Consider the following 57,671-nt stretch of genomic DNA (forward strand, 5'->3'; position numbering starts at 1 on the left):
CCGACCGACGTCGATCCCGACATCAACCTCGACGTCGTCACCCAACGACGCAACCTCCCTCAGCACGCTGTGCTCAGCAACTCTTTCGGCTTCGGCGGGCAGAACGTCTCCCTCGTCGTCACCGCCGTCACGGCCTCATACAGCTAGGTGCGGCGGCCGCGGGCAAGCAACGCTAACGTCGGGTCGAGGGTGCCTTGGCCTGCGAACCGACAATGAACGGCCGTGTGTTGACCGGTTCGACGGGAAGGACAGCAGGCTTGACGTCAGCAATCGGCGCTGAAGGCTCAGACTGAGAGCCGGTTCCGAGCCCGCGAACCGTCCAGCCTTGCGCCTGCCATGCTCCAGCGTCCAGGACGTTCCGCGCGTCCAGCACCATCCGGCGTCGTACGAGAGAGCCTACGGCGGCGGGTGAGAGGGCGCGGTATTCGTCCCATTCGGTGAGCAGCAGCACCAACTCAGCGTCTTCGAGAGCGCGCGTTGTGGACGCTTCGAAGCGGAGCTGGGGGTAGCGCATCCACGCATTGTTGATGGCCTTGGGATCGGTCACGGTAACGTGGGCGCCGGCCGCCGCCAGTTGGAGTGCGACGTCCAGGGCGGGGGAGTCACGGATGTCGTCAGTGTCCGGTTTGAAGGCTGCGCCCAGCACGGTGACGGTGCGGCCGGACAGGAAGCCTTTGCACATTTCACGGGCGACGTCCACGGCGCGGGCTCGCTGGCCCAGGTTGATGGAGTCGACCACGCCCATCCACTCATCAAGGGACGGCACGGACAGTGCTTGTGCCTGTGCGCGGAACGAGCGGATGTCCTTCGGCAAGCAGCCGCCGCCGAAACCCAGGCCGGCGTGTAGGTACCTGTTGCCGATGCGCGGATCCAGGCCCATCGCCTCACTGAGCTCAGTGACGTCGGCCCCTGAGGCGTCGCAAAGTTCGGCTATCGCGTTGATGAAGCTGAGCTTCGTGGCGAGGTACGCATTGGAGGCGGACTTGATGAGCTCGGCCGTCGCGAAGTTGCAGACCAGCCGCGGGATCCCTGCGGAAATCAGCGGTTCGTAGACGGCGTCGAGCGCTGCCGTGATCGGGGCGCCGGCGGCAAAATCCTTGCCGCCCGGCACGCCGTACACCAAACGGTCCGGCACCAATGAATCCTTCACGGCCGTGCCTTGGCGCAGGAACTCGGGGTTCCAGCCGAGCAGGACATCCGGCCTGCGGGCAAGGATGCCGCGGAGCATGTCCACTGTTCCCACGGGCACGGTGGATTTGCCGACGACGGCGGCGCCACTCGCCAGGTGCGGGAGGAGGCTCTTCGTGGCCGCGATCACGTAGGAGAGGTCCGCGGTATCCGACGTCTTGGACTGCGGGGTGCCCACGCAGAGGAAGTGCGTCTGGGCGTCGGCGGCATCCGCGAAATCAGTGGAGAACGTGAGCCGCTTCGTGGCGAATCCGTCCCGGAGAAGTTCATCCAGGCCGGGTTCGTGGAAGGGCGCGAAGCCCTTGTTCAGGTGGGCCACCTTCTGGGCGTCGACGTCGATGCCCACCACGGTGTGGCCCATCGATGCGAGCGTGGCGGCGTGCACCGCGCCAAGATAGCCGCAGCCTACAACGGAGATTTTCATGCTGGGAGTCCTTTGCTGGAAGTCACGGAAATGGTGGCGGGCTCAGCCGCCTGAAGCTCTGCCGCCTGAAGTTCGGCTGCCTGAACCGTGTGGCTGGGTGCCGCGGCCGGCTCCACGAGTGCTTCGCCGGCGATCACTGCCTCGTAGTGCTCGACGAGTTGGGCACTCAGCACCGGCCACGTCCGTCCCTGGACGGAAGCGAGTGCCGCCGTTCCGAACGCACGGCGCTTGGCGTCGTCGCCCACCAGGTCCTGCACGTAGCCGCGCAACTGCGCAAGGTCTCCCGGCTCGTAAAGCCAGCCGGTACGCGAGTTTTCCACGAGATCGAGGGGCCCGCCCCGGCCGGTGGCCACGACGGGAACACCGGACGCCATGGCCTCCTGGATCGTCTGGCAAAACGTTTCGAACTCGCCAGGATGAACGAAGAGGTCAAACCCCGCCACGACTTGGGCCAATTCGTCGCCGCCGAGGAACCCGGTGAAGAAGGCGTTGGGCAATGCTGCTTCGAGGGCAGCGCGTTGTGGACCGTCGCCCACAATGACAAGCCTGGTTCCTGGCAGATCCGCAAGCACGGCGAGGTCCTCCACTTGCTTCTCCACCGCGAGGCGGCCGACGTAGCCGATGATGCGCTCGCCGTGGGGTGCCACGGAGGTGCGCCACGCCGTCGAGCGCTTGGCGGGGGAGAACCGCGCGGTATCCACACCGCGCCGCCACATGCCCACCCTTAAGATCCCGCGGCCGCGCAACTGGTTGAGCGCGAACGTGGACGGGACCAGCGTCCGGTTAGCCCGAAGATGGATGTTGTCCACCCGGTTCCATGCCCAGTTCTCCAGCAAGGGGACGCCATACCGGGCCGCGTAACTGGGGACCTCGGTTTGGTAAATGGCAACCGTCGGGATGCCGAGCTGGTGCGCAGCCTGCACAGCCCGCCACCCGAGGACAAAAGGGGATGCGAGGTGGACGACGTCCGGTGCGTAGTCGGCAAGGATTCTCTTGACCCGGCTCACACCGCCCAACGCCACCCGCACGTTTGTGTACCCGGCCAGGGGCACGGAGGGGAGGCGGTGGACAAAAGCACCGTTCACGACGTCCGAGACAGCAGTGTCCGACGTCGACGGCGCAATCACCATCACTTCGTCGCCGCGATCTTGCAGATGCTCCAGCACCCGCAGGATGGAGTGGGTTACCCCGTTCATGAGCGGCAGGAATGATTCGGCAACGATAGCGATCCTCACCCCTCCACGGTGTGCGCGGAGGTTGGCGAAGCGGGGGAATGGGCGTGACGGTAGGGGGAAGGTTTGGTTAACAAATCGATGCTTATTCTCGAGTGGAAGATCCCGAGCGACGGAAAATGCGCCGATCTAAGTAATTACGGAGCTGAAAAACGGGTACAACTTACTCTTATTCGTCACCATGCGCCCGACTTACGGTGACACCATAGTGAACCTCGTGGCCATGACTGGGGCTTGTCCCGGGCACCGGGGTATTTCGGCAAGAGGGCGTTGACTGGGCGGCGCGCCCTCACGCGCTGAACAGCGCAGGGTGTTTTCGCCCCGCGCCTGCCCCTATGTCAGGCCAGGCTGTTGCCAAGAATCGAGCCAGACCCTATGAAACTCTTCAACCGTACTGACCAGGTTGACCGGCACCGGGCGTTCAAAGGGATGATCCCCGGGAAATGGTTTACCTGGTTCTCCACCGTCGTGGTGGTACTCGCCTTTACTGGCGTCACCGCCGGCATCACCGCGCCGGCAGCCCAAGCTGCCAACCCCACCGTGGTAACCCTGACCTTTGACGACGCAAATGCCGATCAACTCACCGCCGCGCAGACCATGCAGAGCCTCGGTTTGGTGGGTACCTTCTTCACTCCGTCCGGATTCATTAACAATCCCAATTACTTGACGACAAGCGACATGCAGGGCCTTGTGGCGAACGGCAATGAGATTGCCGGCCACACCGTCACCCACCCGGATCTGACCACCGTGACGGCGGATGAGGCAACTCGCCAGATTTGCAACGACAGGGTGAACCTCAGCAACCTTGGATTCACGATCACCGACTTCGCGTATCCCTTCGCTGCCGAGAACGCATCGATCGAAACCATTGTGAAGAACTGTGGTTTGAACAGCGCCCGTGGCCTTGGCGACATCAAGACGCGGTTCAGCTGCGCCGGCTGCCCGCTGGCCGAGACCATCCCTCCTGCGAACCCGTACAACACCGCGGCCCCGGATGAAGTGGACAACACCTGGACCCTGGCGGACCTGCAAAAGTCCGTCACCCAGGCGGAGCCGGCAGGCGGGTGGGTCCAGCTCACCTTCCACCACATTTCGGCTACCAGCACGGATCCGCTGAACGTCACGCCAACTCTGTTCAACCAGTTCGCCACGTGGCTCAAGTCCCGTCCTGCAACCACAAGCGTCAAGACAGTGCGCCAAGTCATCGGCGGAACCGTCAAGCCGGTCGTCTCGGGACCGCCGGCCCCGCCAGAAGGTACAGGCAACCTTATCAAGAACCCAAGCCTTGAAACCTTGGTCAGCGGAGCTCCCCAATGCTGGGCCGGAGCCGGTTACGGCACCAACACGGCGACCTTCTCCACCGTCAGGCAGGCACACACGGGGAAAGTCGCTGAACAGCTCGTGGTGAGCGGATATGTCGACGGCGACGCCAAGCTGTTGCCCACCCTTGACCTGGGAGGGTGCTCACCCACAGCCACACCCGGGAACGCCTATTCCATAGGTGCCTGGTATAAATCGACCACAAATACCCAGTTCGAGCTCTATTACCGGACAGGCCTTGGCACGTGGAAGTACTGGACATCAAGTCCCTGGTTCTCAGCGGCCACGACCTTTCAAAAGGCCACGTGGACAACGCCTCCACTGCCTACCGGTGCGAGCGGCATCAGCTTCGGACTCAACCTGTTCAGCAACGGCACCCTGACCACGGATGACTACGAGATGTTCGACGTCGGCACGCCGCCCCCGCCTCCGCCGCCACCACCAGCCGGCGGCAACCTGGTACAAAACCCCAGCCTTGAAACGGCCGGTACGGGCCCGTTCCCACAGTGCTGGCAGGCCGGTGGATACGGCACCAACACCGCCACGTTCAGCACGGTGGCTACCGCACACACCGGTACCAAAGCGGAGAAACTCACCATCACGGGTTACTCCAGCGGTGACGCGAAACTGCTTCCGACGCTGGACGCCAGTACCTGCCCACCTGCGGCGGTCGCAGGACACACCTACTCGGTGCGTGTTTGGTACACCTCCACAGCCGTCACACAGTTCGCCTTGTATTACCGTGACGCCTCAAACAACTGGGTGTATTGGACCTCCGGACCGTGGCTGGCCGCCGCCAGCACCTATACCCAGGCAAGCTTCACGACGCCGGCACTTCCTGCCGGGGCCACTGCGATCAGTTTCGGGTTGAGCTTGTTCAGCAACGGATCGGTCACCACGGACGACTATGCGATGTATGACACCGTGGGAGCCCCGCCGCTGGGGTGAGCAATCCATCAGCGACAAAAAGCTGAGGGCGGCTAACTAGCCGCCCTCAGTCGTTTTATCTGGCAGCTTTCAGAACGTCCGGCAGCTCATCAACGAACACAGTTCCGGGCGGTTCGTAGTAGATGACAAGCACCTCATCACCCACGTTGAAAACACTGCTTTTGTCGAAAGGATGCGCGTGGAAGGCGCTTGTGCCACCGTGGAACGGCAGCATCACTTCCCCCACGGTGCCTGGCCCAATACGGCCCGTGACCCTGCCGATTTTGCCCGTCAGGCTCCGATCAACCTCTTTGTGCATCGGTGTCCCTACGCATCAGGAGTTTTGCTCGGCCGCTTAGGCGCTTCCTTGCCGTTCTTGAGCGCAGCTGTGATCGATGGCAGGTAGTTGCCCACCTGGGACAGGATCCCACCCACCATGCTGTTGAGGCCCTCGCCGCCGTTCAGAACCGTCAGGTTACCCACGTGGGCAAAGGGTTCAGCCGCGGCTGCCACGATCGCAGGCATGTTCTCCGCGAGCTGCTGGGAGATAACGGCCTCTTGGTTGGTTCCGAGAGCCTCGGCACGGGCCTTGATGCCGTCCGCTTCCGCCAAGGATTTGGCCTTGATGGCCGAGGCTGCAGCGTCACCCCGCGCCTTGGTGGCTGCCGCTTCGGCTTCACCGGTGATCTTCGTTGCCCCCGCAATGGCGGCCGCCGCCGTGGCGTTGGCCTGCGCTTCGACTTCCACTTTGCGGGCGTTCGCCTGGGCCTCGAGTTCCGTTCGCCGTGCCCGCGCCTCGGACGCGCTGATGTCGGCGGCCTTTTGGGCTTCCGCCTCGGTGCGCTGGGCGTACGCCTTTGCATCGGCAGGCTTTCGGATGGACGTCTGGAGCTTCTGCTCCTCGCGGTCCGCCTCCAGTTTGGCCACCTCGGTTTCCTGGACCACCACTTGCTGGCGCGCCGTGGCATCGGCCAACGGTCCCGCCTGCGCGGCATTGGCCCGGGCGGTTTCGGCGTTGGCTTGGGCCGCTGATTGCTTGATCGCCGAGATGCTCTGGGCATCCGCGATCTGCGCAGCTGCCTCGGCTTCCCGTTCCGCGGCCTCGCGGTTCCGGGTGGCTTCAGCGATGCGGGCTTCCATTTTGACCTGCGCAATGTGCGGTTTGGCCAGGTTTTGGATATAGCCCGTGGGGTCTTGGAGATCCTTGATCTGCAGGGAATCAACCACTAGGCCAAGCTTTTCCATTTCTATGCCGCTGGCGCTGCGGACCAACGACGCAAGTTTGTCGCGCTCACGGATGATTTCTTCCATGGTCATGCTGCCAATGATCGAGCGCAAATGCCCCTCAAAAACGTTGTAGACCTGGCTTTGCATTTTGGGCTGCTGGCCGAGAAACCTCCTCGCGGCATTCGCAATGAAAGGAGCGGCGTCACCGATTTTGTAAATAACCACACCCTCCACGATCACCTGGATACCTTGCGAGGTCACGCAGTTGACCTGGAGTTCTGTTTCATTCAGCGTGAGGGACAAAGTCCTCACGGTTTGGAGCCCGGGAACCACCAAGGCGCCTTTCCCGGTGACGATTTTGAAATCCATTCCGTCCCTGGTGTCCAAACTTCCCCGAGTCAGGCCGGAAATGATCAATGCCTCGTTTGGTTCAGCCACCTTCCACATCAATTTAATGAGCAGCCGAATGACGGCAACGGCGACAACTACCCCCAATACGGTGACAAGAATCGGGAGATAAGCAACGAGGTCGAACATGACTGTCCTTTCAACGGCAAGCACCCAAGCGGCTCGTGTAGTCAGTCTGCTTCGGTCTGCTCCAGGAGTCCAGCAATTTGTTTACCTACAATTGACACAACGGATGCTCCTAGGCGTGCGTTCCCGCCAGCGACTCGGTTTTCACCTCGGCGGTACCGTCCGCCGGGACGCCGTCGCCATCTTGGCCGTACAGCCAGTCGTTGTACTGGAAGTCGCCATCCTTGCGGCTCTTGAACAGCAGGTTCCGTAAGACGCGTGCGACGCCGGACACGTGCCACGACTCTCCCCAGACACGCGCGGTGCGCTGGACGCGGGCCGTGCGCGCTGCGCGGGCTGAGTTGAAATCGCCGATGGCGCGGTCCCACGCACCGGTGTCCACGCCGTCGTCGTTGAACACGGAACCCACGGTGGAATCCTGGAGGACCGCGGCGTCTTCAAGCGCTTGGCAGGCTCCCTGGGCCAGGTACTGGAGCATGGGGTGCGCGGCGTCGCCCATCAAAACCAGGCGCCCGTCGATCCAGTTCTCGATGGGATCGCGATCGTACATGGGCCAGCGGATGCCGGTCGCAAGGTTCCGCAGTGCCAGCTGTACGGCCGGAATGCAATCCTTGTAAGCAGCCTCGAGTTCGTCGACGCCGCCGTACTGCTCCTCGCCGCGCTCGAACGAGGGCGACTTGAAGACAGCCACCGTGTTGAGCAGTTCGCCTTTGCGCAGCGGGTATTGCACGAGGTGGCAGTCCGGTCCAAGGTAGACGACGACGTCTTCGAGATCGGTCGCCGGGGTCTCAGGCGTGATGGGAACGGTTCCGCGGTAGGCGACGTACGACGACGAAACCGGCCCGTCCTGCGCGACGGCGGCGCGGAGCGTGGACTTCAGGCCGTCCGCGCCGATCACGACGTCGGCCTCGTAAACGTCCCCACTCAGCGTGTGCGCCAGGCCGCGGGCGTTCACGGTCTCGACTCTCTCGACGACGACGTCGTTCACCAGCCGGACGCCGGCATCCTGGCAGGCTTCCAAAAGGATCCGGTGCAAGTCGCTGCGGTGGATCACCACGTACGGAGCGCCGTAGCGCTCTTCGAACTCGCCTCCGAGGGTCTGACGGGTGAGTTCCTCGCCGGTCAGGGCGTCGTGGAACACCAAGTGCTTGGGCCGGACCCCGATCTCGAGCGCCTTCTCGAGGAGGCCCCAACGCTTCAGGACGCGGGAGGCGTTGGGTGCCATCTGCAGTCCCGCCCCAACCTCGCCGAACTCGGGGGCCCGCTCTACCAACGTCACCTCGGCGCCGTTCGCGCGGAGGGCCAGGGCGCCGGCAAGGCCGGCCATTCCTCCGCCGACAACGAGGACTTCAGTGGATGGTTTGCGGTCAGACATTGCTTGCTCCTACAGAGGTGGTGTTTTTGGATTGGATGTTGGCGGTGTTGATCTTCGCGGTCTTGATTTTCGTGCCGATGGCGCCGAGCAGGATGGCCGCGACGGCGGCGGCCCCGGCAAATGCCAGGAAGTTCGAGTTGACGCCCAGCCCGGCCGCGAGCAGCAGCCCGCCGACCTGGGGAGCGGCGACCGCACCAATGCGGCCGACGCCGAGTGCCCAGCCGAGCGCTGTGCCCCGCAAATGCGCCGGGTAATGGCTCGCCACTGCCGCGATGATGAGGCATTGGGTTCCGTGGGTGCCGACCCCGGCCAGCACCAACATGACATAGACAAGCCCCACGGGCGGACCCGCCACCAGTACGGCCAGCCCGACGGCGGCGACGGCGGCTGCCACGATCGCCGTCGGGATGGGACCGAATCGGGTTCCCGCCCAAGCGGTGGCCACCGAGCCGACGACGGCACCGAGGTTGAGTGCCAGCGCGAAGGTCAGGGCGGACCCGAGGTTGTAGCCGGCCAGTTGCATCAAGTTCGGGAGCCACGTGCCCAGGCCGTACCAGGCAAAGAGCGTCACGAGGGTGGAGATCGCGAACAGGAGACTCATGCCGAGGTACGGGGCACGGAGCAGGGACTTGAAGCCCGCTGCTTGTTTCGCATCCTTTGCGGTGGGAGGTGTTCCCGGAAGCGTCTCCGGGAGGGTCTCCGGGAGGAATCGCATGCCCAGCGGAACAACCACGAGCAGGGCCACAGCGGCCACCAGGAACATGACCGGCCAGCCGAAAGTGGGAATCAGCGGAATGCCTGCCAAAGCGGCGATCGAGCCGCCGATCGGCACTCCGGACATCATCAGCGTGGCGATGGTGGACCGCCATTTGGCGGGGACCAGTTCCGCGACCAAGGCGTTTGCCGAGGGAACAAGTCCGCCCAAGCCGATGCCCGCCAGCAAGCGCAGACCCCCGAAGACTGCTGCGTTTGGGGAGAACGCGCACAGGATAGTGAAGAGCGAAAACAGTGCGGCGCAGGCAATGATGGTCCGGCGGCGGCCCCAGCTGTCCGACATCCGGCCGGCGAAGATCGCTCCGATCATCATGCCCAGGAAAGCCATCGAGCCGACCGTTCCGGCTGTTGCCTTGGTGAGGCCCCAGCCGGTGTCGGTGATGAGGGAGCTCTGGACGGTGCCGTAGACGATGAGGTCGTAGCCGTCGAAAACCACCAGCAACCAGCAGACAAGGACAGCGGCGGCGGAACGCTTGGAGAACCGGGCAGAGGCCCCGGGGAAGTGGTGAACGCCGTCTTGGGTCCGCTCCGGCGCTGCAGCGGATGGTGTGTGATTCATCCCACCACTGTGTGGCCGCCGCTCGTTTGCACCAATAGAATTCTGTCGTGCAGAATCTTCCGGCCCGCAAGAAACCCGCCTATTCCATTGAGGCCGTGGACAACGCCCTGCAACTCCTTCAGCTCTTGCGCGACGGCGGCAGCCTGCGCCTCAAGGACGCCGCCGCGGAGTTGGGTGTTGCCCCCTCCACCGCCCACCGGCTGTTGGCCATGCTGGTCTACCGGGGGTTCGCGGTCCAGGACGAGACCCGCCGCTACGTGCCCGGGCCGGCCATGGGGGTTGGCCCAGCAGGACTCAGTTGGAGCCGTTTGCTGCGCACCGTGGCGCAGCCGCACATGGAACTCCTGAGTGGCCGGATCAACGAGACCGTCAACCTCATGGTCCGCGTGGGTACCAAGGTGAGGTTCCTGGCCACCGTGGAGGGGACCAACGCGCTGCGGGTGGGCGACAGGCAGGGAACCGTACTGCCCGCCAACAAGGCCTCGGGCGGCAAAGCGCTGTTGGCCGAACTGGAACCCGCCATGATCGAGCAATTGTTCCGCAGCCACAATGCGGAGATCGGCGGCGACAACATTCCCGACTCCGAATATCCGGCTTTCCTCCGCGAGCTCGAGACAATCCGGAGCAATGGATTCGCCGCGAACTTCGAGGGCACCGAGGAAGGGATCAGCGCCTTGGGGGTGGCCCTCCACAACGGTCAGGGCGTTGCCGTGGGCGCGCTGAGCGTCGCGACTCCGGTGGCAAGGTTCCGCAGGCTCTTCGATGCTGGACTCGTGGGTATCATGCGGGAAACCCAGCGCCAATTGGAGATCGATATCGCAGCCAATCCGGCCGAGTCCCAGCCCTGACCTACCCAAGCCCTGACACACCCAACTGACTCGCATTTGTTGTCGTTTTGAGGGCCCATAACGACAACTACTGCGAGCTAGTTGGGGCCGCCTGCTGGTCAGTTGGGCCAGCGGATTCTGTCTAGCAGAATATGCTGGAGATCACTCGAGGGCTTCCCTAGGGTCTGGAGTACGCCAAAACTGTCCCGTACCCCCGAGGAGGCCCCTGTGTCCATCAGCGCCGATAGCACAACCCACAAATCAGTTGCCACTGATCATTCCGTTGGCACAGCGCACGCGGTTCCGGAGCCGACCCCCGAAGAAGCTGCCCAGCTGGAGCAGCTGTATCAGGATTTCGAGGCCGGGAACCTGATCCCGCTCTGGACGGAGATCGCGGACCTGATGCCGATGGTGCCGTCCCCGAAAGCGGTGCCGCATGTGTGGCGCTGGAACGATCTGTACCCGCTGGCCGCCCGCGCCGGGGACCTCGTCCCGGTGGGCCGGGGCGGCGAACGCCGGGCCATCGCGCTGGCCAACCCCGGCCTGGCCGGCACGCCGTATGCGACGCCGACGTTGTGGGCTGCGATCCAGTATCTGGGCGCGCACGAAACGGCCCCGGAGCACCGTCACTCGCAGAACGCGTTCCGTTTCGTCGTCGAGGGCGAAGGGGTATGGACGGTGGTGAACGGGGACCCGGTAGCGATGCGCCGCGGGGATTTCCTGCTGACTCCCGGCTGGAACTTCCACGGACACCACAACGACACCGACCAACCGATGGCGTGGATCGACGGCCTGGACATCCCGTTCGTGCACTACGCGGACGCCGGGTTCTTCGAATTCGGCACCGAACGGGTCACGGACGAGGCCACCCCGGACGTCTCGCGCTCCGAGCGGCTGTGGGCCCACCCCGGCCTGCGCCCGCTGTCCGGGCTCGATGACACTACCAACTCGCCCATCGCGGCTTACCGCTGGGAGCACACGGACGCCGCCCTGCGCGAGCAGCTGCTCCTCGAAGACGAAGGCCACCCGGCCACCGTGTCCCAGGGACACGCCGCCGTGCGCTACACCAACCCGACCACCGGCGGGGACGTCATGCCCACCATCCGCGCCGAATTCCACAGGCTCCGGGCCGGGGCTTCCACCGAGCCGCTGCGCGAGGTCGGCTCCAGCGTGTGGCAGGTCTTCGAAGGGACCGGCACCGTGGTGCTGAACGGGGAGTCCAAGGTCCTGGCGAAGGGCGACCTGTTCGTGGTCCCGTCCTGGCAGGAATGGTCGCTTGAGGCCGAGAGCGAGTTCGATCTCTTCCGCTTCAGCGACGCCCCCATTTTCGAACGACTGAATTTCAACCGCACGTACACCGAAGGACGCAACAAATGAGACTCCTCACCCTCCGCACTTCCGCCGGAACCACGACGGCGGTCCGCCAGGACGGCGACACCCTGACCGAGATCGACGGCTTCTCCGACGTGGGCGCCCTCCTGCAGGACCCCGCCTGGGCGGCCATCGCGGAGGCGGCCAGCGGCGCAACGCACGCGTACGACGGCGCCGACCTCGCCGCCGTCGTGCCCTCACCGGGCAAGATCATCTGCGTCGGGCACAACTACCGCAACCACATCAAGGAGATGGGCCGGGAAATCCCCGAGTACCCCACCTTGTTCGCGAAGTACCAGGAATCGCTGATTGGTCCCAACGACGATCTTGCGTTGCCGCAGGAATCGGACACGGTTGACTGGGAGGCCGAGCTCGCCGTCGTGATCGGCAAGAAGGGGCGGCGCATCAGCGAAGCCGACGCGGCCGATCACATCGCCGGGTACTCGGTGCTGAACGACATCAGCATGCGCGACTATCAATTCCGCACCATCCAGTGGCTGCAAGGCAAGACCTGGGAAAAGTCCACGCCGTTCGGGCCCGCCTTGGTCACGAAGGACGAGTTCAGGGCCGGGCCGCTCATGACCTCCGCCGTCGACGGCGAGATCCAGCAAAGCACCCCCACCGGGGACCTCGTGTTCACGCCCGAATTCCTGGTCTCCTATATCTCCACCATCATCACGCTGAACCCGGGCGACGTCATCGCGACCGGAACGCCCGGCGGAGTGGGCCACGCCCAGAATCCCAAGCGGTACCTCCAGGAAGGCCAGCTCCTGGTCACCACCATCGAGGGGCTGGGCCAGCTGAACAATCGCGTGGTCAAGGAAGCCTGATGGTCGCCCGCCACGACCTCACCACCGATCCGGGCCTGCAGGAACAGCTCCTGCAGGCCCGGCGGGGGACCGCGTTCTTCGCCCGCAAGCTCAACGAACTCTCCGATGCCGAGCTCGACGGCGATTCGCTGCTTCCCGGCTGGAGCCGCCGCCACGTTGTAGCACACATCGGCTACAACGCCCGGGCCATCGCCCGCTTGGTGGAGTGGGCCTCGACCGGTGTGGAGACTCCGATGTATCCCTCTGTCTCGGTGCGGGATGAGGAGATCAACTTCGGTGCCACCCTGTCGCCCATTGCGTTGCGGAACCTCTTCGACCACTCCGCCGTGCACTTAAGCGTGGAATGGCGCGACCTTCCCGAGGACGCCTGGCACCACACGGTCCGGACCATCCAGGGCAGGGAAGTCCCGGCGTCGGAAACGGTTTGGATGCGCACTCGCGAAGTCTGGGTGCATGCCGTGGATCTCGACAATGGAGCATCGTTTGGTGACATCCCGGCGTCGGTACTGGAACGGTTGCTACGCGATATCACCGGTTCGTGGGCCACGCGCGGCGCCGACGCCGGGTTGTTGGTCAAGGTCGCGGGCACGGACCTCACGTTCGGCGATCCGGACGCCGCCGTCGTGGTCGCCGGGTCCCTCGCCGGCGTCGTGCAATGGGCCACCGGGCGGGGGACCGACGGCGTGACCGCGGGCGCTGGGCCGGTGCCGGCGGCACCCAAGTGGATCTGACGGCGTCGGGCACAAAGAAGGTTGGCACAGCTCCCGGCTTCTTCACCGCAGGAACTGCACCAACCGCTTGTATGACTATTCAGATTTGGCTGTAGATCCTACCCATTGGCGGCTCCTATAATCCCGGGCTAACTCAATCCGGGCTTGTGAATAGGGCTACTTTGCGTCGTCAGCCAGATGCCGTGAAAACATCCAGCCCGCGGCGACCATCAGGATGCCCAAAACCATGAACGTCCAGTTGTCGAGCGTGTTCAGCGACAGGAAGTTGGCCGCCGAATCAACCCCGACACTCAGTCCGTACACACTGAGCACGATGTACAAGGCACCGAAGCTCATCAGGATATTGCGTGCGCTATGGCCGCCCGAGCGGGACATCGCCCAGCTGGTTCCGCCGATGAGGAGCTGCACAATGTTGAGCAGCAGCGACACTTGGAACACACCCAGGAGCATTGCGTGCGAATTTGGCCCGAAGAACTGCAATTCCCCGTACCGCATGGTGATGCCCGGAATGAATCCGAGAAGGCCCACCAGCGCCATCAGAATACCTACACCCATGCCGATGTTCTGGATGTCCGTCCGTCCAAAGTGAACACCGTGTGCATGTGGGGTTGCGGTAGTCATTTATGCCCTCCATCCACCTATTGCGAACACTCCAATTTTACGTCTGACTTATGCAAAAAGCGCCGGGAGCGTGGGCGTCCCGGCGTCCCGGCGGCCCCCGGCCTGCCCTGACGCGGCCTGCGGCTTGCCCCGGTGCGGCCCCGACGCTCGCTCACCTATGTCGGGTTTCCTGCTGATGCTCGCTCACGTATGTCGGGTTTCCTGCTGATGCTCGCTCACATAAACGACGACGGCGGCGCGGCGGACATGCAGGAGCGTTTGGCTTTCGCGGGTTGTTGGTGAGCGAGGGTTGGTCGGGAGGGGGTTGTTGGTGAGCGAGGGTTGGAGGATTGGCGGGCCGTGCGGGCGCCTGCCGGGGGAGCGAGGCACGCCGTGGCACGATAGGACACGATGAAACTGCGCGCTGATCAGACCGGTAACCGTGGCCTGCCCATGCCTTTGTGGCTGCAGGGTGCCCTTGAGTCGGCGCAGGCCGCCATCATCTCCGCGCTCGTGGTGGTCTTGCCGCTGGTCGGCGTCTGGGCAACTGACGGATTCCAGAACCACACCATCGATTTCCTGGCACGCCTGGCCGGCCAAACCTGGCTCTTGGTCCATGGTGTGCCGCTGCAGCTTGCCACCGTCAACCTGGGAACCGCGGGTCTACCCGGTTCCGGCATGCTGTCCCTTATCCCGCTCGGACTGACCCTGGTCCCGTTCCTCCTGGCGTGGCGCGCTGGCCGCCGGCTGGCCAGGGCTTCGTACACGGACCAGCTGTGGCAGGCCTTCTTCGGGGCGTTGCTTGTTTATGGGGCGTTCGGCGCGGCTACCGGATTCGTGTGCCGCACGCAGGACGTAGTGATCAACATCTGGTTTGCCGCATTACTTCCGCTTATCCCGTTCGGCCTCGGCATGGTGGTGGGCGCCCGGCGTGAGTCCGGCTCGTGGAGCAGGCTCATTGGCGTCGACGCCGTCGATTGGCTCGCGCGCACAAGCCAACATTCGCGTTGGGCCGGTTCCTACTTTGGCTCCGCCATCAAGGCGGGATTCGTGGCGATCATGGCGGCCATGACACTCTCAGCGACGCTGCTCGCCGTCGACCTCGTCATCCACTGGACGGACATCATCGCCGTCTACGAAGGCCTGAAAGCCGGGGCCCTCGGCGGTGGCGTCCTGACCATCGCCCAGCTCGGCTACCTGCCCAATCTGGCGGTATTCACCCTGGCCTGGTCCTCCGGCGCAGGGTTCTCCCTCGGTGTCGGCTCACACGCCGGGCCGCTGGGCACCGCCGTCGGGCCCCTGCCTGCGATTCCTGTCTTCGGCGCGCTTCCCACCGGCCAGCTCGAATTCGGAGCCGCGGCCCTCGCCCTTCCGGTGATCGCCGGTCTGCTGGCTGGCTGGTGGTTCCTGCGTGCGGGGGAGAACCATTTCGACGAATGGCTCTCCATCAAGATCAAGGCGCGCTGGTTCACGGCCCCTGTTTCCACGCTGTTCCTTGGCGCGCTCGTCGGTGCGGTGGCAGGGGCATTGGCCGGAGGCCTCGCGTGGCTGGCACGCGGTTCCGCCGGAATCGGACGCCTCACCGAGATCGGACCGGACCCGCGGTGGACGGCAGTCTGGACCGCCGCGGAGGTGGGGATCGGCGTCGTGATCGGTTACTGGGTGGGGCCATGGCTCGAGAGGCGGCAGAAGCTCCGCGAAGCGGACCTCGACGATTCCGTGTACGACGGCGACCACCGCTAAGGTGCCCGCCTCGCCTTGGATTGCGCCCGGCTAGCGCAATCCGGAGGGAATGGAGTTCTGGAAATCCACCTGGCACGAGTTCTGGGCGTGGAGCGTCAGCGCGCCTCGTGCGCAGTCCTGCAAGGTGCGGATCTGCTGGAAGAAGACGACAGCGGTGAGCACCAGCAGGCACATGATGGCCGTGACAACCAGTCCGGAAATGGTGCCAAACAGTACGATGCGCGGCTGCTTGAACCTGATGGTCCGCACGAGGACTACCACTCCAAGCACTCCCGCGATGACGGTGAGGACCGCGCTGAGCCAGACGTAGCTGATGTTCAGGATGTAGACGAAGAGGGCGCCAAGCACCGTTAGCAGGAATGTCCTGAACAGTGTTTGGGTAACGGCAAGCGCTGATTTGGCAGCCTCGCTCTGTGGCTGATGCTGCGGAGTGGGTCCAACGCCGGAATTCATGTTTTCCAGCCTACGCGAGCCAGCCATAAGCTAGTGCAATGCGCATTGTTGTCCTCGTCTCCGGCACCGGTTCCAACCTCCAAGCAGTAATCGACGCCGTGAAGGCGGGCGAGCTGGATGTTGAGATCGCAGCCGTGGGAGCAGATCGGCCGGGTACCTACGGAGTGGAACGCTCCGCCGAAGCCGGACTGGACACCTTCGTGGTGGACTTCAAGGACTACGCGGACCGGGCCGATTGGAACGCGGCGCTTACCAAGGCCGTTGCCTCCTTCGATCCGGACGTAGTGGTTTCCTCCGGGTTCATGCGGATCGTCAGCCCGGAATTCATTGATGCCTTTGGCGGCAAGTATCTCAACACCCACCCCGCACTGCTGCCCGCTTTCCCGGGAGCCCACGGAGTCCGCGATGCCATGGCTTACGGCGTGAAAGTGACTGGATGCACCGTCCACTGGGCCGACGCCGGCGTGGACACCGGACCCATCATCGCCCAGGAGGCCGTCGACATCGCCCCGGACGACACCGAAGACACTCTGCACGAACGCATCAAGGTGGTGGAGCGCCGGCTCCTGGTCCGGACCCTCGCAGAGCTCGCGGCGGGAAAGCACGCCTAAGTCCAGGGCGCCCAACCCAACTGACTCGCATTAGATGTCGTTTTGGCGGCTCAAAACGACAACTAATGCGAGTCAGTTGGGCAGGCGAGGGTGGCGGCGGGGACTAGTTGGGCATGCCGGGGTGCGGACAGGGGGCAGGCTCAGTCGAGTTCGAGCTGCTTGGTCTCCGGCGCGAACAACGCCATCCACAGCACCGCCACCACGATCAGCCCGCCAGCCAAGGCGAAGGACGTTGCCAGGCCGTACTCGGGCCAGAAATACGAGGCGAACACGAGCGGCCCTATCCCTGCGCCAACCCGTGAGAAAGTGGACGCCCAGCCAAAGCCGGAGCCCCGAAGCTCGGTGGGGTAGAGCTCCGATACGTAGGCATAGAGCACCGGGATGGCCACCTGGATGACGAACCCGAACGCCAGGAGCCAGAACACCGCCGCGTCGGGAATGTCCACCACCAACGAAACGATCACCAAGGTCAAAGCCGACAGCGGCCCGGTGATGGCCAGGATCCATTTGCGGCCCACGCGCTCCACCAGCACTGCCGCGACCGCCACGCCCAGGAGCCCGACGCCGGCCATCCCGGCTGTCGTCACGAAGGCCTTGTACTCCTCGAATCCGGCGCCGATCAGAATCCGCGGCATCCACGTCAAGCTCAAGTAGTAGACCAGGAGGATGCTGAAAAACAGGGCCCAGGCCGCCGTCGTGATCTTCCAATTGAACTGCCAAAGGCGGCGCAACTGTTGCCATGCGCTGCCGGCCGAGAGGCGCGGCGCGTCTTGCGGGGCGGGCAGGCTGTAAGCGCGCGGCTCGGCTCCGGTGGCCAAGACGAGGCTGTCGATGACCTCGGCGGCTTCTTGGCGGCGTCCCTTGCGGATAAGGAAGAGCGGGGATTCCGGTACGCTCCGCCTGACCCAGAACACCAGCAGGGCAGGCAAGACCATCACGAGCATCGTCAGGCGCCAGTCCGCGAAGACCGCAACAAGTCCGGCCGAAATGAAGCCGCACAGGGCGGCGCCGACGGGCCACCAACCATCCATGGCGGTGAGCACTTTGCCGCGTTGCTTCCGCGGAGTGAATTCACCCACCAGGGCATAGTCCACGGGAATGCAGCCGCCCAGCCCGAAACCGGCCATGAAACGGAAGATGCAGAACCACACGATGTCCGGGGCGAAAGCTCCCAACACAGTAAAGACGGAGAAGATCAGGAGGGTAGCGGTGAATGCCTTCTTACGCCCGATCGTGTCCGCGATGGTGCCCCAAGCGAAGGCGCCCAAGGCCATGCCGATCAGGTTTGCGGTGCCGATCCATCCGGCGTCGGCGGGCTGGAGAGACCAATGCTTGGAAAGCAGCGGAATGAGGATGCCGTTGAGCGTGACGTCCCACGCGTCGAACATGAAGCCGAGGCCGCCAATCAGGAAAATCCTGCCCTGGACCTTCCACCTCCACGGCAGCTCCTGGACAACCTGCTCGCCGCTCGGGACGGTTGTGTAAGTATTCATTTCCCCTCCTGGGGAAACTCTATCCGTGCTTCTGGATCGCCTTTCGCAGGAAGCCGCCAGCCTCATCCAAAGCGCTCTTCGCCTGGCCCGGATCGATGCCAGTCAACACCACCAGGATGGCCGCCTTGACCGAACCGCCCACGGAATTCAGCGCTTGAATCGCCGTCTCCGCGTCCACGCCGGTGGCGTGCTGGATGGTCCGTTGGGACCTTGCGAGGAGTTTGTTGTTGGTGGCGCGCAGATCGACCATCAGGTTTCCGTAGGTCTTCCCGAGCTTGACCATGGCGAGCGTGCTGATCATGTTGAGGACGAGTTTCTGTGCGGTCCCCGCCTTCAGCCGCGTTGAACCGGCAACGAATTCGGGACCGACCACGACGTCGATCGCTACGTCCGCCAATTTGCTGATGGGCGAATCGTGGTTGCAGGCGAGCGACGCCGTGAAGGCGCCCCGGCTGCGGGCCTCTTCGAGGGCGCCGATCACGTAGGGCGTGCGTCCCGAAGCCGAGATTCCGACGACGGCGTCCGCCTCGGTCACGCTGATGTCGTGCAGGTCCCGGGCTCCGGCCGTGGCGTTGTCCTCGGCGTACTCCACCGGTTTCTGGATGGCCTGGTTGCCGCCCGCGATGATCCCGACGACGAGTCCCGGGGGAGTGCCGAAGGTTGGCGGGCATTCGCTCGCGTCCAATACCCCGAGCCGCCCGGCCGTTCCAGCTCCGACGTAGAGCAGCCGGCCGCCGCGGGCGAGGCGCTCCGCAACGGCATCGACCACTGCGGCGATCTCCCCGCTGGCTTGTGCGACGGCGGCCGGGACGCCGCGATTCTGCTCGTTCATGGCGGCGACGAGCTCGGCCGTGCCCATGGTGTCCAACTCACTGAGCGCGGGCGATGCCGCTTCTGTTTGCAGGCCCGCGAGCTCGGAACGGAGTTCCGCGAGCCCATCAGGGGTACCGGGGGAAGATGGGTCAGGCTGTTCCGTCACGGTGAATGTACCTTTCCTGGAGGAGCCCGCGGCGGTTCGCTGCGAGGGCGGCCCCGTCCATGCCATCGCCGAGTGCCGCAACCACCTCAATCCCAGCCGAAGCGAGGGCGTTGTGCAAGAGCCCGCCGAAGAACTCCGATTTCACGACGCCGCCAAGGAGAGCCACCTGCTTAGTGTCGCCGGAAGCAAGGGCCACGGTGTCCACGAGGAGCCTGCACGCTTCGTCCACAATGCAGCGTGCGACGGCGTCTCCCGCCTCCGCCTCTCCGAGGAGCACGGGGGCGAAACGCGCCATCGTCCGGGCCGGGTTGTCGGATTCGGCGAGCCACGCCGGAAGCTGCGCGGGCGAGCCGAGCAGCGCGGCGGCCGCGCCGAGCAACGACGTGGCCGCTCCGCCGTCGTGGGCTTGCAACGCGGCCTGAAGACCCTGCTGGCCGATCCAGCGGCCGCTCCCGCGATCGCCCAACAGCGGTCCCCAACCGTCGGCGCGGTGGAGGGTCCCGGCGTCGTCGAAGCGGAAGGCAACAGCCCCCGTGCCAACAATCAGCACCGTTCCGGGTGCGCCGTCCAGGGCGCCGAGCTGGGCCGCGGTGGCATCCGAGAGGACCGCGGCCGGGACCTTGAAGCGTTCGGAAAGCAGGGCGGCGAGTTCGTGTGAGTTCGCCGCCGAGGCCTCGACCCCGGCGACGGCGGCGCCGATTCCCCGCAACGAACCTTCCGGGAATGCTGCCGGTAGCCCGCGCGGCAGCATGGCCGCGGTGTCCGCGAGCAGCTCGAAGGCGAGCCGGGCGCCGTTGTCCATGCCCAGGCCGGGGAAGCCCTGCTGGTCCGCCGAGCCCAACACCTCATCGCCTTGCCTGAGTTCAACCCTGCAGCGGCTCTTCCCGACATCGGCTACCAAAATCACATCCGCGGAATCCATGGCCCAACCATATGTTGCGTGCGCCGCCGCGTCTCGAAAAACGAAGATGACCCACAACACGATAAACTCGTCCGTATCCCCAGCAACCGCGGAATCCCGCGATATAAGACGGAGACTTTTGTGAGCTTGACGCAGCTTGACCGTGTTCCCATCCGCCGTGCACTGATCTCGGTTTACGACAAGACGGGGCTGGAGGAGCTCGCGAAGGGCCTGCATGCAGCAGGAGTCGCGATCGTCTCCACCGGTTCCACCGCGAAGAAGATCGCCGCAGCCGGTATTCCGGTCAAGGAAGTCGAAGAAGTCACCGGTTCCCCGGAGATGCTCGATGGCCGGGTCAAGACCCTGCACCCGCGTGTGCACGGCGGCATCCTTGCCGACCGCCGCGTTCCTGCCCACATGGAAACGCTGGCCAAGATGGAGATCGAGCCCTTCGACCTCGTAGTGGTCAACCTCTACCCGTTCGTAGAGACTGTCCGCTCCGGCGCGGCCCAGGACGACGTCGTCGAGCAGATCGACATCGGTGGCCCCGCCATGGTGCGTTCGGCCGCCAAGAACCATGCCGCCGTCGCGATCGTTGTTGACCCGAACTTCTACGGCGCTGTGGTGGAAGCCGCCGCCGCGGGTGGCTTCGACCTGAAGACCCGCCGCCGCTTGGCCGCCAAGGCTTTCGCCCACACCGCAACCTACGACACCGCCGTTGCCACCTGGACCGCCAGCCAGTTCCTCGACGAAGACGGCGACGGCGTCATCGACTGGCCCGCTTACGCCGGCCTCGCCCTTGAGCGCTCCGAGGTCCTGCGCTACGGCGAAAACCCGCACCAGCAGGCCGCCCTTTACGTGGACAAGGCAGCCCCCGCCGGCATCGCACAGGCTGACCAGCTGCACGGCAAGGCCATGAGCTACAACAACTTCGTCGACGCCGACGCCGCCCTCCGTGCCGCGTTCGACTTCTCCGAGCCCGCCGTCGCCATCATCAAGCACGCCAACCCCTGTGGCGTGGCCGTTGGTTCGGCCGATGCCGCCGACCCCATTGCCGACGCTCACGCCAAGGCCCACGCTTGCGATCCGGTGTCCGCTTTCGGCGGCGTCATCGCGGCCAACAGCATTGTCACAGCCGGTATGGCCAAGACCGTGGCAGGGATCTTCACAGAGGTTGTCATCGCCCCGGGCTTCGAGCCGGAAGCCGTTGAAATCCTGTCCAAGAAGAAGAACATCCGTCTCCTAGCACTCACGGACGGTTACGGCCGCTACCCGACGGAGATCCGCCAGGTCTCGGGCGGCGTCCTCGTCCAGCAAGCCGACAAGGTGGACGCCGACGGCGACAACCCCGCCAACTGGACCGTCGCCGCCGGCGAAGCCGCCGACGACGCCACGCTGGCCGATCTCGCGTTCGCGTGGACCGCTTGCCGCGCCGCCAAGTCCAACGCGATCCTCCTCGCCAACAACGGGGCGGCAGTGGGCATCGGCATGGGCCAGGTCAACCGCCTGGACTCCTGCAAACTGGCCGTTGAGCGCGCCAACACCTTGGGCGTTCAGGTGGAGTCCGACGTCGATGGCGCCGGCGGTGCCTCAAACACCGATTCCAGCGGTGCGCCCGAGCGTGCCCGCGGTGCCGTGGCCGCTTCCGACGCGTTCTTCCCGTTCGCCGATGGCCTGCAGGTCCTGATCGACGCCGGTGTACGCGCTGTCGTCCAGCCTGGCGGTTCAGTGCGCGACGAGGAAGTCATTGCCGCGGCTAACGCCGCCGGCATCACGATGTACTTCACGGGAGCACGGCACTTCTTCCACTAAGTCCGGGCTTCCACTGGCTCCGGGCTTCCGCTGGCTCCACTAGGTCCACTCGCTCCACCAAAAAATGGACATGTCCTCCCTTCCCGGGGGCATGTCCATTTTTTGTGGTCAGGACTGGGCATATTCGCAATATGTCCGGCCCTGGGAGCTAGCAAGGGGCATGTCCCTTGCTACCGCGCTGGGCTTTCACGTGCCGGGCAGGTTACGGGGCCGTGGACGCGGTCTGGTAGGTGCCCTGGATGACCGTGCCCCAGTACGGGCCGTACATCTTGGTGGAGTTGCTGCCGTAGCCGTAGCTGTTCACCGAGTTCTGGTATCCGCTGGCGCTGGTTCCAATGAACCACGGACCACCGGAGGAGCCACCCGTCATGTTGCAGGGGATCCCTTGGGTGTTGTACTGGGGGTTGTAGGGATCGTTGGCGGCCGTGCCGGAACAACTCTTGAGCGACTCGCCGTGAAACGGGGGTGTCGCAGGATAGCCGAACGACTTGTATGCCAGTCCGCGGGCCGCATTGAACTGGACTCCGGAGGCACCCACCACGTCTGAAAGCTTCTGGCCATTGAGGGTGTTCATGACGGCGAATCCGGTGTCGTACTGCATGGCTCCGCTCGAGGACCACTGGCTGGTGGTGTAGAGCGCCTTGGCCGTCCACTTGCCGTAGGGCGCAGCCCCGTTCAGGTAGGCAGGAACGAACGTGAAGTTGCTCGCGAATGCCCCGGGGCCTTCGTTGAGGCAGTGGCCGGCGGTGGACACCGTGCTCTGGTTGGCCGAGGTGACGGAGTTGCCGGAGCAGACATAGTTCACCCCGCCGAGGGTGAAGAACACCTTCCCGATGTGCGAAACGGGAGACTCGCCGGCATTGGCTTTACGGTCCAGGGCGGGGGACGGCGCCGCGGTGCTGCTGGCCTGCTGGCCTTCGACGGTCAGGGTGTGGCCAAGTTCGGGAAAAACCTGCTCGGGAGAAATTGGTACCTCCGAAAGGCCAACCGCAGCCCGTGCCCGGCTAAGTGCCTTGCTCGCCAGAACGTCGCCAGAGACGGCGTTCTTCATCCGCTCAGGAGTCCAATAGTCAGCGGTGTTGCCGTCCGACGCCGAATTGCTGCTGACGGTCGACGCATCGGTGCCGTTGCCCATCGACGGAGCCGCAGTGGCCCCGCCGGCGGAGCCTAGAGCAAGTAAGGCGGCCGCGGTCAGGCTGAACACGCTTGTGGCCAGGGTTTTGGTTCTCGTCACAGTTGTCCTAGATATCGGGGGAAGGCGGCCGGTTTGTGGTGGCCGCCGATTGACGGAACCGAAACTACCCAAGCCGTGACAAGTATGTAAAGAGTTTTGTGAGATTTGACTTTCGTTTTGACAAGAAGCGAATTCTGCCCTATTTCCGAGTGGCCGAAAGACCTAGGAAGTGGACGCCATATCGTAGGCATCCCGGATGACGGAGCCCCAATAAGGCCCGTAGATCACAGCCGGGCCGCCGGGGTAGCCGTAGCTCGTAATGGAGTTTTGGTAGGAATCCCGGCCGGAGTCGACCATCCAGGGTCCGCCCGATGATCCACCGGTCATATCGCAGGGAATGCCCTGCGCCTTGAACTGTGGATTGATGGGATCCTTGGTGGCGTCACCCGAACAGCTCTTCAGCGATTGTCCGTCGAACGGCGGGGCGGCAGGGTAACCAAAGGCTTGGTAGCTGAGCCCCCGGTCCTGGTTGAACTCTACGCCGGACGCGCCAACGACGTCGGCCAAGTGCTTGCCTTTCACCGTTGCAGTGACAGCGAAGCCGGTGTCATAGCGGATGTCGCCCGCCGTGCGCCACTGGGGTGTGGTGTAGAGGGCTTTAGCAGGCCAGATGCCGTAGGGGGCCGTGCCGTTGAGATAGGCCGGAACGAATACGAAGTTCTGGACAAACGCTCCGGGACCCTCGTTGACGCAGTGGCCCGCGGTCGCCACAGTGCTGTCGTTATCCGACACGACGACGTTGCCGGAGCAGACGTAGGCGAAAGCACCCATGGTGAAGAAGACCTTGCCGACGTGGTCAATGGGGTCTTCGTCTTGATGCAGGCTCCCGCTGCCACCCTTGGCGCCGGCGATCTTCACGGGCGGGCCGGTTTCGACCGTGCCGCCGGCGACGCCGCCTCGAGTGAGGGCTTTGCTTGCTAGGACATCTCCAGGGATTGCTGCTTGCATCCGTTCGGGAGTCCAGTACCCCGTTGGGTCGGTGTTTGTTGTCGCCATGCTGACGAGCTGCTGCGTCCCAGGCGCTGCGAAGCTCGAAACCGCACTGGAAGGCGTTGCGGCTGCCGCCCCTCCAGCGGCACAGAGGGTCAAAACGGCGGAGGTAAGGAGGCTCAGGAGACCAGTGATGGGGAGTGATTTCTTTGTCATGATTGTCCTGCCAATCGTTTGGCGGCCACGTGTCGTCGGCCACAGTTTGACCCAATGAACCTACTCCGATTTGCCGCCGAGGTACATAAGGTTCGATGGGGTATGACGTTGAATAGCTCGCTTGGGGCCGTCCCAGTACGCGCCAATCCGGCCCCCTCAGGTAAGTTAGAGATGTTGAAATCTGCAGACTTTCAGGGAGATGCCCCGCCAATGGCAAAGATTATCTATACCCACACTGACGAAGCGCCGATGCTGGCGACGTACTCGTTCCTGCCGATTGTGGAAGCTTTCGCCTCGACGGCCGGCGTGGAGGTCGAGACCCGCGACATTTCGCTGGCTGGCCGAATCATCGCCGTCTTCGGTGACTACCTGACTGAAGAGCAGCGGATCAGTGACGCACTGGCCGAACTGGGCGAACTGGCAAAGAAGCCCGAAGCGAACATCATCAAGCTCCCCAACATCAGTGCATCCGTTCCTCAGCTGAAGGCAGCCATTGCCGAGCTGCAGGGGCAGGGCTACGCACTTCCGGACTACCCGGACAACCCCTCCTCTGACGAAGAGACGGACATCCGCTCGCGTTACGACAAGATCAAGGGCTCGGCCGTGAACCCGGTCCTGCGTGAAGGCAACTCGGACCGCCGCGCGCCCCTGTCGGTGAAGAACTACGCCCGCCAGAATCCGCACTCCATGGGTGCCTGGAGTGCTGACTCCAAGACCAATGTTGCGCACATGACCGCGAACGACTTCCGTTCCAACGAGAAGTCCGTTGTGATCCCCGCCGATGACACCATCAAGATCCAGATTGTCCGCGAAGACGGCACCGTCAAGGTCCTCAAGCCGGCCTTCCCCGTTCTCGCCGGTGAAGTAGTGGACGGCACCGTGCTGCGCGCCGCCGCCCTGGACGAGTTCCTGGCTGCCCAGGTGGTCCGCGCGAAGGAAGAAGGCGTGCTGTTCTCTGCGCACCTGAAGGCCACCATGATGAAGGTCTCCGACCCCATCATCTTCGGCCACGTCGTCAAGGCGTACTTCTCCGAGCTTTTCGACACCTACGGCAAGCAGATCGCTGCTGCCGGCCTGAGCGCCAACAACGGCCTCGCGTCCATCCTCAACGGCCTCGATGAACTCCCGGAGGACGTCCGCGAAGGCATCAAGGCGGCCATCAAGAAGGGCCTGGAAGACGGCCCGGCGCTGGCCATGGTCGATTCCGACAAGGGCATCACCAACCTGCACGTACCGAGCGACATCATTGTTGACGCTTCGATGCCGGCAATGATCCGCAGCTCCGGCCACATGTGGGGACCGGACGGCAAGGAATCCGATACCCTCGCGGTCATCCCGGACAGCTGCTATGCGGATGTCTACCAAGTGGTCATCGATGACTGCCGTGCCCACGGCGCCTTCGATCCCACCACCATGGGTACGGTTCCGAACGTCGGCCTGATGGCACAAGCGGCTGAAGAATACGGCAGCCACAACAAGACCTTCGAGGTTGAGTACGCGGGAACCATGCAGGTTGTGGATTCCTCCGGAACCGTGCTGATCGAACACCAGGTCTCCCCGGGCGACATCTGGCGCGCCTGCCAGACCAAGGACGTGCCGATCCGCGACTGGGTCAAGCTGGCCGTGACCCGTGCGCGCGCTTCCAAGATGCCGGCTGTCTTCTGGCTCGACGAAACCCGCGCCCACGACGCCCAGCTGATCGCCAAGGTCAAGGAATACCTGAAGGACCACGACACCGAGGGCCTGCAGATCGAAATCATGTCCCCGGAGAAGGCCACCGCGTTCACCCTGGAACGGATCCGCAAGGGCGAAGACACCATCTCGGTGACCGGCAACGTGTTGCGTGACTACCTCACCGACCTGTTCCCGATCCTCGAACTTGGCACCAGCGCCAAGATGCTCTCCGTGGTCCCGCTGATCAATGGCGGTGGACTCTTCGAGACCGGTGCCGGCGGCTCGGCTCCGAAGCACGTCCAGCAGCTCCTGCAGGAAAACCACCTCCGCTGGGACAGCCTGGGCGAATTCCTCGCCCTGGCCGTCAGCTTCGAGCACCTCGCCACCACCACCGGCAACGCACGGGCACAGGTCCTCGCTGACACGCTCGACCGCGCCACCGGCACGTTCCTGCTGGACAACAAGTCCCCGAAGCGCCGGGTGGGCGAACTCGACAACCGGGGCAGCCACTACTACCTCGCGAAGTACTGGGCACAGGAACTGGCCCAGCAGACCGACGACGCCGAGCTCGCCGCGGCGTTCTCCGCCGTCGCCGGGGCCTTGACGTCCAATGAGGAAACCATCATTGCCGAGCTGCTCGGAGTCCAGGGTTCGCCTGCCGACATCGGCGGCTACTACCGTCCCGACGCCGCGAAGGCAGAGGCCGTGATGCGTCCGTCCGCAAAGCTCAACGAGGTTGTCGCGACGCTGAACTAAGCGCCCCGCTCCACCCAACTAACTCGCAGTTGTTGTCGTTTTGAGCGCTCAGAACGACAACAACTGCGAGCTAGTTGCATTTAAGCGCGGCGGAAGCGGTGCGGCGCGTCGATCCCGTCGACAAGATCGGCAAGTACGCGGCCAATAGCCGGGGTGAACTTGAATCCGTGGCCTGAGAACCCCGCGCCGACCACTAGCGGTCCAAAACGGTCGAGCAGGAAATCTTCGTTGGCCGTGCTCGTGTAAGTGCAGCTGATGGGAACCGCCGATTCGGCGTCGACCCCGGGCAGCCATTCACGAGCGTAGCGGCGGAGGGCCTCCAGCTGAACCGGCTCCGCTTCGAATGTGCGGGCATCCGGATCGGTGACAGGCCCTACGCCATGCCACCCCGCCTTGACCCCCTCGCCTGGAGTGAGCATCCCATAGACAGGGCTGTACCAATAGTCGTCACGGGGATCTCCCGGGTCCGGCGCGTGGTTGAAGCTCGGCCAGGACTGGAAATCATCGATGGGCGTGAAATGGGCAGGTTGCTCCTGGGTGACCACCAAACGGGGGAGTGGGACCTGGGCCCCGACAAGCTTGCTGGTCCAGGCGCCCGCCGTGATGGCAATCCGGCGCGCCGTGATTTCCAGCGAATCGGTCACGACGACGGCGCGATCGTCACCGAGGATGCGGATGTCCTGAACCGGGGTGGAATACGTGAAGCGAGCGCCGTGCGCCTCGGCCGATGAGCGGAGCGCCCTGAGAGCCTCGGCCGCCCGGACCCTGCCCGATTCCGGAACGAAGAGCACATCGCTTCGGAACACCATGCCTGGCCAGCGCTCTGACGCTTCCTTTGCGGAGATGAAATGGCTTGAGATGCCCCGCTCCGCGTGCGCGGTGCGGACTTCCCGGAGCCGGGCAATATTTCCGTGGTTTGCCAAACCCACAAGATCCAACAATTGCGTTTCGGTCTCCTCCGCGAGCCCGTCCCACAAGTTCCTCGCTTCGCTGACCAGGGCGAGATAGTCGTCCTCCGCGTATGCCGTGTTGAAGTTGCGCGTCGCTCCGTGGGAGGCGCCCACATGGTGCCCTTCCTTAAACTGCTCAAGGAGGACCACCGATCGCCCTCTGAGTGCGAGCTGCCACGCTGCAGCCGATCCCATAGCGCCTCCGCCGACTACGACGACGTCAACATCCATCCCGGATTCACCTATCCTGTTCCGCGGGCCTCCCAGCGAGGCCTACTGCGGTTTCCATTCTGCCGTCCGCCGGGTGATCCCCGAGGTCAGGAGGCGAACTCCTCTCGGTAGCGGCTTGGTGTGTTACCGAAAGCAGAACGGAAATGTTGCCGGAACGCGGCCGAAGAGCCGAACCCGCAGGAGCCGGCAATTTCTTCGATTCCAGCATTGCTTGATTCCAACATGGTTCGTGCTTGGTCCAGCCGCTGCTGGGTGAGCCAATCAAGGACGGTTGTTCCCGTCCGGCTGCGAAAGTGCCTTGTGAAGGTCCTGCGGCTCATCGAAGCAGCTGCCGCCAGCTCGTCGAGGCCGATTGGCTGGCCGAGGTTTTCGCGGGCTAGCGTCATGGCGCGTTCGATTCCGTCGTGGCCCGCGCCGCGGCGGAGCCTTGCCGGAATGAATTGCGCCTGAGTGGCGCTGCGGTGAGGTGCCATGACCAGCCCGCGCGCCACGCGATCGGCTGCGTCCGAGCCGTAGTCTTTTCGAAGCAGATGGATGCAGCAGTCGAGTCCGGCCGCAACGCCCGCAGAGGAGACGACGTCGTCGTGGTCGGCCCACAGCGCATTCTCCACTACCCGCAGGGCGGGATAACGCTGCTGCAACTTCCCGGAGTATCCCCAATGGGTCACTGCTTCGCGGCCATCCAGTAGCCCCGTGGCAGCCAGCAGGAATGCGCCGAGGCACAGTGAGACAACCCGGCTACCACTCCCATGAGCCATCCGGATTGCATCCACGAGTTCACTCGAAACCTGGACCTCCGGATCCCAGCTCGGGAGGACCACAGTGTCTGCCCACGCCATGGTTTCCAACCCGGGTTCAACCACCATGTCGGGGCCGTGGCCCATCCGGACGCGGCCCGGATGGGGCGTGAAAACCCGCACCGTGTAGCGCGGGGTAGCCCCGGACGGGTCGGGATCTTCGAAAACCATCTGGGGTACTGCAAGGTGGAACGGGCTCATGCCTGGCATCGCAAGCACAGCAACCTTGTGGGATCGGTGAACCATCATGGCCCGATCCTAGCGATAATTGTCTTCCGGGCCACTTTTTCAGCACAAGCTGGGCGGGCAGAGTTGCCTCATGAACATTGCACAAGACTTCAAGCGGCCCGTATTGACGCATGTTGGCGGACCGACCATCCTGATCCGCTATGCAGGACTGAACCTCCTCACGGATCCCACTTTCGATGCTCCAGGCCAGTATCCGGTAGGCGCGGGCCGGACCCTGGACAAACTGACCGGTCCGGCTGTGGCGGCAGAAGACCTGGGCCGAATCGACGTCGTCCTCCTTTCGCATGATCAGCATGCCGACAATCTGGACAACAGCGGGAGGGTGGTACTGAAGGACGCCGAAATGGTCCTGAGTACGGGTGAAGCTGCGAGCCGGATGCCCCTGGTCCGCGGACTCCGGCCCTGGGAGCCGGTGACGGTAGCGGGGGACGCGCCCGTGGTGATCACCGCCGTGCCGGCGCTGCACGGACCTAGTGGCGCCGAACTTGTCACGGGTGAAGTCACCGGGTTCGTGCTCGAGGCGGATGGCTGGCCGACGATGTACGTCTCCGGGGACAACGCATCGCTGGAACTGGTTGCCGAAATCTCCCTGCGGTTTCCGGCCACCGCCGTTGCCGTGGCTTTCGCAGGGGCCGCACGAACCCCGCTTTTCGGGGGCGCACCGTTGACGCTCACTTCGCAAGGCGTTGTGGAACTGGCCCGACTTTTCCCGCTTGCCACTGTGGTCCCGGTGCACACAGAAGGTTGGCGGCACTTCACGGAAGGGCCCGACGTCGTGAAGCAGCTCATGGGGGACGCCGGCCTGGCCGCGCGGCTCGCCGTTCTTCCGCTCGGCGAGCCGAAACAGGCCTGACTGTCCGTGCCCTGGATAGCCGGCTCGTGGAGGACTAAGACGGCGGCAAGCGCGACCGCTGTCGCGATCCATCGGAGGGCTGCTTCGGAGCGGCCGTTTTGAGCTGCGCCGTCGGCATGGAAGATTGGACCGGGTGAAATTCCTCCTTCCTTCGCAGACATCGTCCTCGCGCGGCACAGCGTTTCTGAGGATAGTGTTCGGTGGCCTTTTGCTGCTGCATGGAGTCCAGAAACTGCTCGCAGGGCAGCCTGCGTTTGAGGCAACCATCGCCGCGATGGGTGTTCAAAAAGCCGAGCTGATGTCCTGGCTGGTCATCTGGGGCGAAACCGGGCTGGGCGCACTTTTGGTGCTCGGCGCCCTGACCAGGGTGGCCGGCTTCCTGGCAGCCCTCATGTACGCGGGGATCTGGTTCGTCACCGAATCAGGCAAGCCGCTGCTGAGCGATAGTCCCGGAATCAACGCTGAGCTGCTCATCCTGTACATCGCGTTGGCGTTGGCGTTTGCCTTCATCGGTTCAGGGGCGTTTTCGCTGGACCGGAAACTGTTTTCCGGGAAGCCTGCCCGCAAGTCACGGCGCTAGGCGCCCTACCGCCGACCGGCCTGGAGACCCGCGCGGGCCATTGCGTCCGCGTAGGAGCGTCCCATTTCTATCAACCATTCGGTCTGGCGTTCCTTGGAACCGGCGAACGCGCGCCCGTGCAGCGAACGTGCCTTGTAGACCTTCAGGCCGCGGCGCCAGATCAGCTGGTTGTCAGTCTTGAGGAGCATCTGCGCCAGGCGGTTGGCTTCCGTTCCGTGGGCAACGATCGCCGAAGCGCGCGGAACGAGTTTGAGGAAGGCGATGAGCGGCTTGAGGCCGGCGCTTACCTGCTCAGGAGTCAGCTTTCCGTTCGCCTCGCCGGGAGTGAACCACGGGTGGGTGTTCCACGGCATCATCCATTCCGGGCGCAGGCCGAGCTGGAACTGCAGGCCCAGCAGCCGGGTGGCGGCGGCGTCGTCGCCAGCCCAGACAACGCCCCGCGGGGAGGCCTCGCTGGTGTTGGAGAACAGGGTGACAATCCGGCAATCCTCCACTGAGTGCATCGGGTCCACATAGGGGACCTCGAAGCCCGGGCGGAGCTTGCGGAGGAACTCCACGTGCTGGTTGACCGGGGCGATGTGCGGTGCGAAGAAGGGGCTGTCCGGAACCGCGGGAGCCTCGGCTTCTTCGACGGCGGCAGGTTCGACGGCGGCGGGTTCGACGGCGGCGGGTTCGACGGCGGCGGGTTCGACGGCGGCGGGTTCGGCGGCCGGTTCGACGGCGTCGGGTTCGACGGCGGGCGCGGGAGCTACGAACGGCTCTCCCGCGATGGGAACCTCGACAAGGCCACCTTCGGCGGGGTCGGCACGCGGTGCCTCAATCGCGGGAGCCGCCACAGGTACCACTCTGCGGGTAATGACAGGGCTGGCCTCGGGCATCGATTTTGAGGAAGCCTTCTTCGGCGTCGCCGTCTTTACGGCAGCGGCCTTCGGAGCGACTTTCCTGGCCGGAGCCTTCTTTTCGGCCTTGGCCGGGGCGTCGAAGTCATCATCGTCGTCGAACAAACCATCGAAGAGTTTGTCGAGCTCGTCGTAACCGCTGCCGTAGTCGTCGTCGAGCTCGGGGCCGCGCCCGAAACCTTCTTCGTACCGCGAGTCCAGTTCGCTGCGGTAATCCTCGTCGTGGACCTCGAAATAGTCTGGTTCGGCCAATGCGGTCATGAGAGCAGGGATCTCCTGGGGTCGGGCAGGGGCCGGTGCCGGCGCGTGGGGACGCGTCCGTTTCCGGGCCATTTGATGGGGAGGCTCTCCGGGGGACCGGTTGAGCCTTTAGATCTTAGCAAGCCACAGATGGTCTGGTGTCCTTCGGTCGTTCATCTGACTCGGTATGTCGCGCCGCCTCGGGGCATGGAGGAATCGCGGTGCGTCGAATATCACCTGAATGCGCCGACGAGGGGGCGCGCAGAGACGCGAGAGGGCGGTGGAATGGACGACTAGTCCATTCCACCGCCCTTGTCCGGCGTCAGCGCTCAGACATGGATGACGAATTGCGCAAGTGCTGCGGCCGCTACGAAACTCGCGGAGAACGTGATTGTCGCCACAATCACCGTGCGCCAGTTCAGGCTCTTCAGCGCGTTGACGTCGCGTCCCACGTTCATGCCGAGCAGGGCGATCGATCCAAGGCCCACGTAGAGGGGGTCAAGGTTGTGGGTGAAGGAGACGATCATGCCACTGAAAGGAAGGATCGGAGCCGTTGCCAAGGTGGCGAGGGCAAGGACCCATACGCTCGACGGCACAGCCGGCACACACTTGGCGAGCACGAACGCCAGGGCGGTAAGGAGGCCCAGGATCACCACGCCGACCACATCGTTGACACTGAAGGACTTGGTACCCAAGGCGTTGAGGACCACGCCCGCCGCGATGCTTGCAACGAAGGCGATGATCCACGTGGAAGGCTTCATGCGCACTTCCGGGTCCTGGAGCACGGCTGAAACGTCCACCTTGTTTCGGGCCTGTGGCCTGCGCAGCTTCGCCGCAACGGCGTTCCCGTTGCGATCAAGGCGCTTGCCCTCGTCATCGCGGCGGAAGAGTCGCGACCAGAACTTGTAGAGCCGCAGGGACATCGGCAACGAAAGGAAGGCCCCTGCGTAGAAGCCGACAAGGTTCGTCACCAGGTTCGACAGGGCCGCCAACGCCATGATCTCGGGTGCCTGCCCCGGATGGAGGATGGACAGGGCTGCCACGCCGCCGAGCATCATGGATCCCGAGCCGAGACCCAGGCCCAGCGCGAGTGCAAGCGGGTCGAAGATGCCCATCCCGCCGAGGAGTCCGGCCAGCAGGGAGATGAACACTGCTCCGAAGACGCTGCCCAACAGCCACACGGAGAACACGCCACGGTAGACCGGGGACTTCACCCCGAAACGCTGTAATGCGTAGGCCAAGTAGGATTCACGGTCGATTGCCCACGTGGCACCGATAGCCGTGCGGCCCATGCCCAGTGCGACGCCGACCGGCAGCGCGATGATGACCGTTCCGAAAATGTGGCCTACTTCCTGGAGCAGGATGGCTGGGCCGAGGGAGGTCAGTTTGGCGAAGGAGGGCCCCACCTGGGTGCCCAAGGCCCCCAGGAACATCACGATGCTGACGTTTAGCAGCACCGAGGCCACGGCGCGGCTTTGGCCGGACATGGGGCGTACCTTCTGCACGCCGATGACGGCGCCGATCAGCACGGCCCACAAGACCGGCATAAGTACGATTGCGGCGTTGCCCAGGGGAATCTTGTGCGTTCCGGCCAGGATGGCGACGGCGCAGACGGCTGTCGACAACAGGATCATCGATGCCCATTGCCGTGCGGTCGGGGTGAAGAGGCGGGCCGGGCCGTCGTCGACGTTGACTACGGGCGTATCCACCTCCGGAGTCGTTGTGGATTGGTTCTTCATTGTTGTGCACCCTTCGTGTGCTGCTAAGCGAAGGACGGATGTGTCCCACACCATTTGGTATACCAAAAATGGTAAGGTGGATCACATCGCAATGCAAGACATGTCACAAAAGCTGCAAAAAGCCCCGAAACTGAGAGCTTCCATGCGCTCAGTCGACTTCGAGCTTGATCTGCGGCTATTTGACCTGGGATACCAAACTTGGAGGGTTTTATGATCACTCAGCTTTCTGCCCGGTACGTCCTTGGCTATGACGGGACCAGTCATGTGATGCACACGGACGGGCACGTCGTGATGCGGGATGACAAGATCATCTACGTCGGGACCGACTACACAGGTCCAGTGGACGAACGCCGGGACTTTGGACAGAGCCTGATCGCACCTGGCCTCATCGATCTCGATGCCTTGACGGACATTGATCACATGATCTTCGACTCCTGGCCCACGGAGGAGACGGCTCCGGGATTGCAATGGTCCGAGGACTACTTCCGCAACCGCCGCCGCGACGTTTTCACCGCGGCGCAGCGCCAGATCGTGCGTAAGTTCGCACTGGCGCAGCTGGCCTTGCACGGCGTGACCACCTACATGCCGATCGCCTCGGAGATCCACAGCTCATGGGCTGAAACCTTCGAAGAACTCAAAGGAATGGCGCAGTCCAGCGTCGAGCTCGGCCTGCGCGGGTTCCTTGGCCCTGCGTACCGCTCAGGGATCAATGTCACCGACGACGATGGTCAACGCGTGATCCTCTTCGACGAGGAGGAGGGGCGCAGAGGACTTGCCGACGCCGAACGGTTCCTCGACTACACCGACGAACTCGCACACCCGTTGCTAACCGGCGTCCTGCTGCCGTGCCGGATCGAGACTCTCTCGGACGAACTGATGCGCCAGACAGCCGAGCTGGCCACCAAACGCAACGCACTAGTCCGCCTGCATTGCCTCCAGGGGACCAATGAAGACGGGTTCCTCATCAAGCTCAGCGGGCGCACCGTCCTGGAACAACTTGCGGATTCAGGCCTGCTGGACACTCGGCTCCTCATTCCGCATGGGGTTGTCATTGACGGCGCCGACCCGTCCTCCAGCGCAGAGGGCGGGCCGTTGAACGTGCTCGCCCGGCATGACGTCAGCATCATCCACTGCCCCCTGACGTCGTTCCATTACTCAGGCATGCTCAAGTCCTTTGACGCCTTCGCATCCGCGGGGGTCAACATGTGCCTGGGAACCGATTCGTTCCCGCCGGATCTGATCAAGGGCATCGACATCGGCACCCACCTGGCCCGCATTGCAGAGGGCCGCCGGGACGCAGGCAGGGTGTCGGCGTTTTTCGACGCTGCGACCCGGGGTGGTGCCAGGGCATTGGGGCGCGACGACCTGGGACGCCTGTGTCCGGGCGCCCAAGCGGACATCATGGTCGCGTCACTGGGGGACTTCCGTGACGGGGTCGTGGAAGATCCGCTGCGCACGCTGATCCTCAACGGCTCGGCACGCAACGTCACGGACACGTACGTCGCGGGCCGCCCCGTGGTTGTTGGCGGCTCACTCCCCGGCATCGACCTGGATGAACTGCGCGCTGAGGGTCAACAACTTTTTGGGCAGATGGTGGAAGGCTACGGCGAACGCGACTACCGGCATCGCGATGCCTCCGAGCTGTTTCCCCCGGTCTATGCCCCGGCGGCTGCCCAGATCCAAGGCACTGCGATTTAGCGAGCCATAGGGTCGCAATTCCGCGATACCACGCATGAGCTCCTCCGCGGGGCTGTTGCCCTGCGGAGGAGCCGGGAACCGGGCTACATCCAGTGCGGTGGAGGAGCCCGAGCCGGTGATTATGCGGGAATGGTTGCCCGGATCTTCCGGCTGCCCACCATCACGATGAGTCCGAGGAGCACCAGAGCAGCCGCGAACAGCAACCACAGGCCATTGAAGCCAGTGCTTGCGAGAACGGCTGCTCCAGTTCCGCCAGCAACCGCTGCAGGAACTGAAGCGGCGCCGGTTTGCACCGCAGTTCCGGTTGACGGAACGGCGGCAGGGCCAACGAAGCCTTGAGCATCGCTCGGTGCGTTCACCACCGGCGGGGTGACAATCCCCGGAGTGACCGTTGGCGGATTGACCACGGACGGGGTGACTACCGACGGGTTTACGACGCCGGAAGGCAGGCCCAAGCCAATCGAGACGGTGCCGGCCGTCAGCGGGACATTCAAGGGTGCGGTGAGCCCCCCACCCAAGAGCGAACCGGTGACTGTCGGTGTGCTGCCGAGCAGGTTGACGGAGGTGTCGCCCACGGTGGCAGGAGCGGTTACCGGTGCCGTGACGCCGGTACCTCCGGTGGTTCCGGTCGGCGCGGTGATTGCCGGTGTAGCGCTGAGGACGCTGACCGAAGTGTCACCCACGGTGACAGGAGCGGTTACAGGCGCCGCGACGCCGGTGCCTCCGCTGGTGCCGCCCGCCGGCGTCGTACTAAGCACGTTGACGGAGGTGTCGCCGACGGTGACAGGAGCCGTTACCGGTGCCGTGACGCCAGTGCCTCCGGTACTTCCGGTTGGCGTTGTGCCGCCTGCGGGGGCGGTGCTGAGGACGTTGACGGAGGTGTCACCGACCGTCGCTAGTCCGGTGACCGGTGCCGTGACGCCGGTGCCGCCGCTGCCGCTTGCGGGCGTGGTGCTGAGGACGTTGACGGAGGTGTCACCGACCGTCGCTAGTCCGGTTACCGGTGCCGCTACGCCAGTGCCTGCCGGTGTGCCGCCACCGGTGGTGCCGGCCGGCGTCGTACTAAGCACGTTGACGGCGGTGTCGCCGACGGTGACAGGAGCCGTTACCGGTGCCGTGACGCCGGTGCCTCCGCTGGTGCCTGCCGGCGTCGTACTAAGCACGTTGACGGCGGTGTCGCCGACGGTGACCGGCGCGCTGACGGGAGCCGTCGCCTGGGTGCCGGAGGCTATTCCAGGGGCCGAATTGCTCAGAACTGCCAGTGAGGTGGCTCCGATATTAACAGGGACCGATATCGGAGCCACCACCTGGGTTCCGGACGGGACGGCTGCTCCGCCGGAATTGGTCGCCGGGGCCGGAGCCGGGGCGAGTGCAGGGGTGGTGGTCGTGGCGCCCGAATTTCCAAGTATTGAGAGCGACGTCGACCCGAGGTTCACCGGAATGGACACCGGTGCAACGACTTGAGTGCCCGAGGCATTGCCTTGTGCACTTGTAGTGGCGTCTGCCGCGTTCGCGGCAGTTGCGCCGAGGGCTATCAACCCACCGGCAAAGAGGGTGCCAAGCAGCCCCTTGCGAATCATGCTGTGCATTTTGTTTTTCTCCTGAACGAGTAGTTCCCAAAGGCGCATCGGTCCGCAGGAAACTGCGGGAGCGCCCTGATCGGCCGTTTGCCGCGGCCCGAAATGGTCTTTCGGGGAGGCGGCAGGGCTCGGAACTAGTCAGGGGAAGAACCCGGGTCAAACGACACCGGAGCCGGAACTCTGCCGGCAGCAGCCGTGGACACGAGGGTCCCGGCCAAGGGGTAAAACAGGTTCGTGCCTTGGAGCCAGGCAGCAGCAGCCCCCGAAGGATTGCTGGAAAGGACTGCAGAGCCGCCCACGGTGTCGCTGCCGCCCGGGGTGCCGGGCGGGAACGTCCCGTCGGACGGAGGCGCGGAAGGATCCCCGGTACGGCTAGCCCAGACTGTCGCCTTCGAAGGTGTCCCAGTCAGGCCCGGCGGGCCACTGGCGCCAGCCAGGTTGAGCAACTGGGCCGCGACATCCTGAGCCGGCGTTGTGAGGACCCCGCCGGCGGTAGCAAGAACAGTGGGTCCCTCGGAAAGAGCTTCGGCAATTCCGACGTCATCGGGGAACTGGATGGCAGGGACCGTTATGGCTATGTCGGGGATGATGACTGGAAGGCTGCCACCCGGAAGCGTCTCCACGGTGGATCCGACTACTCCCAGTGCACGGGTAACGGCGCGGCCAACCACGGAGCCAACGCTTGACCCAACCCCATCGAGCGCGCTGGCTGCTGGCGATACAACGGGTGTTGTCACGCCACTAACGGTTCCCTCAGGAAGGACTGCGCTGACCACGGGAGCGCTGGCCACCAGTTGGTCGACGTTCCTAGCCGGCACCTGGACCGCCGGCACCCGGACCGCCGGCACCCGAACCGAGGGCAGATGGACAGCCGGGGCAGGTACGGATGCGACACCTGCCGGATCGGCATTGCCGAGGGTCCCGGATAGGTCCCTGGCAGCGTTGTGCACGACGTTTGACACTGAGGAACCCGCGCCGCCCAGAAGGGTGTGGTTGTCGGTGCTTCCGGAATCGGCGTTGGCTGCCGCGGAGGAGAGGGCCATCCAAACAACGGCGCCGGCACCAGCGAGCATGACGGAGCGGAGAATATGAAGAACGCGCGGCTTATTTCGCTTGACTTCCATCTCGACACCCCCCAGCGTCAGCTTGGATCGACGATCGCTCCCATCCTAGGCCTCCCTAGTTAACTAGTCCAGACGTTGGACGACGGATTCGTCATTGAGCTCAGCGGGCGTCGTTGGCGTATCGGACTCCGAGCTGGGATCGCACCCCGTCGAAGAGACGCATGGTGTTCAGCGAATCGTCCAAGGGCATCACGGGACTTTCGGTCAGTCCTTGCTGGACACAGCGGGTCACCTCACGCAGCTCGTAGGTGTAGCCGATCCCTACCGCGTCAAAGCGTTCGATCCGGGGTTCGTCCCAGCCGGTTCGAATCAGAAGCTCGCGCGGATTGTTGATGGACCCTTGCGTCTGGAGGAAGCCCTTGGAGCCGGCAACGGATGCCGATCGTGGCCCATGGGCCAGCAGAGAAGAGGTCAGCTGGGCGATAGCACCGCCGTCGTAAGCCAGCGTGAGCGCATTCTGGGAGTCGACGCCGTCGTCCGTCAAAGTGCCGATTGCGCTGACCGACTGCGGGAAACCGAGGGTGCCCAAGGGCCACAGCAGGGCATACACCGTGAGGTCCAAAAGGGCTCCGCCGCCGTCCGCCGGGGCCCAGATGCGGGCGGAGGGATCGTAAGGGGCGGGGAAACCAAGGTCGGCGCTGACCCACTTGATGTCGCCCAGTTCGCCGGACGCTGCAATGGCGAAGGCCCTCTGCATGCCGGGCAGGAAGCGACTCCACACGGCTTCCATGAGGAACAATTTCCGTTCCCGGGCCAAAGCGACGAGCTCTGCCGCTTCACGGCCGTTGATGGTCAGGGATTTCTCGCACAGGACGGGCTTGCCCGCGTTGAGGGCATCCCTGACAATCTCGAAGTGCTGGGCGTGCGGGGTGGCCACGTAGACGACGTCGACGGCGTCATCGGCGAGCAGCCGCTGGTAGCCGGGCACATCGCCGTCGTCTGCGTAGGACTTCGTGACCCCATGCCCGGCAGCAAAGGCGTCCGCCGATTCCTGGCGCCGAGAACTCACGGCGTAAAGGTTTGCGTCCTCGAGCTGCGCGAGGTCGCCGGCCACGGTCTTGGCGATCCCTCCGGTTGCGACAATTCCCCAGTTCAGGGCCTTGCCGGTGGCTGCGCGGGGATCCTGGTTCGGCTGGCTGAACAACCACGGCTTGGCGATATGCAGACTCATGGGGCCTATCTTCTCATTCCGCCGCAGGCGTCATGCAGCACACGCTTAAGTCACGAGCCATCTGAACTTCGTCGGAGCCATCGCCTAAGCTGATGGTCATCATCCCTCGCGGAGAGGTTCTGTGGGGAGTTACCGAATGGAGTAGGGATGGGTGTTTTTCGACGCGTCATTTTGCCTGTGGCATGGCTGCTGGTTTTTGCAGTGATCGCTGTGGCCTTGGTGAAGATCGCCTTCGTGGACGGGCTAAAGCCGGCGGGTGCCGAACCGGCCCCGATGGCCAGGGTGGAGACGCCCGTTGTGCCCGCCGCGCGCGCAACGGTCACCAATACTGTGCAGATCAAAGCCACCGTTCAGAGCGACGCCGTTGTCGGTGTCCGGAGCACGGCGGCGGGAACGGTTGTGCATATCTACGTGGAGCCGGGCGTGACAGTGGCCAAGGGGGACAAGCTCTTCCAGGTCAAATCCGAGCGGGTCAAGCCTGCCGGCGCTGCCACAACGCCGGGAGAGAAGACCGCGTCCGAACCCGTCTACGTATACACGGACGTGCTCGCTCCCGCGGCCGGAAAGCTCGATGAACTGACTGCCCTCCTTGACCAGCAGTTAAGCGTGGGCCAGGCTGTGGGCAAGGTCGATCCTGGGACATTCACGGTTTCCGGCCCGGTCAACGCCGCCCAACAGTATCGGCTTCTTGCCAAGCCGGGCTCAGCCCAGATCTCCCTGGTGGGTGGTCCGGCTCCGTTCACCTGCCCTGCGGTGACGCTGAAGAACAACGCCAACGACGCCGGAGCTACTGCCGGCGGGAGCGGAACCGGCGGCGTGGGGATGGCCGCGGCGGCCGGTGCGCTGCCGTTGGCCGCGGCTGGACCCGGTGGTGCAACGCAAAGTGACAGCGTGAGCACGGGGACGCTTGGTTGTCCTGTGCCGGCCGGAACGGAAGTCTTCGCCGGCTTGGGAGCAACCATGACAGTGAGCGCGGGCGAAGCCAAGGACGTGGTGACCGTTCCCCTGACCTCGGTGAAGGGCAGTGTCAAAGAAGGTATTGTCTGGGTGGCCGCTGCAGCAGCCGAGGGTAAAGCACCCGAACAACGGCCTGTAAAGCTGGGCCTCAACGACGGCGACAAGGTGGAGGTGCTCTCCGGCCTTGCCGAAGGGGAGCGGGTGCTTGAATTCGTCCCCGGCGCCCCGGCCGCTCCTTCCCAGCAAGGTTACGGGCCAGGCCCGGCGTACCGTCCGGCGGGGGGCTAGGCATGGAAAGCCTAGTGAGCCTGCGCGGCGTCACTCGTACCGTGGTGCTGCCTGATGATCAGAAGCTTCATATCCTCCGTGGGATCGACCTTGAGGTTTCCGCAGGCGATCACACCGCGATCATTGGCCGCTCCGGTTGCGGGAAGTCAACGCTGCTGAACCTCCTGGGTCTGCTGGACGTACCCACGGACGGCGAAATCCAGTTTCTTGGCACACCTGTGCTACAAATCGGTGGCAACGCACGTGCCCGGCTGCGCGGCTCCACGGTGGGGTTCGTGTTCCAGCAATTCAACCTGCTCCCCGGACGTAGCGCACTGGACAATGTCATCACGCCGCTTCTTTACGCACGCGGCCGCGATTTCTTGCGGCGACGTGAACTGGCCATGGACATGTTGGACCGTGTGGGACTTGCTGGCCGTGCCCGGACCATGCCGAACATGCTCTCAGGTGGTGAGCAGCAGAGGGTGGCCATCGCGCGGGCCCTCGTCCGGCGGCCCCGTTTGATCCTTGCCGACGAACCCACAGGCGCGCTCGACGTAGAGACCGGGCAATCGGTCATGGCACTCCTGGACCAGGTGGCCACAGAGTCCGCCGCGGCTCTCGTGACGATCACACACGACAGCAATGTGGCGGCGTTGGCACGGTCCAGCTTCCGTCTGGACTCGGGCGTTCTGCATCCCCTTGACGGCCAGGGGACACCGGGGGTCGCTTTGTCGGGACCGGCCTTGTCGGCACTGGTATCGTCGGGACCGGCTCCGTTGGGACCCCCATCGTCGGAGGTCCGTCGATGATCGGTTTCATGTCAGCCATGGTGGAAGCCTGGCAGGAATTGCGGATCAATAAAGTCCGGATCCTGCTGGCTTTGCTGGGCGTAGCGTTGTCAGTCGCGGCACTCACTTCCGTGGTGGGCGTCGGCAACCTTGCCCGCGAGGGATTCAAAGCCTCGTCCGAGCGCACCGGCGGACGCTCAGCCACGCTCGCACTCGGGGTCAACGGTCCAACCCAGCCGGATCCCGCGCGCCTGGATGTGGCTTATCAGTCCATCGTTGACCGTTACGGTATTGCTTTCTCCTCCCACGAGGGCCACGCCGAACAGCCGTTCCAGTTCCCCCGCGGCGTCCAGTCCGTCCAATTGGTGGTGGTGGACCCCGGCTATGGCGTCATCCACCGTCTGGAGTTACAGCAAGGGTCTTGGTTTGCCAGCGACGACGAACAGCGGCTGGCGCCCGCCGTTGTCGTCTCTGAAGCGTTTTACAACGCGGCAGGCAGGCCCGATCTTGCATTGCAACCCGGTGTCAAGACGGCAGGCGAGCAGGAATCGAATACGGTGATCATCGGCGTCGTGCCGAACACCTGGCCGGACGCGCCTCCGACGGCGTACATCCTGTCCGGCGCCGCCAAGCAGATGGGAGTCAACCAGCTTGGTGGGCAGTTCAGTGTATGGGTACAGGACGGGCAAGCAGAAATGCTCTCAGCAGCCATCCAAGCCGATTTGGCGCAACAGTTCCCCGAAATGAACATCATGGCGCAGCGGATGGACTTTGCCGCCCACGGAGATCCGCTCGCCCCGGTGCAGCTGGTGGTGGGCGGTATCGCAGGCCTGGTCCTCTTGTTGGGCGCCGTAGGGATGTTGAACATCTCGATGGTCACAGTCCGCTACCGGGTGCGGGAAATCGGTATCAGAAGGAGCTTCGGAGCTACCTCGGGGCGGATCTTCCTGGGGGTGATGATGGAGTCCGTCGTTGCCACCGCAGTGGCCGGGCTCGCCGGTGTCATGGTGGCCGTGGCGGTGGTCAAGCACCCCTGGATCCAATCAAAGGTTGCCCCGGCCCTGAGCCAGTACCCGCCGTTCCCCATCGAAGCGGCCATGCTCGGTTTCGGAGCTGCCGTACTGGTGGGCGCGTTGGCCGGCGCCATCCCGGCCCTTGTGGCCGTGCGCGTCAAGGTTATTGACGCGATTCGCTTCTGAGAGCTGCCCGGGGCTCGCAGCCCGGCGTCGTCGCCCGGGCGCCCTCGGCAGCCACCAGCAGGCCAGACGGAAGGGCCGGAAACCATTCGATTCCCGGCCCTTCTGTCCCTCAATGATTTTTCAGAGATAGCATCAGGCCCCGGCAGCCACCCGTGGACGCACAGCTTCCTCGGTCAGTTTGCCCTGCTGCAGCCTGAAGCGGCGCTCGGTCTTCTGAGCCAGGCTCCGGTCGTGCGTCACCACCAGAATGGTGGTGTTGTGGTTCCGGCTCAAGGAACTGAGCAGTTCGATGATGTGCTCGCCGGTCTGCTCATCCAGGTTGCCGGTGGGTTCGTCTGCCAGGATGAGCTTCGGCTCGTTGGCCAGCGCCCGGGCAATGGCAACCCGCTGCTGCTCGCCGCCCGAGAGCTTGTTGATGCGCCGGGACTGTTTGTCAGGATCCAGCTGGACCTGCTCCAGGAGGGACCGCGCACGCTCCAAGCGGGCAGCCTTCCGCATTCCGGCGAACTCCATGGGCAGCATCACGTTGTCCACCGCCGAGAGGTTGGGGATGAGGTTGAACTGCTGGAAAACGAAGCCGATGTCCCGGCGTCGGTATTCGGTGAGTTTGCCGGCGGGCAGACCGGCCAGGCTGACCCCATCCACTACGACATCCCCGCTGGTGGGCTTGTCGAGGGCGCCGAGCAAGGAGAGCAGGGTGCTCTTGCCGCTGCCGCTCTTACCCACGATCGAGGCGAGGGTGCCCTTTTCGAGCTCGAAGCTCACGCCATTGACGGGCTTGATGGTGCGGTCGCCGGACTTGAACTGGCGGACCAGGTCTTTGACTTCAATCATGGCTATTCTCCTCGGAGGACTTCGATGGGACGGATGCGGGCTGTGAGCAGCGCTGGTACCAGGGCGCCCACGACGGCGACGCCGAAAACTGCGGCAACGCCGGCCGCAATGACGCCGGGGGAGGCGATCGCCGTGACCGAGGTCAGTAGCTGGGAGGCTCCGCCGAAGGGGTTCCCGCCCGGCCCGCCGAAGCCTCCGCCGCCGGGGCCGCGCTGGCTCGCGGCCGACGTCGAGCTGTTGGAACTGATCAATGCCGATGCGATGCCGCCGCTGGCGAAGGAGGCAATGGCTGCGCCGACGACGCTGCCGAGCGCGACGAGGACGAGGGCTTCGAGCACGAACTGCAGGCCAATGGTCCGGTTGCGGGCTCCGATGGCCTTCAGGACACCGATCTCACGGCGGCGCTCGCGGACCAGCATGACCATGATGAGCAGGATGATCAGGCCGGCGGTGCCGAGGGCTGCGATGAAGGCGACGAGTGAGATGTTCTTGACGCTGTCCAGGGAACTGACGGCGGTTTCGAGGTTCCGCTGGCCCTGTGTGACGTCGGCCTTGCTGGAGCCGAGTGCAGTTTGAAGCGCCGTCTTGGCAGCGTCCACGTTTTCCATGCTGTTGACGGTGACCACCATGCTGGAGAGCTCGCCCGGAGTCGCGGCGAGGGCCTGGGCCTCGGCGAGTGTCGTGTACACGGCGTTGTTACCGAAGGTGGTGCCGGCGTCGAAGATGCCTGCCACCGTGAACGTCTTGCCGGCGATGGTGAAGGTTGAGCCGGCCTTGAGGTTGTTCTTTGTCGCGAGGGTGGTTCCGACGAGGGCCTTGGTGCTGGCCACGGTGTAGTCGCCCAAGCCCGTGCCGCTCGTGATGTTCAGTGCCTTGCCGGAAGTGTCCACTTCGGCGCCGACGCCGGTAGCCGTGATGGGCAGCGAGAACGCCGGCGCGGTTCCGGTGCTACCCGAGCCGGTGCCCGTATTTCCCGAGCCGGTGCTGCCGCTGGTGTTGTTGCGATTGCCGAGCGTTCCGGCGTCGATCGCTGCTTGAAGGTTTGTGGTGACGCTCGTGCCGCCGCCGGGACCGGCACCTGGTCCGGCCTGCTGCGTCGTCGTGCCGGTGGTTGAGGTCGTGGAGGCCGCCGTTGCGGTCTCGAGCCGCAGCGCCTTGGTGCCCACCACGGAAACGACGTTCGGTACGGCTGCCGCCGTCGCGGTCTGGGCCGTGGTGAGCGGCTCGCCGCCGCCGTCAAAGCCCTGCGCACCGGCGGGGTTCACGGTCAGGACCGTGCCCACGGAGGCGTTGAGCTCCTGGACTTTGCCGCCAACGGCTTGGTTGGCGACGAGCATGGCCAGCGCCAGCCCGATCGCGACGGCCAGCACTGCCACTACCGCCGCGGTTCTTATCTTGTTGCGGAAGGCATTGCCTACACTCCGGGCGAGGACGCTCACGATTCTCCTTAGGGACCTGGCCCGCCCCAGCGGCGCGCCTGCTCACCTAACAGTGCTCACCGGGGCTGTGCGGCTGCGCAGTTGAAGCTATGCGGGGCCTGTGAAGCGTTGCGCCACCGCGGTTTGAACCGGACACGACGACGGCGGCCACCCCCTCGAGTGGGGATGGCCGCCGTCGCTGGTGCCTAGATGAGAACTACTACTTGGTGATCGGGCCGAGGACCGGATCGTCCACGTAGGCCGTCTTCACGTTGGCTAGAGTCACGATGACCGGGGGCAGCAGGTAGGCCGGCACGGTCTTGACGCCATTGTTGTAGGACTTGGTGTCGTTGATCTCCGGGGTCTTGCCGGACTGGACGTCCTGGACCATGGTGATGGCGTGCTCAACGAGCTTGCGGGTGTCCTTGTTGATGGTGGAGTACTGCTCACCTGCAAGGATGGACTTGACCGACTCAACTTCGGAGTCCTGGCCGGTCACGACCGGAAGCGGCTTGCCGGCCGCCTTAACCGAGGTCAGGATAGCGCGGGCCAGGGTGTCGTTCGGGGACAGCACACCGTCCAGCGAAGCGCTGGTGTAGGTACCTGCGAGCAGGGTATCCATGCGCTTCTGGGCGTTCTCTGCCTTCCAGCCCTGGGTGACGGCCTGCTCGAACGACTTCTGGCCGGAAACCACCTTGAGGGTTCCGTCATCGATCTTCGGCTGCAGGATGCTCATGGCGCCGTCGAAGAAGACCTTCGCGTTGGCGTCATCGGGGGAACCTGCAAACAGCTCGATGTTGTACGGGCCGTTTGGCTTCTTGGCCTTGAGTCCGTCCAGCAGGGCCTGGCCCTGCAGTACGCCGACCTTGAAGTTGTCGTAGGCCACGTAGTAGTCCACGTTTGAGGTGTTCAGGAGCAGGCGGTCATACGCAATGACCGTGGCGCCGGCGTCCTTGGCCTGCTTGAGCTGCGTGCCCAGCTGGGCCCCATCGATTGCACCAACGATGATGAGCTTGTCACCCTTGGTGATCATGGCGCTGATCTGGTTCTGCTGCTCCGAAACGCCGCCGTTGGCGAACTGCACATCCGGCTTGAAACCTGCGCTCGTGAGCCCGTCGTTGAAGAGCTTCTCCGCCAGGACCCAGTTCTCACTGGTCTTCTGGGGGAGCGCGACGCCGATCGAAGATCCCTTGGGGAATGCCTCGCTGCCGCTGGATGAACCACCGGAGCTGCCGCTGTCCGTACGGCCGCAGGCCGTCAGCGCCAGTGCCGCGATCGCAGCTACTGCTGCTGCCTTTCCTGCTTTACCAAACATTCGCATATCTTGGTTCGCTTTCTTTGTTGTGGATGGAACAAGTCGCCCTGAAGCCGGTCAGGCTTCCTTGGAGATGACTTCCTTGGTTGAGGTTGTCTCGTCCGGAGCGATCTCGCTGCTCCGGCCGAAGTTCTTCATCATCATTCCGATGATCGATTTCTTGCCCTGCGTCTTGTTGTAGACGTCGAAGGCGACTGCTGCCAGCAGCACGAGGCCCTTGATGATCTGGGTGAGGTCCGCGCCGACGCCGAGGAGCTGGAGGCCGTTGTTGAGGACAGCCATGACCAGGCCACCAACGATGGAGCCGATCACCGTGCCCACGCCGCCTGTGACCGCGGCGCCACCGATGAAGACGGCTGCGATCGCATCCAGTTCCCAGCCGACGCCGTCAAACGGACCAGAGGCGGTGGAGCGGCCCACGAAGATCATCCCGGCGAGGCCGGCAAGGATGGACATGTTCATCATGACCATGAAGTTGACCTTCTTGGACTGAACTCCGGAGAGCTCGGCCGCGTGGCGGTTGCCGCCGACTGCATAGATGTGGCGGCCAATGACAGTCTTGGCGGAAATGAAACCGTAGATCAGGACCAGCACGGCCAGGATGAGGCCTGGGATGGGGAACGAGGTGCCGGGGCGGCCAGTCGCGAACAGGTACGTGGCGTAGAGGATGGCTGCGTTCACCAGCACGAGCTTGGTGACCATGACCCAGCCTTCTTGTACTTCGGCGCCCAGTGCCTGGGCGGTGCGGCGGGAACGGATCGCACTGATAATCACGAAGGCGACGGCGATAAGGCCCAGCAGGATTGTCAGGTTGTTATACCCCGTCTTCGGCCCTATCTCGGGCAGGTACCCGGAGCCCAGGTACTGGAAGTCTTCGGGGACCGGAACGGTGTTGGACTTGCCGACGAACTGGTTGAAACCGCGGAACAGCAGCATGCCCGCAAGGGTCACGATGAATGCCGGAATGCCGACGTATGCCGTCCAGAATCCTTGCCAGGCTCCGATCAGGGCTCCGAGCAGGAGCCCGAACAGGACTGCTGCGTACCAGGGCAGGTGCCAGTCCCTGATGGCCAGGGCCACCGAGATGCCGACGAAGGCCGCTACCGAACCTACGGAAAGGTCGATGTGGCCGGCGATGATGACCAGGACCATGCCGATGGCCAGGATCAGGATGTAGGAGTTGCCGTTGAAGAGGTTGATGACGTTGCCCGGGGTGAGAGTGCGGCCCGAGGTGAAGATCTGGAAGAAGATGACGAGTGCAACCAGGGCGAAGATCATGCCGAATTGGCGGGTGTTGCCACCGAATAGCTTCTTGAGCGCGTTCATTGTTTTGGGTCCTTGTGTCCGTGTGGTTCTGGAGATGACCGGGGTCAGGCAGCTTTGCGGCTGGATGTCATGAGCTTCATGAGGCTTTCCTGGCTGGCTTCGTCCTTGTTGAGTACGCCAGTGATGGCGCCCTCGAAGATGGTGTAGATACGGTCGGAGAGGCCCAGCAGCTCGGGAAGTTCGGACGAAATCACAATGACGCCCTTCCCTTGGTTGGCCAGCTGCTGGATGATTCCGTAGATCTCGTACTTGGCCCCGACGTCGATTCCGCGGGTGGGTTCATCCAGGATGAGAAGGTCCGGATCCGTGAACATCCATTTCGCGAGCACCACCTTCTGCTGGTTTCCGCCGGAGAGCTTCGATACGCCTTCCTCCACCGAGGGGGTCTTGGTGCGCAGTGACTTCCGGTATTGCTCGGCCACCATGAATTCCTTGTTGGTGTCCACAACGATTCCCCGGCTGATCTTCTTCAAGTTGGCAGACACCGTGGTGGTCTTGATGTCGTCCAGGAGGTTCAGTCCCAGGCTCTTGCGGTCTTCCGTGACGTAGCCGAGACCCGCGTCGATCGCCTGGCGGACACTGCGCATGGTGATCGGCTTGCCGTCCTTGTACACCTGTCCCGAGATGAACCGGCCGTAGGAGTGGCCGAAGACGGAGCGGGCGAGCTCGGTGCGTCCGGCGCCCATCAGGCCCGCAAAGCCGACGATTTCACCGCGGCGCACATGGAAGCTGGAGTTCTTGCAGACCAAGCGGTCCTGGATCTGGGGATGCCCGACGGTCCAATCCTTGACCTCGAAGAACACCTCGCCGATCTTCGGCGTGTGGTCGGGGAAGCGGGACTCGAGCGTCCGCCCGACCATGCCCTTGATGATCCGGTCCTCGTCGACGCCGTCTTCCACCACGTTGAGCGTCTCGATGGACTTGCCGTCGCGGATGATGGTGATCTCGTCCGCGATCTGCTCGATCTCATTGAGCTTGTGGGAAATGATGATGGACGTGATGCCCCGGCCTTTGAGGCCAAGGATCAGGTCCAGCAAGTGCTGGGAGTCCGATTCGTTGAGGGCGGCAGTGGGCTCGTCCAGGATGAGCAGCTTGACGGACTTGTTCAGGGCCTTGGCGATTTCCACCAATTGCTGCTTGCCGACGCCGATTTCCTTGATGGGGGTATCCGGGTCCTCGCGCAAGCCAACCCGTGCGAGCAGTTCGATTGACCGCTTGCGTGCTTCGGCCCAGTCGATGATGCCGCGACGGACGGGTTCGTTGCCGAGGAAGATGTTTTCCATGATGGACAGCTCGGGGATCAGCGCCAGTTCCTGGTGGATGATCACGATTCCCGCGTGTTCGCTGGCCCGGATGTCCTTGAACTGCTGGACTTCCGCCTGGTACACGATGTCGCCGTCGTAGCTGCCGTAGGGGTAAACCCCGGAGAGCACCTTCATCAATGTGGACTTGCCTGCACCGTTTTCGCCGCAGATCGCGTGGATTTCGCCCACCTTGACCCGGAGGCTAACGTCCGAGAGCGCCTTGACTCCGGGGAATTCCTTGGTGATGGACCGCATCTCGAGGAGAACCGGATCCTGGTGCGTTATGGGGGTCGACATACCCTCGCGCCTCCAATGTTTGACGTCGTTGTCGGCTCGGGGATGGCGAGCCTATCTGATGAGAAAGTAAACTGGATCACACCGCTTGTCGTCAAGACTTTAACGCAAGACGGCGATAACAGCGTGGTAACGAAATGTTCAGGACTGCTTGATACCGGCGTGCTGGAACACCAAAGCGGCCGCCCCAAGGGCCTCCGCCCGGGCGCCGAGCGAAGACATCGCCAAGTGCGTTGTCTCGCCGATTACGGGCACTGCGTGGCGGACGAGGCCGCGTCGGATCGGGTCCAGGAGGATGTCGCCGAGGCCGGCCAAGGGGCCGCCCACCACGATGACTTCCGGGTTGATGAGATTCGCCACATTGCCCAGTGCTCGCCCCACAGCGAGCCCCGCGTCGTCCACCACGCGAAGGGTTGCAGGGTCCCTCGCCAGGGCGTTCCGGACAATGTCCTCGGGCTCGAGGTGCAGTCCCGATCCCTTTCCGAGCAGCTCGATCATGGTGGTGGTGGAAGCCATCGTTTCCAGGCAGCCCCGGTTGCCGCAGCGGCAGATGGCGCCGTATTCGTGGATGGTCGCATGGCCGATTTCTCCTGTGATTCCCACCGCCCCGTAGTAGGGCGCCCCGTTGATGATGAGGCCCGCTCCGATGCCGGAACCGATCTTGAGGAACATGAGGTTACTGATCCCGCTGTGGGGCCCCCATGTGACCTCGGAGAGGGCGCCGAGATTGGCGTCGTTGTCAACGTACACGGGGAGATCGAGGGCTTCCTCCAGTCGTTCGAGAATCTGGATCCCCACCCATTCGGGCAGGATGGCACCCTGTGCCACAGTGCCGGAGCGGCGGTCGATCGGGCCCGCTATGCCGGCGCCCGCGCCGACTACCGCGCTTCGGTCGACCGCGCTTTCGAGCAAGAGTTTGTTGAGGAGTGCGACGGCGGCGCTGATGCCTTGTTCGGCGTGGTGGCCAAGGGGCAGCGTCACCGTTTCCTCGACGATGATGTGATAACCCAGCGAGGCCAGGACCACCCGCAGGTGGCGACGGCCAAAATCGATCCCGACGGCGACCGCGCCGTTGCTGTTGAGCCTGACGTTCAGCGCCCTGCGTCCGGAGCTCGTGATCGGTTCCGTGGAGACGAGTCCCGCGTCCTGCATGATCTTGACGATGTTGGACACCGTTGCCGTGGAAAGACCCGTCTGCCTGGCGAGTTCGGCCTGGGTGGATGGGCCGCTCAGCAGGCATTCGATGAGCCGCTGCTGGTTCAGGTGGCGCAGCGCTGATTGCGAGCCGGGGTTCTTGCGGTGGCTCTTCGTCGAGCTGGATGTTGCAGGCATGACATGAAGCGTGCCTCAAATCACAGTTGCAGTCAAGAAGTTAACGCAACGGCGTGAAGTTGCATCTTCGTCATGGACTGTGCCGCCAATTTGTACGATCCATCCCCGGCGGGCCGTCCGCAGGTCCATTTGTCCTGTGGGAGCGGACGGCGGCTGGCTAGGCTGGAACCACGAGTAATCCCGGGCGTGTCTCCCAAGAACGCCCGACGGGGGACGCAAGGTTCTATCGAGGTGGTAATGATGCTGCTGTCCGTTCTGCAGGCCAACGCTGTTGTCCTGGACATCGACGCCAATCTAAAGACGGTCGATGCGGCGGCGCAACGCGCTGCCGCGGCCGGCGCTGCCTTGCTGTTGACCCCCGAGCTCTTCCCTGTGGGGTACGCGCCGCTGAGGCTCCACGCGGAGTTGGATTTCGCAACGCTTCCGAGCATCCGGCGTCGCCTGGCGGACATCGCCCGCACGCACGGCATCGGACTCGTGTACAGCCTTCCCGCACAGGCTGCCGATGGGGGCTGGCATATCTCGGCCACTCTTTTGGACGCGTACGGAACCGTGCTCCTGGACTACGACAAAGTGCACCTCTTCGGCGGGGAGGAGCGAAAGGCGTTCTCCGCCGCCCGAGCAGCTCCCGGCGTCGTGGACTTCAACGGGGTCAAGATATCGCTGCTGATTTGCTACGACGTCGAGTTTCCGGAAACTGTCCGCGCTGCGGCCACGAGAGGCGCTGAGCTTCTGCTGGTTCCCACAGCCCTGTCCGCGGGCTTCGACACGGTACCGCAAGTCCTGATCCGCGCCCGGGCGCTGGAAAGCCAGCTCAACGTGGCCTACGCGAACCACAGCGGCCACGAGGACGGCTGTGATTTCCTCGGCGGGAGTGTGGTCGCGGGTCCGGATGGTTCATTGCTCGCTGCTGCCGGGGATGGTGGGGCATTGCTGTTCGCCGAGATCTCCACGGAAAGCGTCAAGGCGGCCCGGGAACAAGTGCCGTACTTGCGCGAACGCCGCCCGGAGCTGTACCGCGAGTGGGAAGGTTCTGCTCCAGAAGGTTGAGGGTCCGGTTGCGCGGGGTGGATACACTCGTCCAGGCTACGCCGGCGGCACTGGGCTTGGTCATGGAGTTGCTGTCATCGCGGATCCATAACAAAAGTGGTAGTTACATATCGGTTGCCTCTGATCGCAGCTAGCCTAAGGAGAGACGACGTGGGGATCGTCCCCTTGTGTCGCTTCGTCAGGGAGTCGATATGAAACTGAATTGGCGCACGTTGACAGCTGCCGTGCTGGGGCCCTTGCTGGCTCGTTCTGCGCTCACAATAACTTACAGCGGAGCCGCACACGCGGCTTCGTTTGGGGATAGGTCTTATCAGGATCCACTCATCGTGCTGGAGAAGCAGGGGTTGGTCGGGCCTGCGACGGCTGCGGCTAAGAAGGCAGCTGACGAGCGAAGCAAGGCAGTGAAAGATGCCGCTCCGAGCGGCGCGAAATCTTCGCTTCAGCCGGTTTCCCTGACGGCGCTTGTTCCGGAGGCGGGGAAAGCCACGCAGGACGGAGCAACCGTTCACCGAGCTGCAGGCAACAAGTACGGAGTTGTCACCGGTACGGGTCAGCAAGGTCTAAACGCCGGGTATATCGTGATCAATAATTCCTCGGCGCCGACCGAATACAAGTTCGCAGTAAGTGATGCTTCGACCCGTCTGCATCTGAACGCCGACGGATCGATCACGGTCAACAACGCTGCTGGCGAGCAGGTGAATTACATTCAACCGGCTTGGGCCAAGGACGCTGCCGGGAAGCCGGTACAGACCCGGTATGCGGTGTCCGGGAACGTGATCACACAGACCGTTGACCACTTCGGAGCGCAGTACCCGGTGACTGCGGATCCTCAGACTGGGTGCGGCTTCGGATGGTGCTCGGTCTACTTCAACAGGTCAGAAACGAAAGACATTGCAACCGCAGGGTTTACCGCGCTGGGTGGCGCCGCGGTTGCCTGCGCTATCGGTGGTCCGTTCGCGGCAGCCGCTTGCGCTTTGGCGGCAGCATCTATTGGGGCAACAGCCCAGTATGCCGATAACCGTGGCCAGTGTGTCGGGCTCTCGTTCTGGGGCATCTACCCGGCGATCGGCTGGAACCCATTTGCGTACACGGGCCCGCAGTGTCGGTAACGACTCGGACTAGAACGGATAGCATCATGAATATGCCTCTTAAGCAGGAACGACGCATTTTGTTCACCGTATGGGCTATCGCTGTAGTCGCGGGCGTGGTGGGGGGCCCTTTCCTTGCTACAGCAACGGGCCAGCCCGTCTGGGTGTTTTTCGGCCTGCTGGTTTTGGCGGGACTGTTAGGCCTTTGGCATAGCAGTTTCCGCCGACGCTCGCAGAGGCCCTGATAAGAGAACCGGACTGAGGGAGGCTTCAGACAGCTAATGCGAAGCCAAGGAAGCGATCTGTAGTTTCACAATCTGCCCCCTCCGCCCACCAACCCGTCCGTGTACTGGAGCGCGATCCAAAGTTCCGCGCGCACTTGGGCCTGGTTCAAGTCGGTGTCGAGCAGTTCGGCGAGCAGGCCGATCTGGCGGCGCACGCTGTTGCGGTGCAACCCCAGCAGCTTTGCGGAGGCATCCCAGCTGCCGTTTTCGCTCAGCCAGCCCCGGAGCACTGCCAAGAGGGGATCGCGCCGATCAGCCTCCAAGGAAAGCACCGGTTCAAGAAGCCTCGCCGCCAGCATGGACCCGGCCTCGCGGCCCAGGAGTCCGGTGACGGACCAGGTCACCTCGTCGACACGGGCGCTCCGTCCGCTGGACTGGACGCGTGAACGGAGCGACGTCACCCGCTGATGCGCTGCGGCGAGCCCGGTCAGTTCCGTCGGGTCTCCAATAACGAGCCGCCAACCCAGCTTTTCGACGTCCGCCAGGAGCGCGTCGTCCACCTTCAAACGAGTGATCGCAGCGAATCCGTAATCGGTGATTTCCACCAGTTTGGTGTCGAAGAGGCGCCGCCATTGCAATAGCTCTCGCACCGGGCTGTCGCCGGCGGGCCATTCGGGAGAGTCCACCTTGATGCCTTGGATCACGCGCAGGGGAGCGGATCGCGTGGAGGACAGGCTCTGCGCCAGGAGGTCCTTGAGTCCGTTGACGTGCCGGGTCCCGCCGGTGGCAAGGCTTTCCGGGTGCAGCAGCAACGCCGTCGCCAATTGGCTTGGCGCGAGGGAGCCGCTGGTCCGTTGGCGGACGAGTAACTCCAGCAACCCCACGACGGACTGCACCACGCTGTTCTGGGCAGGAGTCAGCGCAGCGTCCGAGCCCAGTATCAGGGCGCCCAGATTGGCGTCCTTGGTGCTCCGCAGCGGGTGGCCGAAAACCATCTCGGAGCCAGGCTGCCCAAAGCCGTCCACCTCAACCCGCGGCCCGCTGCCCGAAAGGAGTCGTTCCAGCATGGGCTCCAGCAGTGAATGCTCGACGCCGGTGCTGCCGCCGGCAGCGTGGGCGCGTGCACGTACCCGCCCGTCCGCGCCGACCAGAAGCGCCCACACGGGAACCTTCTGTACCAAAGCGGCGAGCAGTTCGTGTTCAGGCCGGGGGGAGAGGACGGCCCGCATGAGTTGCCGGTTGGTGTCCGCGAGCTGGCGGAAGACCTTCGCGTTGTCCGATTCCAGGAGCTGGGAGAACTCAAGCCCGATCGCGGCGAACGGTATGGATTCCGGAATCTCGATCAAGGTGAGCTTGTGCCGCCTGCAGGCCTTGAACAGCTCGGCCGGGACTGCGTCGAAATACGGCCTGATCCCGAAGCCCAGCGCCGCCACCTTGGCCCCTACCAGCCGCTTCACGTAAGCATCCACGCTCTCCCTGGACCCGCCATCACCGAGGAAAGGGAGCCCCGCGGTCAGCAGGAACTCCCCTTCCGGCAGGTAGGGCGTGGGGTCGTCCAGTTCGCTGGGTTCAACCCAGCGCAGCAGCTCCCCGCCGCTGCCGCCGTCGTGGAGTATCTCCAACTCGGGCGGCAGCTGCTTCAGGAACTGCTCAAGCGTGACGAAACTCAGGCGGCCGGCGGCGGGCTCAGGCGACATCGCTCGCTGCCTCCTGGTAATCGGGGCACTCGTAGGCGCCGGATTCGTAGACTCGGGGCAGTCGCGGTGCGATCCGGTTGATGATCTCGTCGCCGTGGCTTCCGATGGCGGCGCCCCAATCGTCGGCGCTCGCGGCCCCTCCGGCCGGATCGCCGAACAGGACCGCGGTGTGTCCGACCTCGATTCCAGTCGCATCCGGGCCGAGGTCCACCATGAACTGGTCCATGCACACCTTGCCGATCACCGGGACCTTCCGTCCAGCGATCTGGACCAGGGTCCGGCCGCTGATGCCCTTGGGGATTCCGTCGGCGTAACCCAGAGGGATGAGGCCGAGGTAGCGCGGCTCATGCGTGATGGCTTGGTGCTCGTAACTGACACCGGTTCCCGCGGGTACCTTCTTGACCATGACGAGCGGTGCAGCGACGCTCAAGGCGGGGCGCAGTCCGAAGTCGGCGGGATCCAGGTGGTCAGCGGGTGCCAATCCATAGATGGCCAGTCCGGCGCGGACCATATCGAAGTGGAATTCGGGCCGGTCCAGGATGTTTGCCGAGCTCGACACGTGCCGCAATTGCGGGTCCAGGCCGGCAGCTTGGGCTTCGCGAACGGCTTCTTCGAACTCCGCCACGGCGGCGGCGTTGCCGGGGTGGGCGGGAACGTCGGCCCACGCCAAGTGGGTCCAGATGCCGCGGACCAGAACCGTGCCGTCCTGCTCCGCCTTGCGCGCCTGAGCCACCAGCTCGGGCCAGTCTTCCTTGCGCGCACCGCCGCGGCTGAGGCCGCTGTCCAGCTCGAGGTGCACGACGGCGGGGCGACCCAATTGCCTCGCGATCCCGGCTAGGACTTCAAGTTGACCGACGCTCCCAAGCGAAACGTCGACGTCGTACTCGAGTGCCTCGCGAATGGTCGCGCTGGTCTGGGATGCCAGATATAACCACGACAGGACCGGCACGGTGATGCCCGCCTGGCGCAATGCGATGGCTTCGTTCAATTGGGCCGTTCCCAGCCAATCGGCTCCTGCCGCCACGGCCGTGCGGGCAACATCCACGAGGCCGTGGCCGTAGCCGTTCCCCTTGATGACGGCCATGAAATGTGGCGCGGCGGTGCGCTGCTTGAGAGCTTTGATGTTGTCTGAAATCGCAGACAGATCGACGCTGACCTGCCCGGAAAGTGCCGCTTCCGGCGTAGTTTCTGATTGTGCAATACGTCTCATGGTTGATCACTATAGGTCATTTTGCACCGCCGTGAGAGCTGGCTCACAGGCTTACGGTTGTCAGGGGAAACCGCCAACTACTCTGAAGGGACGTCAACGGTGACTGTGCCTACCTCCACCCAGACCAAGCCAACGCACGCCGCGAATACGGATGCCGGCAACACCGCCCGCCGCCCGGGGCTCGGTTCGCAGCTGCTCCGCCGCAAGCCGATCGGGCAGATGGTCAGCGAAGCCGGAAGCAGCGAAAGCGGTACGCCGCTGGTCCGCAGCTTCGGTGTGCTCCAACTGACGATGATCAGTGTCGGCGCGACACTGGGCACCGGCATCCTGGTGATCCTGGGTGAATCCGTGCCGCTGGCCGGACCCGCGGTCTGGATTTCCTTCGTCGTCGCGGGCCTCGCTGCCCTGTTCTCAGCGGTGTCCTACGCGGAAATGGCCGGCCTCGTACCCGTCGCCGGATCCAGCTATTCCTACTCCTACGCCACGATGGGCGAGGGCATGGCCTGGATCTGTGGTTGGTGCCTCGTCCTCGAATACGCGGTTTCCGTGGCTGCCGTGGCCGTCGGCGCTGGGCAGTACGTGAACGAGACCCTCGCCGCGTTCGGGCAGTTCCTGCCGGACGCGATGTCCCAGCCACCGGGCAGCGGCGGCGTGGTCAACGTGCCAGCCATGCTGATTGTGGTCCTCGCCATGGTCCTGCTGGTGCGCGGCGCCAAGGAAAGCGCCTGGATCAACACCGCGATCGTGACCATCAAGATCGTCATCCTGCTGTTCTTCTGTGCCGTCGCGTTCACCGCGTTCAACGCCGGGAACTTCGAACCCCTCATGCCCATGGGCGCCGCAGGCGTCTCGGGAGCAGCATCCCGGGTGTTCTTCTCCTACATCGGCTTCGACGCCGCCTCCACCGCGGGCGAAGAGGCCCGCAACCCCAAGCGCGACCTGCCCCGGGCCATCCTGCTCTCCATGGTGATCGTGACCAGCATTTACGTCCTGGTTGCCGTGGCCGCCATCGGCGCCCGTCCCTGGGAGTGGTTCGGCGGCACCGAGGCCGCGCTGGTGCAGATCCTCGAGGAAACCACCCACCAGCCCTGGATCGCTCTCGTCTTCTCCATCGGAGCCGTGCTCGCCATCGCCAGCATCGTCCTGACCGTGCTCTACGGCCAGACCCGCATCCTGCTCTCCATGTCCCGCGACGGACTGGTCCCCGAAGTCTTTGGTCGAATCTCCCCGCGCACCGGCACCCCGGTGGCCGGAACGCTGATCGTGGGCACCGCCGTCGCACTCACCGCAGGGCTTGTCCCGCTCGGCGCGCTCGCCGACGCCACCAGCATCGGCACCCTCTTCGCGTTCGCGCTGGTGAACGTCGCCGTCATCTACCTGCGGCGCAACCGGCCGGAGCTCAAGCGCAGCTTCCGCGTCCCGCTCTACCCGATCACCCCCGTCCTCGGCACGCTGATGTGCGCCTACCTCATGGCCAACCTGGGTGCTGACACCTGGGTGGTGTTCGGTGGCTGGATGCTCGTGGGGATCGCCCTCTACTTCGGCTACGGACGCCGGAACTCCAAGGTAGCGGCCCTGACCGAACAGGAATACCGTGAACTATCCGCCAGGGTCGCCGACCCGGAAACTGTGAAGGCAGAACTTTCATGACCATCGCCACCGAATTGCCCACGGAACCCACACCCCGCGGTGAGACCGGGATTTCCCAAGCAACGCCGGCCGACGCTCCCATCACCATGCTGAACCCGGACTTCCCGTTCAGCTACGACCACTACCTGGCCCATCCCGACGGACTGGCGATTGTTCCGCCGGAACTGTTCGGCACGGAGGTCGCGGTGATCGGCGCCGGCTTGTCGGGACTCGTCACGGCCTACGAGCTCATGAAGCTCGGGCTGCGCCCCGTGGTCTACGAGGCTGACCAGATCGGCGGGCGGCTGCGCACCGCGAGCTTCCCCTCCGCTCCCGGAGTGGTCGCAGACCTCGGCGGCATGCGCTTCCCCGTGTCCGGCAAGGCGTTCTACCACTACGTGGGTCTCCTTGGCCTGGACACCCAGGAATTCCCCAACCCGCTCGCTCCCGCAACATCGAGCACCGTGATCGAGCTGGCCGGACAGAAGCACTACGCCGCCACCTCTGCCGAGCTGCCTGAGTTCTTCCACGAAGTCGCCACAGCCTGGAAGGCCGCAGTGAATGACGGCGCAGCGTTCCAGGAAATGCAGGACGCGATCCGGGCCCGCGACACCAAGCGCATCAAGGAACTATGGGACGAACTGCTCCCGCTCCTGGATGAGCAGACCTTCTACGGCTTCATCGCCGCAAGCAAGTCCTTCAAAGAGGCCGGATTCGCGCACCGCGAGGCCTTCGGGCAGGTAGGTTTCGGTACCGGCGGTTGGGACACCGACTTCCCCAACTCCATCCTCGAGATCCTGCGCGTCGTCTACACTGACGCCGACGACCAGCACCGGCTCATCACCGGGGGAGCGCAACGGCTCCCCGAGGCACTCTGGCACCACGCGCCGTCGGGCATGGCCCA

General features: G+C 64.2%; 48 protein-coding genes (2 of these 48 only partly in view). 20 read left to right on the forward strand and 28 right to left on the reverse strand.

Going from position 1 to position 57,671, the window contains the following annotated elements; translation table 11 throughout:
• Positions 1–147, forward strand: the 3' end of a protein-coding gene (locus tag QRN52_RS06040; RefSeq protein WP_284751851.1) for a beta-ketoacyl-[acyl-carrier-protein] synthase family protein. 1,095 nt of this gene lie to the left of the window's left edge; only the last 147 of its 1,242 coding nucleotides appear in the window; its start codon lies off the left edge, out of view; the stop codon is at positions 145–147.
• Between the two features lie 25 nt (positions 148–172).
• Here the strand turns inward: QRN52_RS06040 and QRN52_RS06045 are convergent, their stop codons facing one another.
• Positions 173–1,612 carry a UDP-glucose dehydrogenase family protein gene (locus QRN52_RS06045; RefSeq protein ID WP_284751852.1) on the reverse strand — a complete coding sequence of 480 codons (1,440 nt, stop codon included), beginning with the start codon at positions 1,610–1,612 and terminating at the stop codon, positions 173–175.
• Positions 1,609–2,847 carry a glycosyltransferase family 4 protein gene (locus tag QRN52_RS06050; RefSeq protein WP_284751853.1) on the reverse strand — a complete coding sequence of 413 codons (1,239 nt, stop codon included), beginning with the start codon at positions 2,845–2,847 and terminating at the stop codon, positions 1,609–1,611. Before QRN52_RS06050 ends, QRN52_RS06045 begins: the two co-directional genes overlap by 4 nt.
• Positions 2,848–3,219: 372 nt before the next feature.
• Here QRN52_RS06050 and QRN52_RS06055 point away from each other — a divergent pair, with 372 nt between their 5' ends.
• Positions 3,220–5,112 carry a polysaccharide deacetylase family protein gene (locus QRN52_RS06055; RefSeq protein ID WP_284751854.1) on the forward strand — a complete coding sequence of 631 codons (1,893 nt, stop codon included), beginning with the start codon at positions 3,220–3,222 and terminating at the stop codon, positions 5,110–5,112.
• A 55-nt stretch (positions 5,113–5,167) separates the two neighbouring features.
• Here QRN52_RS06055 and QRN52_RS06060 read toward each other — a convergent pair whose 3' ends face one another.
• From QRN52_RS06060 to QRN52_RS06075, 4 genes are all read right to left on the reverse strand, one after another.
• On the reverse strand, positions 5,168–5,410 hold the full coding sequence (locus QRN52_RS06060) for an NfeD C-terminal domain-containing protein (RefSeq protein ID WP_284991741.1): 243 nt from the start codon (positions 5,408–5,410) through the stop codon (positions 5,168–5,170).
• Between the two features lie 8 nt (positions 5,411–5,418).
• A complete protein-coding gene (locus QRN52_RS06065) occupies positions 5,419–6,855 on the reverse strand; it encodes a flotillin family protein (protein WP_284751856.1) in 1,437 nt (478 codons plus the stop codon).
• Positions 6,856–6,964: 109 nt separating this feature from the next.
• Entirely contained in the window at positions 6,965–8,227 is a 1,263-nt protein-coding gene (locus QRN52_RS06070) for an FAD-dependent oxidoreductase (protein WP_284751857.1), read from the reverse strand.
• Entirely contained in the window at positions 8,220–9,560 is a 1,341-nt protein-coding gene (locus QRN52_RS06075; protein WP_284751858.1) for an MFS transporter, read from the reverse strand. Before QRN52_RS06075 ends, QRN52_RS06070 begins: the two co-directional genes overlap by 8 nt.
• Positions 9,561–9,607: 47 nt before the next feature.
• Here QRN52_RS06075 and QRN52_RS06080 point away from each other — a divergent pair, with 47 nt between their 5' ends.
• The 4 genes from QRN52_RS06080 to QRN52_RS06095 all read left to right on the forward strand — a co-directional run bounded on the left by QRN52_RS06080 (position 9,608) and on the right by QRN52_RS06095 (position 13,319).
• Positions 9,608–10,408 carry an IclR family transcriptional regulator gene (locus QRN52_RS06080; RefSeq protein ID WP_284751859.1) on the forward strand — a complete coding sequence of 267 codons (801 nt, stop codon included), beginning with the start codon at positions 9,608–9,610 and terminating at the stop codon, positions 10,406–10,408.
• Positions 10,409–10,615: 207 nt separating this feature from the next.
• Positions 10,616–11,764, forward strand: a complete 1,149-nt coding sequence (locus QRN52_RS06085) for a cupin domain-containing protein (RefSeq protein ID WP_284751860.1) — start codon at positions 10,616–10,618, stop codon at positions 11,762–11,764.
• Positions 11,761–12,588 carry a fumarylacetoacetate hydrolase family protein gene (locus QRN52_RS06090; protein ID WP_284751861.1) on the forward strand — a complete coding sequence of 276 codons (828 nt, stop codon included), beginning with the start codon at positions 11,761–11,763 and terminating at the stop codon, positions 12,586–12,588. The genes QRN52_RS06085 and QRN52_RS06090 overlap by 4 nt, the downstream gene beginning before the upstream one ends.
• Complete coding sequence (locus QRN52_RS06095) at positions 12,588–13,319, forward strand: maleylpyruvate isomerase family mycothiol-dependent enzyme (protein ID WP_284751862.1); 732 nt, start codon at positions 12,588–12,590, stop codon at positions 13,317–13,319. The genes QRN52_RS06090 and QRN52_RS06095 overlap by 1 nt, the downstream gene beginning before the upstream one ends.
• Positions 13,320–13,475: 156 nt before the next feature.
• On the opposite strand, the gene QRN52_RS06100 is transcribed toward QRN52_RS06095, so the two are convergent.
• The gene (locus QRN52_RS06100) at positions 13,476–13,940 is read right to left on the reverse strand and encodes a DUF4383 domain-containing protein (protein ID WP_284751863.1); all 465 of its coding nucleotides are present in this window, start codon (positions 13,938–13,940) and stop codon (positions 13,476–13,478) included.
• Between the two features lie 390 nt (positions 13,941–14,330).
• Between QRN52_RS06100 and QRN52_RS06105 the strand changes: the two genes are divergently transcribed.
• On the forward strand, positions 14,331–15,662 hold the full coding sequence (locus tag QRN52_RS06105; protein WP_284751864.1) for a cell division protein PerM: 1,332 nt from the start codon (positions 14,331–14,333) through the stop codon (positions 15,660–15,662).
• A gap of 30 nt (positions 15,663–15,692) precedes the next feature.
• Here the strand turns inward: QRN52_RS06105 and QRN52_RS06110 are convergent, their stop codons facing one another.
• On the reverse strand, positions 15,693–16,115 hold the full coding sequence (locus QRN52_RS06110; RefSeq protein WP_284751865.1) for a hypothetical protein: 423 nt from the start codon (positions 16,113–16,115) through the stop codon (positions 15,693–15,695).
• A 38-nt stretch (positions 16,116–16,153) separates the two neighbouring features.
• Here QRN52_RS06110 and purN point away from each other — a divergent pair, with 38 nt between their 5' ends.
• On the forward strand, positions 16,154–16,726 hold the full coding sequence (gene purN, locus QRN52_RS06115) for a phosphoribosylglycinamide formyltransferase (protein WP_284751866.1): 573 nt from the start codon (positions 16,154–16,156) through the stop codon (positions 16,724–16,726).
• 140 nt (positions 16,727–16,866) lie between these two features.
• Here purN and QRN52_RS06120 read toward each other — a convergent pair whose 3' ends face one another.
• The 3 genes from QRN52_RS06120 to QRN52_RS06130 are packed head-to-tail and all read right to left on the reverse strand — an operon-like array spanning position 16,867 to position 20,120.
• Positions 16,867–18,219 (reverse strand): MFS transporter, encoded by a 1,353-nt coding sequence (locus QRN52_RS06120; protein WP_284751867.1) that lies wholly within the window; start codon positions 18,217–18,219, stop codon positions 16,867–16,869.
• Between the two features lie 19 nt (positions 18,220–18,238).
• Positions 18,239–19,198 carry an N-acetylmuramic acid 6-phosphate etherase gene (gene murQ, locus QRN52_RS06125; protein WP_284751868.1) on the reverse strand — a complete coding sequence of 320 codons (960 nt, stop codon included), beginning with the start codon at positions 19,196–19,198 and terminating at the stop codon, positions 18,239–18,241.
• On the reverse strand, positions 19,182–20,120 hold the full coding sequence (locus tag QRN52_RS06130; RefSeq protein WP_284751869.1) for an N-acetylglucosamine kinase: 939 nt from the start codon (positions 20,118–20,120) through the stop codon (positions 19,182–19,184). The genes murQ and QRN52_RS06130 overlap by 17 nt, the downstream gene beginning before the upstream one ends.
• A 120-nt stretch (positions 20,121–20,240) precedes the next feature.
• Here QRN52_RS06130 and purH point away from each other — a divergent pair, with 120 nt between their 5' ends.
• The gene (purH, locus tag QRN52_RS06135; protein WP_284751870.1) at positions 20,241–21,911 is read left to right on the forward strand and encodes a bifunctional phosphoribosylaminoimidazolecarboxamide formyltransferase/IMP cyclohydrolase; all 1,671 of its coding nucleotides are present in this window, start codon (positions 20,241–20,243) and stop codon (positions 21,909–21,911) included.
• A 202-nt stretch (positions 21,912–22,113) separates the two neighbouring features.
• On the opposite strand, the gene QRN52_RS06140 is transcribed toward purH, so the two are convergent.
• Both QRN52_RS06140 and QRN52_RS06145 read right to left on the reverse strand, forming a co-directional pair.
• Complete coding sequence (locus QRN52_RS06140) at positions 22,114–23,145, reverse strand: trypsin-like serine peptidase (RefSeq protein ID WP_284751871.1); 1,032 nt, start codon at positions 23,143–23,145, stop codon at positions 22,114–22,116.
• A gap of 162 nt (positions 23,146–23,307) precedes the next feature.
• Complete coding sequence (locus tag QRN52_RS06145; RefSeq protein ID WP_284751872.1) at positions 23,308–24,291, reverse strand: trypsin-like serine peptidase; 984 nt, start codon at positions 24,289–24,291, stop codon at positions 23,308–23,310.
• 210 nt (positions 24,292–24,501) lie between these two features.
• Here QRN52_RS06145 and QRN52_RS06150 point away from each other — a divergent pair, with 210 nt between their 5' ends.
• The gene (locus tag QRN52_RS06150) at positions 24,502–26,721 is read left to right on the forward strand and encodes an NADP-dependent isocitrate dehydrogenase (protein WP_284751873.1); all 2,220 of its coding nucleotides are present in this window, start codon (positions 24,502–24,504) and stop codon (positions 26,719–26,721) included.
• A gap of 80 nt (positions 26,722–26,801) precedes the next feature.
• Here the strand turns inward: QRN52_RS06150 and QRN52_RS06155 are convergent, their stop codons facing one another.
• Both QRN52_RS06155 and QRN52_RS06160 read right to left on the reverse strand, forming a co-directional pair.
• Positions 26,802–27,902, reverse strand: a complete 1,101-nt coding sequence (locus QRN52_RS06155) for an FAD-dependent oxidoreductase (RefSeq protein ID WP_284751874.1) — start codon at positions 27,900–27,902, stop codon at positions 26,802–26,804.
• A gap of 86 nt (positions 27,903–27,988) precedes the next feature.
• Positions 27,989–28,948: a GlxA family transcriptional regulator gene (locus tag QRN52_RS06160; RefSeq protein ID WP_284751875.1), complete on the reverse strand. Its 960-nt coding sequence runs from the start codon at positions 28,946–28,948 to the stop codon at positions 27,989–27,991.
• A gap of 70 nt (positions 28,949–29,018) precedes the next feature.
• Here QRN52_RS06160 and QRN52_RS06165 point away from each other — a divergent pair, with 70 nt between their 5' ends.
• Both QRN52_RS06165 and QRN52_RS06170 read left to right on the forward strand, forming a co-directional pair.
• On the forward strand, positions 29,019–29,801 hold the full coding sequence (locus QRN52_RS06165) for an MBL fold metallo-hydrolase (RefSeq protein WP_284751876.1): 783 nt from the start codon (positions 29,019–29,021) through the stop codon (positions 29,799–29,801).
• A 133-nt stretch (positions 29,802–29,934) separates the two neighbouring features.
• Entirely contained in the window at positions 29,935–30,381 is a 447-nt protein-coding gene (locus QRN52_RS06170) for a DoxX family protein (RefSeq protein WP_284751877.1), read from the forward strand.
• Between the two features lie 5 nt (positions 30,382–30,386).
• Here the strand turns inward: QRN52_RS06170 and QRN52_RS06175 are convergent, their stop codons facing one another.
• Complete coding sequence (locus QRN52_RS06175; protein ID WP_284751918.1) at positions 30,387–30,884, reverse strand: uracil-DNA glycosylase family protein; 498 nt, start codon at positions 30,882–30,884, stop codon at positions 30,387–30,389.
• 965 nt (positions 30,885–31,849) lie between these two features.
• Positions 31,850–33,259: a DUF3100 domain-containing protein gene (locus tag QRN52_RS06180; protein WP_284751878.1), complete on the reverse strand. Its 1,410-nt coding sequence runs from the start codon at positions 33,257–33,259 to the stop codon at positions 31,850–31,852.
• A gap of 210 nt (positions 33,260–33,469) precedes the next feature.
• On the opposite strand from QRN52_RS06180, the gene QRN52_RS06185 reads away from it, so the two are divergent.
• Positions 33,470–34,957 (forward strand): chlorohydrolase family protein, encoded by a 1,488-nt coding sequence (locus QRN52_RS06185; protein ID WP_284751879.1) that lies wholly within the window; start codon positions 33,470–33,472, stop codon positions 34,955–34,957.
• Between the two features lie 119 nt (positions 34,958–35,076).
• Here QRN52_RS06185 and QRN52_RS06190 read toward each other — a convergent pair whose 3' ends face one another.
• The 3 genes from QRN52_RS06190 to QRN52_RS06200 form a co-directional block, all read right to left on the reverse strand.
• Positions 35,077–36,546: a RodZ family helix-turn-helix domain-containing protein gene (locus tag QRN52_RS06190; RefSeq protein WP_284751880.1), complete on the reverse strand. Its 1,470-nt coding sequence runs from the start codon at positions 36,544–36,546 to the stop codon at positions 35,077–35,079.
• 125 nt (positions 36,547–36,671) lie between these two features.
• Positions 36,672–37,610 (reverse strand): hypothetical protein, encoded by a 939-nt coding sequence (locus tag QRN52_RS06195; RefSeq protein ID WP_284751881.1) that lies wholly within the window; start codon positions 37,608–37,610, stop codon positions 36,672–36,674.
• A gap of 151 nt (positions 37,611–37,761) precedes the next feature.
• Positions 37,762–38,832, reverse strand: a complete 1,071-nt coding sequence (locus QRN52_RS06200) for a Gfo/Idh/MocA family protein (RefSeq protein WP_284751882.1) — start codon at positions 38,830–38,832, stop codon at positions 37,762–37,764.
• A 147-nt stretch (positions 38,833–38,979) separates the two neighbouring features.
• Here QRN52_RS06200 and QRN52_RS06205 point away from each other — a divergent pair, with 147 nt between their 5' ends.
• From QRN52_RS06205 to QRN52_RS06215, 3 genes are read left to right on the forward strand one after another with little or no spacing between them, the layout of a single operon-like run.
• Positions 38,980–40,077 carry an efflux RND transporter periplasmic adaptor subunit gene (locus QRN52_RS06205; RefSeq protein WP_284751883.1) on the forward strand — a complete coding sequence of 366 codons (1,098 nt, stop codon included), beginning with the start codon at positions 38,980–38,982 and terminating at the stop codon, positions 40,075–40,077.
• 2 nt (positions 40,078–40,079) lie between these two features.
• A complete protein-coding gene (locus QRN52_RS06210; protein WP_284751884.1) occupies positions 40,080–40,868 on the forward strand; it encodes an ABC transporter ATP-binding protein in 789 nt (262 codons plus the stop codon).
• 8 nt (positions 40,869–40,876) lie between these two features.
• Positions 40,877–42,046 carry an ABC transporter permease gene (locus tag QRN52_RS06215; RefSeq protein ID WP_284751885.1) on the forward strand — a complete coding sequence of 390 codons (1,170 nt, stop codon included), beginning with the start codon at positions 40,877–40,879 and terminating at the stop codon, positions 42,044–42,046.
• A gap of 132 nt (positions 42,047–42,178) precedes the next feature.
• On the opposite strand, the gene QRN52_RS06220 is transcribed toward QRN52_RS06215, so the two are convergent.
• From QRN52_RS06220 to QRN52_RS06245, 6 genes are all read right to left on the reverse strand, one after another.
• A complete protein-coding gene (locus QRN52_RS06220; RefSeq protein ID WP_284751886.1) occupies positions 42,179–42,880 on the reverse strand; it encodes an ABC transporter ATP-binding protein in 702 nt (233 codons plus the stop codon).
• 2 nt (positions 42,881–42,882) lie between these two features.
• Positions 42,883–44,319 (reverse strand): ABC transporter permease, encoded by a 1,437-nt coding sequence (locus QRN52_RS06225; RefSeq protein ID WP_284751887.1) that lies wholly within the window; start codon positions 44,317–44,319, stop codon positions 42,883–42,885.
• A gap of 199 nt (positions 44,320–44,518) precedes the next feature.
• A complete protein-coding gene (locus tag QRN52_RS06230) occupies positions 44,519–45,619 on the reverse strand; it encodes a substrate-binding domain-containing protein (RefSeq protein ID WP_284751888.1) in 1,101 nt (366 codons plus the stop codon).
• Between the two features lie 51 nt (positions 45,620–45,670).
• Positions 45,671–46,939, reverse strand: coding sequence for a multiple monosaccharide ABC transporter permease (mmsB, locus tag QRN52_RS06235; protein WP_284751889.1), 1,269 nt, complete (start codon positions 46,937–46,939; stop codon positions 45,671–45,673).
• A gap of 44 nt (positions 46,940–46,983) precedes the next feature.
• Positions 46,984–48,540, reverse strand: coding sequence for a multiple monosaccharide ABC transporter ATP-binding protein (gene mmsA / locus QRN52_RS06240; protein ID WP_284751890.1), 1,557 nt, complete (start codon positions 48,538–48,540; stop codon positions 46,984–46,986).
• A 138-nt stretch (positions 48,541–48,678) separates the two neighbouring features.
• A complete protein-coding gene (locus QRN52_RS06245) occupies positions 48,679–49,869 on the reverse strand; it encodes an ROK family transcriptional regulator (protein ID WP_284751891.1) in 1,191 nt (396 codons plus the stop codon).
• Positions 49,870–50,109: 240 nt separating this feature from the next.
• Between QRN52_RS06245 and QRN52_RS06250 the strand changes: the two genes are divergently transcribed.
• Both QRN52_RS06250 and QRN52_RS06255 read left to right on the forward strand, forming a co-directional pair.
• Positions 50,110–50,919 carry a carbon-nitrogen hydrolase family protein gene (locus tag QRN52_RS06250; protein ID WP_390279513.1) on the forward strand — a complete coding sequence of 270 codons (810 nt, stop codon included), beginning with the start codon at positions 50,110–50,112 and terminating at the stop codon, positions 50,917–50,919.
• Between the two features lie 326 nt (positions 50,920–51,245).
• Complete coding sequence (locus QRN52_RS06255; protein ID WP_284751893.1) at positions 51,246–52,028, forward strand: hypothetical protein; 783 nt, start codon at positions 51,246–51,248, stop codon at positions 52,026–52,028.
• A gap of 289 nt (positions 52,029–52,317) precedes the next feature.
• Here QRN52_RS06255 and QRN52_RS06260 read toward each other — a convergent pair whose 3' ends face one another.
• Both QRN52_RS06260 and alr read right to left on the reverse strand, forming a co-directional pair.
• On the reverse strand, positions 52,318–53,928 hold the full coding sequence (locus QRN52_RS06260; protein ID WP_284751894.1) for a PucR family transcriptional regulator: 1,611 nt from the start codon (positions 53,926–53,928) through the stop codon (positions 52,318–52,320).
• A complete protein-coding gene (alr, locus tag QRN52_RS06265) occupies positions 53,918–55,138 on the reverse strand; it encodes an alanine racemase (RefSeq protein WP_284751895.1) in 1,221 nt (406 codons plus the stop codon). The genes QRN52_RS06260 and alr overlap by 11 nt, the downstream gene beginning before the upstream one ends.
• Positions 55,139–55,357: 219 nt before the next feature.
• Here alr and QRN52_RS06270 point away from each other — a divergent pair, with 219 nt between their 5' ends.
• Together QRN52_RS06270 and QRN52_RS06275 are read left to right on the forward strand one after the other, a co-directional pair.
• Positions 55,358–56,788 (forward strand): amino acid permease, encoded by a 1,431-nt coding sequence (locus tag QRN52_RS06270; protein WP_284751919.1) that lies wholly within the window; start codon positions 55,358–55,360, stop codon positions 56,786–56,788.
• Positions 56,785–57,671, forward strand: partial view of a flavin monoamine oxidase family protein gene (locus QRN52_RS06275; protein WP_284751896.1) — the 5' portion only. The gene runs 835 nt beyond the window's last position; only the first 887 of its 1,722 coding nucleotides appear in the window; the start codon lies at positions 56,785–56,787; its stop codon lies off the right edge, out of view. The genes QRN52_RS06270 and QRN52_RS06275 overlap by 4 nt, the downstream gene beginning before the upstream one ends.

It is taken from the genome of Arthrobacter sp. efr-133-R2A-120 (genome assembly GCF_030209835.1).
Classification (GTDB): domain Bacteria; phylum Actinomycetota; class Actinomycetes; order Actinomycetales; family Micrococcaceae; genus Arthrobacter.

Bases quoted from the DNA above. Each gene is read 5' to 3' on its own strand.
- QRN52_RS06045 (WP_284751852.1), bottom strand. From the start codon at position 1,612: ATGAAAATCTCCGTTGTAGGCTGCGGCTATCTTGGCGCGGTGCACGCC.
- QRN52_RS06055 (WP_284751854.1), top strand. From the start codon at position 3,220: ATGAAACTCTTCAACCGTACTGACCAGGTTGACCGGCACCGGGCGTTC.
- QRN52_RS06060 (WP_284991741.1), bottom strand. From the start codon at position 5,410: ATGCACAAAGAGGTTGATCGGAGCCTGACGGGCAAAATCGGCAGGGTC.
- QRN52_RS06065 (WP_284751856.1), bottom strand. From the start codon at position 6,855: ATGTTCGACCTCGTTGCTTATCTCCCGATTCTTGTCACCGTATTGGGG.
- QRN52_RS06070 (WP_284751857.1), bottom strand. From the start codon at position 8,227: ATGTCTGACCGCAAACCATCCACTGAAGTCCTCGTTGTCGGCGGAGGA.
- QRN52_RS06075 (WP_284751858.1), bottom strand. From the start codon at position 9,560: ATGAATCACACACCATCCGCTGCAGCGCCGGAGCGGACCCAAGACGGC.
- QRN52_RS06090 (WP_284751861.1), top strand. From the start codon at position 11,761: ATGAGACTCCTCACCCTCCGCACTTCCGCCGGAACCACGACGGCGGTC.
- QRN52_RS06095 (WP_284751862.1), top strand. From the start codon at position 12,588: ATGGTCGCCCGCCACGACCTCACCACCGATCCGGGCCTGCAGGAACAG.
- QRN52_RS06100 (WP_284751863.1), bottom strand. From the start codon at position 13,940: ATGACTACCGCAACCCCACATGCACACGGTGTTCACTTTGGACGGACG.
- QRN52_RS06105 (WP_284751864.1), top strand. From the start codon at position 14,331: ATGAAACTGCGCGCTGATCAGACCGGTAACCGTGGCCTGCCCATGCCT.
- QRN52_RS06110 (WP_284751865.1), bottom strand. From the start codon at position 16,115: ATGAATTCCGGCGTTGGACCCACTCCGCAGCATCAGCCACAGAGCGAG.
- purN (WP_284751866.1), top strand. From the start codon at position 16,154: ATGCGCATTGTTGTCCTCGTCTCCGGCACCGGTTCCAACCTCCAAGCA.
- QRN52_RS06120 (WP_284751867.1), bottom strand. From the start codon at position 18,219: ATGAATACTTACACAACCGTCCCGAGCGGCGAGCAGGTTGTCCAGGAG.
- QRN52_RS06130 (WP_284751869.1), bottom strand. From the start codon at position 20,120: ATGGATTCCGCGGATGTGATTTTGGTAGCCGATGTCGGGAAGAGCCGC.
- QRN52_RS06145 (WP_284751872.1), bottom strand. From the start codon at position 24,291: ATGACAAAGAAATCACTCCCCATCACTGGTCTCCTGAGCCTCCTTACC.
- QRN52_RS06150 (WP_284751873.1), top strand. From the start codon at position 24,502: ATGGCAAAGATTATCTATACCCACACTGACGAAGCGCCGATGCTGGCG.
- QRN52_RS06155 (WP_284751874.1), bottom strand. From the start codon at position 27,902: ATGGATGTTGACGTCGTCGTAGTCGGCGGAGGCGCTATGGGATCGGCT.
- QRN52_RS06160 (WP_284751875.1), bottom strand. From the start codon at position 28,948: ATGATGGTTCACCGATCCCACAAGGTTGCTGTGCTTGCGATGCCAGGC.
- QRN52_RS06165 (WP_284751876.1), top strand. From the start codon at position 29,019: ATGAACATTGCACAAGACTTCAAGCGGCCCGTATTGACGCATGTTGGC.
- QRN52_RS06175 (WP_284751918.1), bottom strand. From the start codon at position 30,884: ATGCACTCAGTGGAGGATTGCCGGATTGTCACCCTGTTCTCCAACACC.
- QRN52_RS06180 (WP_284751878.1), bottom strand. From the start codon at position 33,259: ATGAAGAACCAATCCACAACGACTCCGGAGGTGGATACGCCCGTAGTC.
- QRN52_RS06185 (WP_284751879.1), top strand. From the start codon at position 33,470: ATGATCACTCAGCTTTCTGCCCGGTACGTCCTTGGCTATGACGGGACC.
- QRN52_RS06190 (WP_284751880.1), bottom strand. From the start codon at position 36,546: ATGCACAGCATGATTCGCAAGGGGCTGCTTGGCACCCTCTTTGCCGGT.
- QRN52_RS06195 (WP_284751881.1), bottom strand. From the start codon at position 37,610: ATGCTCGCTGGTGCCGGCGCCGTTGTTTGGATGGCCCTCTCCTCCGCG.
- QRN52_RS06200 (WP_284751882.1), bottom strand. From the start codon at position 38,832: ATGAGTCTGCATATCGCCAAGCCGTGGTTGTTCAGCCAGCCGAACCAG.
- QRN52_RS06205 (WP_284751883.1), top strand. From the start codon at position 38,980: ATGGGTGTTTTTCGACGCGTCATTTTGCCTGTGGCATGGCTGCTGGTT.
- QRN52_RS06210 (WP_284751884.1), top strand. From the start codon at position 40,080: ATGGAAAGCCTAGTGAGCCTGCGCGGCGTCACTCGTACCGTGGTGCTG.
- QRN52_RS06215 (WP_284751885.1), top strand. From the start codon at position 40,877: ATGTCAGCCATGGTGGAAGCCTGGCAGGAATTGCGGATCAATAAAGTC.
- QRN52_RS06220 (WP_284751886.1), bottom strand. From the start codon at position 42,880: ATGATTGAAGTCAAAGACCTGGTCCGCCAGTTCAAGTCCGGCGACCGC.
- QRN52_RS06230 (WP_284751888.1), bottom strand. From the start codon at position 45,619: ATGCGAATGTTTGGTAAAGCAGGAAAGGCAGCAGCAGTAGCTGCGATC.
- mmsB (WP_284751889.1), bottom strand. From the start codon at position 46,939: ATGAACGCGCTCAAGAAGCTATTCGGTGGCAACACCCGCCAATTCGGC.
- mmsA (WP_284751890.1), bottom strand. From the start codon at position 48,540: ATGTCGACCCCCATAACGCACCAGGATCCGGTTCTCCTCGAGATGCGG.
- QRN52_RS06245 (WP_284751891.1), bottom strand. From the start codon at position 49,869: ATGCCTGCAACATCCAGCTCGACGAAGAGCCACCGCAAGAACCCCGGC.
- QRN52_RS06250 (WP_390279513.1), top strand. From the start codon at position 50,110: ATGCTGCTGTCCGTTCTGCAGGCCAACGCTGTTGTCCTGGACATCGAC.
- QRN52_RS06260 (WP_284751894.1), bottom strand. From the start codon at position 53,928: ATGTCGCCTGAGCCCGCCGCCGGCCGCCTGAGTTTCGTCACGCTTGAG.
- alr (WP_284751895.1), bottom strand. From the start codon at position 55,138: ATGAGACGTATTGCACAATCAGAAACTACGCCGGAAGCGGCACTTTCC.
- QRN52_RS06270 (WP_284751919.1), top strand. From the start codon at position 55,358: ATGGTCAGCGAAGCCGGAAGCAGCGAAAGCGGTACGCCGCTGGTCCGC.